This window comes from Leptospira montravelensis, from assembly GCF_004770045.1.
Classification (GTDB): Bacteria; Spirochaetota; Leptospiria; order Leptospirales; family Leptospiraceae; genus Leptospira_A; species Leptospira_A montravelensis.
This window is the reverse complement of record NZ_RQFO01000016.1, coordinates 606,543-664,213: the sequence shown is the minus strand read 5'-3', so window position 1 is coordinate 664,213 and position 57,671 is coordinate 606,543. Positions and strand designations below refer to the sequence as shown.

At 36.7% G+C, this 57,671-nt stretch carries 45 protein-coding genes and 1 pseudogene (1 of these 46 only partly in view); 38 read left to right on the top strand and 8 right to left on the bottom strand.

Annotation, left to right across the window (positions count from 1 at the left end):
- The 12 genes from grpE to EHQ31_RS13380 form a co-directional block, all read left to right on the top strand.
- Positions 1-254: the 3' portion of a nucleotide exchange factor GrpE gene (gene grpE, locus EHQ31_RS13435; protein ID WP_135572884.1), read on the top strand. Its footprint begins 319 nt before the window's first position; only the last 254 of its 573 coding nucleotides appear in the window; its start codon lies off the left edge, out of view; it ends in the stop codon at positions 252-254.
- Positions 255-276: 22 nt separating this feature from the next.
- Positions 277-2,211, top strand: coding sequence for a molecular chaperone DnaK (gene dnaK, locus EHQ31_RS13430; RefSeq protein ID WP_135572886.1), 1,935 nt, complete (start codon positions 277-279; stop codon positions 2,209-2,211).
- A 22-nt stretch (positions 2,212-2,233) separates the two neighbouring features.
- Positions 2,234-3,361 (top strand): molecular chaperone DnaJ, encoded by a 1,128-nt coding sequence (dnaJ, locus tag EHQ31_RS13425; protein WP_135572888.1) that lies wholly within the window; start codon positions 2,234-2,236, stop codon positions 3,359-3,361.
- Positions 3,362-3,385: 24 nt separating this feature from the next.
- Positions 3,386-4,348 carry a Gfo/Idh/MocA family protein gene (locus tag EHQ31_RS13420; RefSeq protein ID WP_135572890.1) on the top strand — a complete coding sequence of 321 codons (963 nt, stop codon included), beginning with the start codon at positions 3,386-3,388 and terminating at the stop codon, positions 4,346-4,348.
- The gene (locus EHQ31_RS13415; protein ID WP_135572892.1) at positions 4,348-4,914 is read left to right on the top strand and encodes a YqgE/AlgH family protein; all 567 of its coding nucleotides are present in this window, start codon (positions 4,348-4,350) and stop codon (positions 4,912-4,914) included. The genes EHQ31_RS13420 and EHQ31_RS13415 overlap by 1 nt, the downstream gene beginning before the upstream one ends.
- Before the next feature lie 21 nt (positions 4,915-4,935).
- Complete coding sequence (locus tag EHQ31_RS13410) at positions 4,936-5,685, top strand: SDR family NAD(P)-dependent oxidoreductase (protein WP_135572894.1); 750 nt, start codon at positions 4,936-4,938, stop codon at positions 5,683-5,685.
- Positions 5,686-5,863: 178 nt separating this feature from the next.
- Positions 5,864-7,288 (top strand): circularly permuted type 2 ATP-grasp protein, encoded by a 1,425-nt coding sequence (locus EHQ31_RS13405; protein WP_135572896.1) that lies wholly within the window; start codon positions 5,864-5,866, stop codon positions 7,286-7,288.
- Between the two features lie 8 nt (positions 7,289-7,296).
- On the top strand, positions 7,297-8,265 hold the full coding sequence (locus tag EHQ31_RS13400) for an alpha-E domain-containing protein (protein ID WP_135572898.1): 969 nt from the start codon (positions 7,297-7,299) through the stop codon (positions 8,263-8,265).
- Between the two features lie 2 nt (positions 8,266-8,267).
- The gene (locus EHQ31_RS13395; RefSeq protein WP_135572900.1) at positions 8,268-11,525 is read left to right on the top strand and encodes a transglutaminase family protein; all 3,258 of its coding nucleotides are present in this window, start codon (positions 8,268-8,270) and stop codon (positions 11,523-11,525) included.
- A complete protein-coding gene (locus EHQ31_RS13390) occupies positions 11,526-14,060 on the top strand; it encodes a circularly permuted type 2 ATP-grasp protein (protein ID WP_135572902.1) in 2,535 nt (844 codons plus the stop codon).
- Entirely contained in the window at positions 14,053-14,934 is an 882-nt protein-coding gene (locus tag EHQ31_RS13385; RefSeq protein WP_135572904.1) for a transglutaminase family protein, read from the top strand. The genes EHQ31_RS13390 and EHQ31_RS13385 overlap by 8 nt, the downstream gene beginning before the upstream one ends.
- Positions 14,935-15,042: 108 nt before the next feature.
- Positions 15,043-18,264 (top strand): efflux RND transporter permease subunit, encoded by a 3,222-nt coding sequence (locus EHQ31_RS13380; RefSeq protein ID WP_135572906.1) that lies wholly within the window; start codon positions 15,043-15,045, stop codon positions 18,262-18,264.
- Between the two features lie 164 nt (positions 18,265-18,428).
- Here EHQ31_RS13380 and EHQ31_RS13375 read toward each other — a convergent pair whose 3' ends face one another.
- A complete protein-coding gene (locus tag EHQ31_RS13375) occupies positions 18,429-18,791 on the bottom strand; it encodes a Spx/MgsR family RNA polymerase-binding regulatory protein (RefSeq protein WP_135572908.1) in 363 nt (120 codons plus the stop codon).
- A gap of 50 nt (positions 18,792-18,841) precedes the next feature.
- On the opposite strand from EHQ31_RS13375, the gene EHQ31_RS13370 reads away from it, so the two are divergent.
- From EHQ31_RS13370 to EHQ31_RS13345, 6 genes are all read left to right on the top strand, one after another.
- Entirely contained in the window at positions 18,842-19,927 is a 1,086-nt protein-coding gene (locus EHQ31_RS13370) for a UDP-N-acetylmuramate dehydrogenase (protein WP_135572910.1), read from the top strand.
- Between the two features lie 45 nt (positions 19,928-19,972).
- A complete protein-coding gene (gene mltG / locus EHQ31_RS13365) occupies positions 19,973-20,995 on the top strand; it encodes an endolytic transglycosylase MltG (RefSeq protein WP_135572912.1) in 1,023 nt (340 codons plus the stop codon).
- A gap of 47 nt (positions 20,996-21,042) precedes the next feature.
- Positions 21,043-21,300, top strand: a complete 258-nt coding sequence (locus tag EHQ31_RS13360) for a hypothetical protein (RefSeq protein WP_135572914.1) — start codon at positions 21,043-21,045, stop codon at positions 21,298-21,300.
- 160 nt (positions 21,301-21,460) lie between these two features.
- The gene (locus EHQ31_RS13355; protein ID WP_135572916.1) at positions 21,461-23,233 is read left to right on the top strand and encodes a hypothetical protein; all 1,773 of its coding nucleotides are present in this window, start codon (positions 21,461-21,463) and stop codon (positions 23,231-23,233) included.
- Positions 23,234-23,284: 51 nt separating this feature from the next.
- Positions 23,285-23,854, top strand: a complete 570-nt coding sequence (locus tag EHQ31_RS13350; protein WP_135572918.1) for a hypothetical protein — start codon at positions 23,285-23,287, stop codon at positions 23,852-23,854.
- A gap of 106 nt (positions 23,855-23,960) precedes the next feature.
- Positions 23,961-26,945: a TonB-dependent receptor gene (locus tag EHQ31_RS13345; RefSeq protein ID WP_135572920.1), complete on the top strand. Its 2,985-nt coding sequence runs from the start codon at positions 23,961-23,963 to the stop codon at positions 26,943-26,945.
- Between the two features lie 84 nt (positions 26,946-27,029).
- On the opposite strand, the gene EHQ31_RS13340 is transcribed toward EHQ31_RS13345, so the two are convergent.
- Entirely contained in the window at positions 27,030-27,860 is an 831-nt protein-coding gene (locus tag EHQ31_RS13340) for a prohibitin family protein (RefSeq protein WP_135572922.1), read from the bottom strand.
- Positions 27,861-27,971: 111 nt separating this feature from the next.
- Here EHQ31_RS13340 and EHQ31_RS13335 point away from each other — a divergent pair, with 111 nt between their 5' ends.
- From EHQ31_RS13335 to EHQ31_RS13320, 4 genes are all read left to right on the top strand, one after another.
- Positions 27,972-28,379, top strand: a complete 408-nt coding sequence (locus EHQ31_RS13335) for an ankyrin repeat domain-containing protein (protein ID WP_135574070.1) — start codon at positions 27,972-27,974, stop codon at positions 28,377-28,379.
- Between the two features lie 59 nt (positions 28,380-28,438).
- Positions 28,439-29,878, top strand: a complete 1,440-nt coding sequence (locus EHQ31_RS13330; RefSeq protein ID WP_135572924.1) for an LA2681 family HEPN domain-containing protein — start codon at positions 28,439-28,441, stop codon at positions 29,876-29,878.
- A gap of 1,895 nt (positions 29,879-31,773) precedes the next feature.
- A complete protein-coding gene (locus EHQ31_RS13325) occupies positions 31,774-31,989 on the top strand; it encodes a hypothetical protein (RefSeq protein WP_135572926.1) in 216 nt (71 codons plus the stop codon).
- Complete coding sequence (locus EHQ31_RS13320; protein ID WP_135572929.1) at positions 31,986-32,360, top strand: PIN domain-containing protein; 375 nt, start codon at positions 31,986-31,988, stop codon at positions 32,358-32,360. Before EHQ31_RS13325 ends, EHQ31_RS13320 begins: the two co-directional genes overlap by 4 nt.
- A gap of 96 nt (positions 32,361-32,456) precedes the next feature.
- Here EHQ31_RS13320 and EHQ31_RS13315 read toward each other — a convergent pair whose 3' ends face one another.
- From EHQ31_RS13315 to EHQ31_RS18960, 3 genes and pseudogenes are all read right to left on the bottom strand, one after another.
- Positions 32,457-33,896 (bottom strand): M20/M25/M40 family metallo-hydrolase, encoded by a 1,440-nt coding sequence (locus EHQ31_RS13315; RefSeq protein WP_135572931.1) that lies wholly within the window; start codon positions 33,894-33,896, stop codon positions 32,457-32,459.
- 66 nt (positions 33,897-33,962) lie between these two features.
- Entirely contained in the window at positions 33,963-34,565 is a 603-nt protein-coding gene (locus tag EHQ31_RS13310) for a class I SAM-dependent methyltransferase (RefSeq protein WP_135572932.1), read from the bottom strand.
- Positions 34,566-34,634: 69 nt separating this feature from the next.
- A pseudogene (locus tag EHQ31_RS18960) lies at positions 34,635-34,739 on the bottom strand (nitroreductase); the annotation flags it as partial.
- Positions 34,740-34,855: 116 nt separating this feature from the next.
- Here EHQ31_RS18960 and EHQ31_RS18955 point away from each other — a divergent pair.
- From EHQ31_RS18955 to ilvD, 4 genes are all read left to right on the top strand, one after another.
- Positions 34,856-35,110 carry a TetR family transcriptional regulator C-terminal domain-containing protein gene (locus tag EHQ31_RS18955; protein WP_244247381.1) on the top strand — a complete coding sequence of 85 codons (255 nt, stop codon included), beginning with the start codon at positions 34,856-34,858 and terminating at the stop codon, positions 35,108-35,110.
- A complete protein-coding gene (locus EHQ31_RS13295; RefSeq protein ID WP_135572934.1) occupies positions 35,107-37,767 on the top strand; it encodes a TonB-dependent receptor plug domain-containing protein in 2,661 nt (886 codons plus the stop codon). The genes EHQ31_RS18955 and EHQ31_RS13295 overlap by 4 nt, the downstream gene beginning before the upstream one ends.
- Positions 37,764-38,411, top strand: coding sequence for a hypothetical protein (locus EHQ31_RS13290; protein ID WP_135572936.1), 648 nt, complete (start codon positions 37,764-37,766; stop codon positions 38,409-38,411). Before EHQ31_RS13295 ends, EHQ31_RS13290 begins: the two co-directional genes overlap by 4 nt.
- 69 nt (positions 38,412-38,480) lie before the next feature.
- The gene (gene ilvD, locus EHQ31_RS13285) at positions 38,481-40,157 is read left to right on the top strand and encodes a dihydroxy-acid dehydratase (protein WP_135572938.1); all 1,677 of its coding nucleotides are present in this window, start codon (positions 38,481-38,483) and stop codon (positions 40,155-40,157) included.
- Between the two features lie 38 nt (positions 40,158-40,195).
- On the opposite strand, the gene EHQ31_RS13280 is transcribed toward ilvD, so the two are convergent.
- The 3 genes from EHQ31_RS13280 to EHQ31_RS13270 all read right to left on the bottom strand — a co-directional run bounded on the left by EHQ31_RS13280 (position 40,196) and on the right by EHQ31_RS13270 (position 43,199).
- On the bottom strand, positions 40,196-41,218 hold the full coding sequence (locus tag EHQ31_RS13280) for a pirin family protein (RefSeq protein ID WP_135572940.1): 1,023 nt from the start codon (positions 41,216-41,218) through the stop codon (positions 40,196-40,198).
- 54 nt (positions 41,219-41,272) lie between these two features.
- The gene (locus tag EHQ31_RS13275) at positions 41,273-41,854 is read right to left on the bottom strand and encodes a hypothetical protein (RefSeq protein WP_135572942.1); all 582 of its coding nucleotides are present in this window, start codon (positions 41,852-41,854) and stop codon (positions 41,273-41,275) included.
- 91 nt (positions 41,855-41,945) lie between these two features.
- Entirely contained in the window at positions 41,946-43,199 is a 1,254-nt protein-coding gene (locus tag EHQ31_RS13270) for a PAS domain-containing sensor histidine kinase (protein WP_135572944.1), read from the bottom strand.
- Positions 43,200-43,331: 132 nt separating this feature from the next.
- On the opposite strand from EHQ31_RS13270, the gene EHQ31_RS13265 reads away from it, so the two are divergent.
- The 12 genes from EHQ31_RS13265 (at position 43,332) to EHQ31_RS13210 (ending at position 57,267) form a co-directional block, all read left to right on the top strand.
- Positions 43,332-45,077 carry a hypothetical protein gene (locus tag EHQ31_RS13265; RefSeq protein ID WP_135572946.1) on the top strand — a complete coding sequence of 582 codons (1,746 nt, stop codon included), beginning with the start codon at positions 43,332-43,334 and terminating at the stop codon, positions 45,075-45,077.
- 6 nt (positions 45,078-45,083) lie between these two features.
- Positions 45,084-47,126, top strand: a complete 2,043-nt coding sequence (locus EHQ31_RS13260; protein ID WP_135572948.1) for a 7TM diverse intracellular signaling domain-containing protein — start codon at positions 45,084-45,086, stop codon at positions 47,124-47,126.
- Between the two features lie 97 nt (positions 47,127-47,223).
- Positions 47,224-48,300: an alkene reductase gene (locus EHQ31_RS13255; protein WP_135572950.1), complete on the top strand. Its 1,077-nt coding sequence runs from the start codon at positions 47,224-47,226 to the stop codon at positions 48,298-48,300.
- Between the two features lie 298 nt (positions 48,301-48,598).
- Positions 48,599-49,213, top strand: coding sequence for a beta-class carbonic anhydrase (locus tag EHQ31_RS13250; protein WP_135572952.1), 615 nt, complete (start codon positions 48,599-48,601; stop codon positions 49,211-49,213).
- A gap of 380 nt (positions 49,214-49,593) precedes the next feature.
- Positions 49,594-49,959, top strand: coding sequence for an ArsR/SmtB family transcription factor (locus EHQ31_RS13245; RefSeq protein ID WP_135572954.1), 366 nt, complete (start codon positions 49,594-49,596; stop codon positions 49,957-49,959).
- The gene (locus EHQ31_RS13240) at positions 49,952-50,914 is read left to right on the top strand and encodes an SRPBCC family protein (RefSeq protein WP_135572956.1); all 963 of its coding nucleotides are present in this window, start codon (positions 49,952-49,954) and stop codon (positions 50,912-50,914) included. The genes EHQ31_RS13245 and EHQ31_RS13240 overlap by 8 nt, the downstream gene beginning before the upstream one ends.
- Before the next feature lie 74 nt (positions 50,915-50,988).
- Positions 50,989-52,380, top strand: coding sequence for an MATE family efflux transporter (locus tag EHQ31_RS13235; protein WP_135572958.1), 1,392 nt, complete (start codon positions 50,989-50,991; stop codon positions 52,378-52,380).
- A 20-nt stretch (positions 52,381-52,400) separates the two neighbouring features.
- Positions 52,401-52,808: an iron chaperone gene (locus tag EHQ31_RS13230; protein ID WP_135572960.1), complete on the top strand. Its 408-nt coding sequence runs from the start codon at positions 52,401-52,403 to the stop codon at positions 52,806-52,808.
- A gap of 207 nt (positions 52,809-53,015) precedes the next feature.
- The gene (locus tag EHQ31_RS13225; RefSeq protein WP_135572963.1) at positions 53,016-53,762 is read left to right on the top strand and encodes a helix-turn-helix transcriptional regulator; all 747 of its coding nucleotides are present in this window, start codon (positions 53,016-53,018) and stop codon (positions 53,760-53,762) included.
- 85 nt (positions 53,763-53,847) lie between these two features.
- Positions 53,848-54,732 carry a M24 family metallopeptidase gene (locus EHQ31_RS13220; RefSeq protein ID WP_135572965.1) on the top strand — a complete coding sequence of 295 codons (885 nt, stop codon included), beginning with the start codon at positions 53,848-53,850 and terminating at the stop codon, positions 54,730-54,732.
- 8 nt (positions 54,733-54,740) lie between these two features.
- Positions 54,741-55,979, top strand: a complete 1,239-nt coding sequence (locus tag EHQ31_RS13215) for an SMP-30/gluconolactonase/LRE family protein (RefSeq protein WP_135572967.1) — start codon at positions 54,741-54,743, stop codon at positions 55,977-55,979.
- Positions 55,972-57,267 carry an SMP-30/gluconolactonase/LRE family protein gene (locus EHQ31_RS13210; RefSeq protein WP_135572969.1) on the top strand — a complete coding sequence of 432 codons (1,296 nt, stop codon included), beginning with the start codon at positions 55,972-55,974 and terminating at the stop codon, positions 57,265-57,267. Before EHQ31_RS13215 ends, EHQ31_RS13210 begins: the two co-directional genes overlap by 8 nt.
- The last annotated feature ends 404 nt before the right edge of the window (positions 57,268-57,671 follow it).

Genomic DNA, 57,671 nt, shown 5'->3' with positions numbered 1-57,671 from the left:
CTTTCGTAGAAGGAATCAAGATGGTTCAAAAGGAATTTTATTCCGTATTGGAAAAAGAAGGAATCAAACGTTTAGATCCGAAAGGAATGCCGTTTGATCCTATGCTTATGGAAGCAATTGCTTCTGAGGAAAGTGCAGAGTTTACAGAAGAGACTGTTGTGGAAACTTACCAAGCTGGTTATTACCATGAAGAAGGTGAAAACAAACAATCGATTCGTCCTGCACGTGTGAAAGTGGGAAAACCACAAAGTTAATATTAGTAAGAAGGAGAAGTTTATGTCTAAGGAAAAAATTATAGGTATCGATTTAGGAACCACTAACTCTTGTGTGGCGGTTATGGAAGGTGGAGATCCTGTTGTCATTCAAAACTCTGAAGGGGCAAGAACCACTCCTTCTATTGTTGCTTTTACCGCAAAGGGTGAAACCATTGTAGGTCAGTTCGCAAAGAACCAGGCAATTACGAATGCAGTAAACACAATCCGTTCTGCGAAACGTTTTATCGGTCGTCGTTTTAACGAAGCTGGTGACGAATCCAAGATGGTATCTTACAAAGTGATCCGTGCTGGAAATGATGGTGTGAAATTTGAAACCGTTTCTGGTGAATTCACTCCACAAGAAATTGCGGCTCGTGTTCTTCAAAAAATGAAGAAAACTGCGGAGGACTTTCTTGGTCATGAAGTAAAAAAAGCAGTAGTAACTGTTCCTGCTTACTTCAATGACGAACAAAGACAAGCAACAAAAGACGCAGGTCGTATTGCAGGTCTCGAAGTAGAACGTATCATCAACGAACCAACAGCGGCAGCACTTGCTTATGGTTTTGATAAGAAAAAAACCAGCGCAAAGATCGCCGTATACGACTTAGGTGGTGGAACCTTTGACGTTTCTATCCTAGAACTTGGTGACGGTGTATTCGAAGTAAAATCCACAAATGGGGACACTCATCTTGGTGGTGACGACTTTGATAACGTGGTCATGCAGTGGATGATCGATGAATTCAAAAAACAAACGGGAATTGATATTTCTGGAGATAAAAACACAGTACAACGATTGAAAGAAGCTGCTGAAAAAGCTAAAATCGAGTTGTCTGGAACTTCTTCCACTCAAATCAACCTTCCGTTCATCACAGCTGATGCTTCTGGTCCAAAACATTTGGATATGACACTCACCAAAGCAAAGTTTGATGAAATCACAAGATCTCTTGTAGAAAGAACTCGTATTCCATGTATCAATGCATTAAAAGATGCAGGTCTTTCTGCTAGCGAAATTGATGAAGTTATCCTTGTGGGTGGATCAATTCGTATCCCTGCGGTGCAAGCTCTTGTAAAAGAAATTTTTGGTAAAGAACCAAACAAATCTGTGAACCCTGATGAAGTGGTAGCCGTTGGTGCTGCGATCCAAGGGGGAGTTCTTGCAGGTGATGTTACTGATGTATTGTTACTTGATGTAACTCCACTTTCACTTGGGATTGAAACTCTCGGTGGTGTGATGACAAAACTCATCGAAAGAAACACAACCATCCCTACTAGAAAGTCACAAGTGTTCTCTACTGCTGCGGACAGCCAAACAACAGTTTCGGTTCATGTATTACAAGGGGAACGTGAGATGGCTAGTGCTAACAGAACCCTCGGTCGTTTTGACTTAGTAGGAATTCCATCGGCACCAAGAGGAGTACCTCAAATCGAAGTAACATTTGATATCGACGCAAACGGTATCGTCCATGTATCTGCGAAAGATTTAGGAACAGGAAAAGAACAAAAGATTCGTATTGAATCTTCTTCCGGACTCTCTGAAGAAGAAATCAAAAAGATGGTAAAAGATGCAGAAGCACACGCAGAAGAAGATAAAAAACTTCGCGAAGCGGCTGATACTAAAAACGAATTGGAAGCTATTGTTTACCAATTAGAAAAAACCATCGGTGAATCTGCTGACAAACTCGACGAATCAGAAAAACAAAGAGCACAGGACGAAATCAAACGCGGCCGTGAAGCTATGGAATCTGGTGACGTGGAAAGAATGAAAGCATCTCGTGATTCCATCCAAGAAGTCGCAATGCAAATTGGACAAAAGATTTATTCACAAGCGGGTCCTGAAGCCGGTGCTCCTGGTGCAGACCAAGCTGGTGCTGCGGGACAAGGTGCAAGTGAGTCTTCTGCCGGTGGCGAAAAGGTAGTCGATGCGGATTACACCGTAGTTGATGAAGATAAAAAATAAATAGAGAAAAAGAAGTAAAACTATGAGCGACCGTGGTTACTACGAAGTATTAGGCGTTTCGAAAGGTGCCTCTGATGATGAGATCAAGAGCGCCTATCGTAAGTTAGCCATTAAATATCACCCTGACAAAAATAAGGGTGATAAAGAAGCGGAAGAAAAATTCAAAGAGGCTACAGAAGCCTATGAAGTGTTACGTGACGCGCAAAAACGTGCAGCTTATGACCAATTTGGTAAAGCAGGCGTAAACGCCGGAGCTGGTGGAGGATATGGAACAGGGGCTTATACAGACTTCTCTGATATCTTTGGCGACTTCGGTGATATCTTCAGTGAATTTTTCGGAGGCGGAGGTGGTGGCGGTAGCCGCGGTGGTGGAAGAAGGTCCGGTCCTCAAAGGGGATCGGATCTCCGTTATAATTTAGAAGTTAGTTTAGAAGATGCCGCACTTGGAAAAGAATATAAAATAGAAATTCCAAGACTCGAAACCTGTGTGGATTGTTCAGGTTCAGGAGCATCAAAAGGATCTTCTCCTACAGTTTGTCCTGATTGTTCGGGAACAGGCCAAGTAAGAAGAACCCAAGGATTTTTTAGTGTAACAACCACTTGCCCTCGTTGTAAAGGAAAAGGAAAAGTCATTTCCAATCCTTGTAAAACTTGTAAGGGCGAGGGCCTAACAGAGAAAAGACGAACCATTCATATTAAAATCCCAGCTGGTGTTGAATCGGGAAGCCGACTTAAAGTTTCTGGGGAAGGGGAGTCTGGACCAAATGGTGGCCCAAGTGGTGATTTGTATGTAGTCACTCATATCAAAAAACACCCGACCTTTGAACGCCAAGGAAACGATTTGATCGTTCAAAAAACAATTTCATTGTCCATGGCTTGCCTTGGTGGTGAGATTGAAGTGCCTTCGATTGACGGAAAGACCATCAACTTGAAAATTCCGGAAGGGACAGAGAGTGGACAAATCTTCCGATTGAAAGGACACGGAATCCCATACCTTGGTTCATACGGCAAAGGGGACCAACACGTAATCATTAAAGTTGAAATTCCTAAGAAACTTTCTAAAAAACAGAGAGAACTGATGGAAGAATTTGCCCGTGAGTCCGGCGAAAAGGTCGGCAGTGGCGGAAAATCTAAGTTGTTTTTCCGCTGAACTTTTGGAGTATTGAGAGCATCTATGGATAAAAAAGTCCGACTCGGAGTCATTGGTACTGGCCATATGGGTCAATACCACGTAAACGTTGCTAAACAGCTTTCTGATGCTGAACTCATCGGAATCTTTGATGCCAACTTGGAACGTGCAAATCAAATTGCTGAAAAACACAAAACAAAAGCATTCCCAACAATAGAAGAATTGTTAGCGGAAACCGATGCTTTGATCATTGCAGCACCGACGTTCCTACATCACAAAATCGCTAAACAAGCGTTAACTGCAAAGAAACATGTATTGGTTGAAAAACCAATTTCACAAACTGTAGAAGAAGCCAAGGAACTTGTAAACTTAGCAAAACAAAACAATTTGATTTTGCAAGTAGGACATGTGGAAAGGTTCAACGGAGCAGTTTTAGAACTTGGAAAAATTGCCGAACACCCACTTCTTATTGAATCCAGAAGGATTGCACCTTACAACAGTCGTATCACTGACGTTGGTGTGGTTTTGGATATGATGATCCACGACATTGACATTGTTTTAAATTTGGTTAAGTCAGAAGTGACAGAAGTGAAAGCAGTTGGATCTTCAGTTGTATCGAATCACGAAGACATTGCTAGTGTGGTTTTAACTTTTGCGAATGGATGTGTTGCATCTCTCAATGCTTCTCGCGCTTCCCAAGCAAAAATTAGAACTCTGAATATTTCTCAAAAAGATTCATACGTATTTTTAGATTTTACAAACCAAGAAATTGAGTTACATAGACAAGCAAGTTCAACCACTCAACTCGGAAGTGGTGAAATCAAATACCGCCAAGAATCTATTGTGGAAAAAATCTTTGTTCACAAAGACAATCCACTCAAACAGGAACATGAACACTTTGTAAAATGTATCAAAGGAGAATCCGAACCTATGGTGAAGGGTGATTCAGATATTAAAACATTAGAAGTGGCTTACAAAATCCTGGAAGAAATTCACGGCAAAAAATAATGACAAATAATCCTGATTCAACTCGCGGAAAGTTACTGATTTCCAATTCTAGTGTGATTCAGGATTTTTTTCACAAATCCGTTGTCCTCATGGTAGATCATGACGACGACGGAGCGTTTGGTCTGGTTTTAAACAAACCTACTGACCAAACTATGGAATCGCTAATCAAAAATCTTCCTGATACTGTTTATTCCAACAAACAAGTGTTTTCTGGTGGGCCAGTGGACAATATGTTCGTATCAATCCTTCATAACGGAAAACAAACAGAAGATCCAGGCGTTGAGATTGTTCCTGGAATTTATATGGCAAGAAGTTTTGATACTATGATCGAGGTTCTTTCCTCAGATCAAATTCAGTTTCGAGTATTGCAAGGATATGCTGGTTGGTCATCCGGCCAATTAGAGAGTGAATTTGAAAGATTATCTTGGGTAGTTTCGGACCAAGTTGATGAATCTATCATTTTTCGAGAAGATGATCCTGAAGTAGTTTGGCGCGAAGCCCTACGTAGTAAAGGTGGGATCTATAAATACTTTGTTGACCATACTAAAGATCCATCTCTCAATTGATCCACTTATTGACTCCGTGTTATGAAACTTTCGTCGAAAAAGATTGTACTTTGTTCAGGATCTTCTCTTTTGGGAAAAGAACTTTTGCCACTTCTTCTAAAAGAAGGTGCATTAGTTGTTGTTGGTGATCCAAATCCGGAAGAAATTCCCAATCACCCCAATCTTCAAAAATATAAAATAGATACAACCAAACCCGAACAAATGGAACGGTTGATTGAATCGGCCATCGAAATATTAGATAAAATTGACGTTTTTATTTTAAACTCAGAACAAATCACTTATGCGGAAGACGAAAAAGAAGATTGGAACAGATTAAAAATCCTTTTTAACGCAAACACGTTAGCTCCCATCCACACCATACAACGATTAACCAATTTAATTTCTGTGGGGCTTCATATCATCGTTGTTAGTTCCGATTTAACAAAAATTCCAACACCAGGATTTGGACTTTATGGTTCTTCTAAATCTGCTTTGGATTATTATTGGGATTCCTTCCGTGGACAAATGGGAAGAGAGTTTCGGTTCTCCCGAATCATTGCTTTGGAACCAAAACTTTCCAATCCAAACCGATTGGCAAAACAAGTGTTTCGATCAGTCCTTCGCCCGAAAAAACGTAGATATGAACATTTTTACCAATGGGGAAATCGAATTTTATTAAAATTTTTGCCATTTTTACATTTTTTCCGAAGTTTAGCCTACGGATTTCGACTCAAACAGGAGAAAAAACGAAAAATTGCGCCCTCTGATTTGGCTGCGACCTCCGAAAATTAGTCATTTCGTACCCTTTGTATACATCACATCCTTCAATTCTTTCCTAGTGCTTACTTTTTAAACAGATTCAATCCTCCGTTTAACGGACTTATGTCGGATGGGGAAGAAATCCATCCTTTCTGGTCATTTCATCCATTTGGTACAAATATTGCTAACTAAGTAAGCAGAGGGTACCCCCATGTTTATCGCCGACTATAGTGCCAAAAATATATATGATGAGATGTTTTCCAGCGAAGGTTTTCCTCGCAAAAGTTACGACTTCGTAAAAACAAAAATGGAGAGTTTGGGTGGGATCGAACTCGTAAAACGCAGTAGCTCGGCGGAAAGGGCCTTAATGTCACTAGGGATCACCTTTACTCTGTATGGTGATGGTGGGGAACAAGAAAGGATCATGCCTTTTGATGTCATCCCTCGTATTGTTCCAAGTGAAGAATGGATCAATATGGAAAAAGGACTGAAACAAAGAATCCAAGCTCTCAATTTATTTTTAACAGATATTTACGGTGAAGGAAAAATTTTAAAAGATAAAATCATTCCTCGGGAATTGATTGAATCCAGTTCTGGATACCTCAAACAATGTATCGGAATCAAACCTCCAAAAGACATTTGGATTCATATTACAGGAACGGACTTAGTGCGTGATGGTGCAGGCGCCTTCCATGTGTTAGAAGATAACTTACGTTGTCCATCGGGTGTTTCTTATGTATTAGAAAATCGGGAAGTAATGAAACGAACCTTTCCCGAACTTTTTGAAAAATTAAACATTCGTCAAGTTTATGATTACCCTTACCACCTTAGATCCATGTTAGAAAATCTAACCGATGTCGTTGATCCAGTGATTGCTGTTTGGACTCCTGGTGTCTTTAACTCAGCGTATTATGAACATAGTTTTTTAGCACAAAAGATGGGTGTATACCTTGTGGAAGGATCTGATCTCATTGTTGAAAATCACAAAGTTTATATGAAAACAACTAAAGGTCTTCGTAAGGTAGATGTGATTTATCGTAGAATTGACGATACCTTTATGGACCAATCCACTTTCAGACCAGACTCTTTACTTGGTGTGAAAGGAATTTTTGAAGCATTCAAAAGAGGGAACGTAGCTCTCGCCAATGCTCCAGGAACGGGTGTTGCTGATGATAAAGTAATTTATTCTTATGTTCCAAAGATCATTAAATATTACTTAGGTGAAGAACCGATCATTCCAAATGTTCCAACTTACCTTTGTTCTGAAACAGCTGACTTAAAATTTGTTTTGGATAACATTCATAATTTAGTAGTAAAAGCGGCCAACGGAGCTGGTGGTTACGGAATGATTATCGGTCCAAAGGCAAGCAAACAAGAACAAGAAGATTTTAAGGAACTGATCAAAGCGGATCCAAGAAATTACATTGCTCAACCAGTATTAAATCTTTCTACAGTTCCTACACTCATTGCAGATAAAATTGAATCAAGGCACGTTGATTTAAGACCGTTCATTTTGTACGGAAAAGATATTTATGTAATGCCGGGTGGGCTCACTCGTGTGGCGCTTCGTAAAGGATCACTTGTGGTCAATTCATCCCAGGGAGGCGGTTCAAAAGACACCTGGGTTTTAGGATAAGGTGTTATATGTTAAGCCGAGTTGCCGAATCAGTTTTTTGGATGAATCGATACATCGAGAGGGCAGAAAATTACTCGAGGTTTATTGATGTCAATCATCAGTTATCTTTAGACTTACATGAAGAGGTTCCCAATCAGTGGTTACCACTTGTGCATACAACAGGTGACATTGAGTTATTTGAAAAAAGATACTCTAGTCCCAGTCCAGTCAATATCATAAGGTTTATGACCTTTGATGAAGAGAATCCGAATTCCATTTTTCAATGTTTGTCTAGAGCTCGTGAGAATGCACGAACCATTCGTGAAAACATTTCTACTTCTATGTGGGAAGTGTTAAATGAGTTTTATCTCTTTGTAAAAGACTATCGTAAAGTGTATATGGAAAGTTCTGAAATTCATGGTGATACACTTTCCATGGGACTTTCCGACTTTCTAAGCACCGTTCGAAAAAGTTGCCAAAGTTTTTATGGATGTTCGGATGCTACCATTTCTCATGATGAAGTTTGGAACTTTTCTTTGCTTGGAAGGTTCTTAGAACGAGCAGACAAAACCACAAGAATTCTAGATATGAAGTACTTTATCTTACTTCCGTCTGTTCATGATGTGGGTTCTACTTTGGATTTATTACAATGGTTATCACTTTTAAAATCAGCTTCTGCACATGAGATGTACAATCAAAAATACAAACGTGTTGATCCAACGGATATTGCTGAGTTTTTGATTTTGAATGAAACTTTTCCTAGATCCATTTTTTTCTGCATCCAAGAGATGCAAGAGGCTCTGGATAAAATTTCTGGAATTAAAGAAGGATTGCCAAGGAACTTAGCGCAAGATGCGACGACAGTTTATTTGAATCGTTTGCGTTCAGAAAATATCAAATCCATTTTTGATAAAGGTCTACATGAATACTTAGATGATATTCAAATTGAGCTGAATCATATAGGTTCCAAAATTGTGGAACGATTTTTTACAAACTAACTATGAGTATACGAGTTGCCCTTTCCCATATCACAACCTACCAGTATGATAAGTCGATTAAACTGTCTCCTCATGTGATTCGGCTGAGACCAGCACCGCATACTAAAAATCATATAGTTTCATATTCACTCAATATCTTACCGGAACAAAAATTTCTCAACTGGCAACAAGATCCATTTGGAAATTATCTAGCAAGGTTGGTATTTCCTGAAAAAACGAATATCTTACAAGTAGCTGTTGATTTAGTCACCGATTTAAAAGTAATCAATCCATTTGATTTTTTTGTAGAAGAGTATGCGGAAAACTTTCCTTTCACATACGATAAAGTATTAAAAAAGGAACTCGCACCTTATCTTAAGGTTAAAAAACCGGGGAAGTTACTTGCTCCTTATCTTAAAACAATCGATAAAACTTCAAAAAGAATCGTTGAATTCTTAGTAACCTTAAACGCAAAAATATACTCTGACATTGGTTATGTGATCCGGATGGAAACGGGAATCCAAACGCCTGAGTTAACACTATCTTCAAGAATGGGTTCTTGTCGTGACTCCGCTTATTTACTCGTTCAAATTCTTCGGAATATGGGCCTTGCTGCTAGATTTGTTTCTGGTTATTTGATCCAATTAAAAGCAGATGTAAAATCTCTGGATGGGCCTTCGGGAGCGGAATCTGATTTTACTGATTTACATGCTTGGGCAGAAGTCTATGTTCCCGGTGCGGGATGGGTAGGCCTTGATCCTACTTCGGGTTTATTTACTGGTGAAGGTCATATTCCTTTGGCTGCAACACCAGAACCGGAATCAGCAGGACCTATATTTGGTTTTGCGGAAAAAGCCAAAGCCGAGTTTTCCTTTCATATGGGTGTGGAACGAGTTTTAGAAACTCCACGAGTCACCTTACCTTATCAAGGCGAAGATTGGGATCGGATCATTCGATTGGGTGATTCCATTGATAAACGAATTAGAAAAAATGATATCAGACTTACGATTGGTGGAGAACCAACATTTGTTTCCACTGAAAATCGGGAAGCACCAGAATGGAATTATGATGCATTAGGTTTTGAAAAATATTCTAAATCAGAACAACTCATCAAACGACTGGGAAAACATTTTGCACCAGGTGGACTTTTGCAATATGGCCAAGGGAAATGGTATCCAGGCGAACCACTTCCTCGTTGGGCGATGATTTCTTATTGGAGAAAAGACGGAGAACCAATTTGGAACCATCCTTATTTACTAGCAGACGAACGTTATACGGGATCGGCAACCACAGAAGATGCAAGAAGATTCATTAGTGTTCTTGGTGAGTATCTTCGAGTTCCAACCACTTCAATTCATACGGCTTACGAAGATAATTTATACTATCTGTGGCAGGAAGCAAATTTACCGGCTGAAACTGAATCTATATTAGATGATTTGAATACTTACGATGAAATGGAACGAAAAAGAATCCTGAAAGTAGTTGATTCTGGATTACATCGTGAAGTTGGATACACTCTACCTTTAGATTATGATGTATTGAATCAAAGTTGGACATCGGATGAATGGATTTTCCGACGTGGGAAAATGTATTTAATCCCAGGAGATTCACCAATCGGTTTGAGATTACCTTTGCATTCGTTAAGTGGAAAACAATCGTTTACTTCTCCTGAGGATCCTGCAGCGCCTAAACCTGACCTTCCAAAAGCAAAAGAATTAGGTCAATCACCGTTTTTTACTACTACTGCAAGTTATAAGATTGCTGAAGAAAGGACACGTACTGCTCTATGTGTCGAACCCCGAAATGGGAACATTCGTGTTTTTTTACCACCGATCAAATCATTGGAAGGTTGGCTCAGGCTTATCTATGCAATCGAACAAACGGCTTTAGAGACAGATATACCGATTGTTTTAGAAGGTTATGAGGCTCCTCATGATCCTAGACTCAATCGTTTTAAAATCACTCCGGATCCTGGAGTGATTGAGGTAAACTTCCATCCATCTTCATCCTTTGGAGAAATTGTAGAAAAAACACAAATTCTATATGAAGAAGCCACACAACTGCGACTGACTGCAGAAAAATTTTTGATCGATGGTCGCCATTCGGGAACAGGTGGTGGAAATCATATCACACTTGGTGGTGCATCTGTTGGTGATAGTCCTTTTTTAAGAAAACCATCGCTTTTGCGAAGTTTGGTGGCTTATTGGCAAAATCATCCCGGTTTATCTTATTTATTTTCTGGAATGTTCATCGGTCCTACTTCACAATCTCCAAGGATTGATGAAGCAAGAAATGATTCTTTACATGAATTAAAAATCGCCTTCCAACAAATTGATTCGAGTCGACACACACCTCCTTGGATGTTGGATCGAGTGTTAAGAAATATCTTAATTGATATTACAGGAAATACTCACCGAACAGAAATTTCTATCGATAAACTCTTTGATCCCGGATCACCTACCGGACGTTTGGGGCTAATCGAAATGCGTGCCTTCGAAATGCCACCTCATTACCAAATGAGTGTCATCCAACAAGCGTTTATGATGGCTATCATTTGTAAGTTTTGGGAAGATCCGTATTTCGGAAATCCTATCAATTGGAATACTGAATTACATGATCGATTTATGTTACCCTACTTTGTGTATCGTGATTTTAAAGAAGTGATCCAAGATTTACAAAATAGTGGTTTTGGATTTTTATCAAAAGACTTTGATCCATTTTTTGAATTTCGATTCCCTCAATATGGAATTTGTTATTTGGATGGAATGGAAATTGAATTGCGAATGGCACTTGAACCTTGGAACGTACTCGGTGAAGAGAACACAGCACAAGGAACTTCACGAGGTGTGGATTCCGCAACAGAACGAGTTCAAGTTAAGGTTAAAGGATTTCATCCAGAGAGATACCGATTGAGTTGTAATGGGTACGAAGTTCCGCTACAACCTACTTTCGTTCAAAACGAATTTGTTGCCGGTGTCAGGTTTAAGGCTTGGTCTCCTGTTTTTACTTTACATCCACAAATACCTGCACAACAATCTTTAGTGTTTGATGTTTATGATACTTGGAATCATAGAGCACTTGGAGGATGTACTTACCATGTTTCTCATCCAGGTGGACTTTCTTACCAAACCATTCCTATCAATGGGTATGAGGCTGAATCGAGACGGATTTCGCGTTTTTGGACACATGGTCATAAAATCGGAAAAAGTTTACCACCAATCAAATTGGAAAATAAAGCCTTCCCATCAACATTGGATCTTAGGATGGTAACATTCAAGTAGATGATGACTCAAGATCCTTATCATTTAATCGGAAATTATAAAACGATACCTGGAGTTTATGATGAACTCTATGATGCGGAAGGCCAAATCCGAAATAAATATAAGTTCTTAGTCAAATCATTTCAAGAATTAGGACCTGCAGAACTTGTCAATCGCAGGCGTGATACAGATCGAATTCTTAGAGAAAATGGTGTTACTTATAATTTATACCAATCGGATTCACCTGAAGCAAAAGAAAGGCCTTGGGATTTGGATTTATTTCCTTTGGTTATGGAAAGTGAAGAGTGGAGAGTTTTAGAAAGAGGTTTAAACCAAAGAGCCGATTTGTTAGACGCCCTTGTCAGAGATGTTTATTCCAAAAGACGCCTGTTATACGAAAAAAAAATTCCTCCTGAAATTCTTTTAAATGAAACTTCTTTTTTACGTGCATGTGATGGAATGTATGATTCCAATCATTTCCTAACTAAAAATCCTGCTCTATTATTTTTTGTTTGTGATTTGATTCGCGCTGCTGATGGAAATTTTTATGTTTTAAATGACCGAGTCCAAGCTCCTTCGGGTTCTGGATATTCATTAGAAAATCGCATTGTTTTATCTCGTATTTTTCCAAGTATGTACCGCGATGCCATGGTGCATCGAGTTGCGGTTTATTTCAGATCTCTGCGTAAATCATTAACTCAACTAGCGGGTGTTAGTGGTCGTGAGCCAGTAATTGTTCTTTTGACACCTGGGCCATCTAATGAAACCTATTTTGAACATGCCTATCTTGCTGGTTATTTGGGTTATACACTGGTTCAAGGTGAAGATCTAACTGTTAGAAAAAACAAAGTTTATATGAAAACCGTAGAGGGTTTACAACAGATCGATTTGATTTTACGTCGTGTTGATGATGATTTTATGGATCCATTGGAATTGAGAGGAGATTCCCTTTTAGGAGTTCCTGGACTTTTAGAATCAGTGCGTTCAGGAAATGTAAAAATCGCAAATCCCATAGGAACTGGATTTTTAGAGAACCGTGCCTTATTACCATTTTATTCTGATTTATGCCGATTTTATTTAGGGGAAGATTTAATCCTTCCGATGGCTCCTACCTATTGGATGGGAACAAAAGAACATTTTTATTTGGTCTTACAAAATCCTGAAAAGTATGTTTTTAAAACTGTTTCTCGCACAGATGAAGAAAAACCTGTTACCTTTATCGAACTGAGTGGGGATAGAAAAGATTCATTTTTACAAAAACTAAAATCATTCCCAAATCGATTTATCGCACAAGAAATGATCGCATCAGCCACCGTACCAGTATTAGGTGAACATGGCTTTAGACCTGGACGTGCCATAATGAGAACCTTTGTTTCTTCTTCTGGGTCTGGTTATCAGACTATGGCTGGTGGTTTAGTGAGAGTATCTCCTTCCTTGGATGATTTTTTCATTACGAGTCAAAGAGGAGCTTGGAGTAAAGACCTTTGGGTACTCGCAACAGAAACACAAAAAGAAGAATCATTACTTGTAACAAAATCAGACCAAGTGATGATTTCCAGAAAAAGTTCTGGAGTTCCTAGTCGTGTAGCTGACAACCTTTTTTGGTTGGCAAGGTATTTGGAACGATCCGAAAACCAAACTAGGGTTATACGAGAAGCAGTTTTTAAAATTTTACAAGTTGAAGATGGTTACGAAAGAGAATCTTTAGAAAACGCATTAAAACTAGTAACTCATGTAACTAATAGTTATCCAGGATTTCTTGGTGATGATGCAGGAGAATTATTCCTAAATCCGTTTTCAGAATTACAGCGATTGACTTCGGATCGTGGAGTTGTTGGAAGTTTGGCCTTCCATTTACGAAGTTTGGTGATTGCATCGAAGTCTGTAAGAGATCGCCTTTCCGATGATATGAAAAAAATTCTCCTTCATTTGGAAGATCAGTCTCAACATGAAATTGAATCTTACGATCAAATCATCGATTTTTTACAAAAGATTGTTTTGAACTTATCCTCGCTGACTGGGTTATCTTTCGAAAATATGAGTCGGGAAGCAGGTTGGTATTTCTTAAACCTTGGTCGCCGGATTGAAAGATCTATCAATATGATCTTGATGTTACAAGGTATGATTCGTTGGGATAGTTTTAGGGACAAAGCATCTTTTGAAACTTTTTTAAGAATTAACGATATTCGCTTAACTTACAATAGACGATATAGCGGAAAAATTGACCAAGAGTCTGTTTTGGATATTTTACTATTTGATACAACAAATCCAAGGTCATTTGCTTATCAGTTAGAACAAATCAATTCAGATATTAAGTTTTTACCTGGAAAAAATGAAAAGGTTGTGTATTCAGAAGACCGAGCGGCCTTACAACTCTATACTCATTTTAAAATGAAAGATATATCCATATTTTTTGAATCGGAAAATCCGTTGGAATCAGTTTCTATTTGGTTGGAAGAATTACACAACCATCTGAAAAATTTATCTGACGCATTGGCATCACGTTACTTTAACTACACCGAAGAACAAACAAGGATCGGTGATGGTAATGGCTGATTTTAAAGTAATTCATAAAACTAAATACAGTTACGACGATACAGTTGCTTATTGCCATAATATGGCACATATGTACCCTTTGACTTCGCCACACCAAGATTGTTTTAGAACGCATGTGACTGTAAATCCCAAACCGGTTGTTTCCTCGTTTCGCAGAGATTATTTTGGAAACCAAGTATTTCTTTTTTCAGTCGAAGACCCTCATCGTTTTTTAGAGGTTGTCGTTGAATCAACAGTGCGAACACACCAATCCTCCGGAATTGATTTGTATAAATCGACTCCTTGGGAAAATATTTATTCGCTCATCCATGAATCAACTTTAGATGCTGATATTTTATCCATTGAATACATCCAACCTTCTTCTTTTATCGCAGCAAAAGAAAGTTATTCTGAATTCGCTCGAATGTTTTTTACAGAAGGGCAACCTGTATTTGCAGCTGCATTGGAGATGACAACATATATCTACCAAACATTTCAATATGATCCAAAAGCTACAAGTATCAACACTCCCATTGACCAAGTTTTAAATGAAAGAAAAGGTGTGTGTCAGGATTTTTCGCATTTAATGATTGCCGCCTTACGTTCATTAAAGATTCCGACTCGTTATGTGAGTGGATATTTAGAGACACTTCCTCCTCCCGGTGCGCAAAAATTACAAGGTAGCGATGCAACACATGCGTGGGTTTCTGTATATTGCCCTACCTTTGGTTGGTTGGACTTTGATCCAACTAATGGTAAAATTATAACGGAAGAATATATCATCACAGCTGTCGGTCGTGATTATGCGGACGTATCACCATTGAAGGGAATTTTATTTGGTGGTGGAAAACATAAGTTGAAAGTAGAAGTCGATGTAATTCGAGAACAAATTTGAATGTTCTAAATTCGCTAATATATTATCACTAAAGATTTGGGATTAAATATTATTAAGTTTCACTAGCCAGAAAAACAAGTTGTGATATTCTATCATAAAGTAAAGCTTATGATAGAATTAATTGTAGCATTTTCAATTCAAAATAAATTTAAGGTTATGGCTGTAACTTTAGTATTATGTTTGGTTGGTATTGTAAACGCTTTTCATTTGCCTATTGATGCTGTACCGGATGTAACTAATGTTCAGGTAACAGCAGTTACATCATCTCCTGCTTTGACTCCCTTTGAAGTAGAACAATTCATTACTTACCCTATTGAATTAAAGTTAAACGGAATCCCTGGTGCTACGGAAATTAGATCTATTTCTCGCGCCGGAGTAAGCTCTGTCTCTGTTATTTTTGAGGATGGAACCGATATTTGGTTCGCAAGGCAAATTGTAAATGAACGATTGAAGTTAGTTGAAGCAGAGATTCCACCGGAATATGGAAAACCTGAATTAGCACCTGTTGCTACTGCACTTGGCGATATTTATGAATTCATTTTGACATCAGAAAATCATAATGAAACAGACCTACGTAGTTTTGTTGATTGGGATCTTTCCAAAAAAATTAAAAGTGTTCCTGGAGTTATAGAAGTAAATACTCTAGGTGGTTCTCTTAAACAATATCAAATACTTATCGATCCTAAAAGATTACAAGTTCATAATTTAACAATTTCTGAAATATTAGAGAATTTGAAAACAGCTAACTTTAACACAGGTGGGGGTTACGTTCAGAAAGATTATGAACAACTTGTGATTAGAGGTGAAGGTCAGTTCGAGGGTATTGATGAAATCAAAAGAGTAGCTGTCAGAACTGCAAACGATGGAATTCCACTTTTGCTTGGTCAAATAGCAACAGTTAAAGAAGGTCCTGCATTACGTTTTGGAATTGCAACAAAAAATGGAAAGGAGGTGGTTGCCGCCACAGTCATAATGTTACTCGGCCAAAATTCGCGCAAAGTTGTTAGTGATGTAAAACAAAGAATAGAAGAGATTCGTTCCACTCTTCCACATGGAATGAAAATTGAACCCTTTTATGATAGATCTGAGTTTATCAATCGTGCATTGAAAACAGTTTTTATCAATCTTACAGAGGGAGCCATATTGGTATTTTTTGCATTGATATTAACTCTAGGAACTGCGAAAGGAGGTATCCTTGTCGCATTAGCAATTCCGGTTTCTATGCTAATTGCTGTTATATTTATGAAATATATAGGTGTCGTAGGAAATTTAATGTCTTTGGGTGCATTAGATTTTGGATTGTTAGTGGATGGTTCTATCGTGATGTTAGAATCAGTTTTGGCTGGTTTTTATATGGGTAGAAAACGGTTTAACCGGCCAATGAACGAAGATGAAATAAAAAAAATTACCGACGTTATCATTTTAGAAAGATGTCAAAAAGTAGGTAAAGCAGCTGCATTTTCTGTGGCGATTATCATGTTAGTTTATTTACCTCTGATGGTTCTTGAAGGAGTGGAAGGGCGTATGTTTCGTCCAATGGCAATTACAGTTGCTTTAGCTCTTGCAAGTGCCCTTGTATTTTCGATTACAGTTTTTCCAGCAAGCCTTGCGATTTTTTATAAAAGACCTTTCATTCATAAGGCATATGCTTGGGAAAAAATTGAAGAATATTATGTTTTACTATTAAATTGGGGAAACCAAAGAAAACAAAAGATTTTATTATTCTCAGTGTTCTTGGTTATAGGTTCCTTTTTCTTGGGATCATATCTAGGATCAGAATTTTTACCTAGAATTGACGAAGGCGAAATTGAAATTGATGCCAAACGTTTGCCTTCCACTGCTATTGATTATTCAAAAGATTTAAATAAAGATATTGAAAGAGTATTAAAACCATTCCCAGAAATTTCTAGCGTTGTATCTCGTGTTGGTAGGGGAGAGTCTGCAGCAGAACCTTTGGGTACTGAAGAAACTTCTGTCATGGTAAAACTTTCACCGAAAAAAAATTGGGTGAATGCCAGTTCAAGAGAAGAGTTGATGAATGTTTTAAAAGATAAATTAATATCATCGATCCCATCTACATATTTTAGCATGTCTCAACCAATTGAAAATCGAGTGAATGCGCTACTTACTGGTTCGAAAGCGGATGTCGTTCTAAAAATTTACGGTGATGATTTACAAACTTTAAAAACTCATGCAGATAAAATGGCATCTGTACTTTCAAAAATAGAAGGTACTGGTGATTTGCGTGTACAACGTTTATTAGGTCTTCCAATGTTACAAATTAATACAAACTATGATTATATGGCTCGTTATGGAGTTACCGCTTCCGAAATTTTACGAACCGTTGAAATGATGAGAGTTGGTTCGACAGCAGGGAAAATATTTGAAGGTGCTAGACGTTATGATTTAGTTCTACGATTAGATTTACAGGCGAAAGACATCGATTCAGTTCGAAACATTCCTATTATGACATCACGTGGTACGACAGTGCCGCTAGCCCAAGTAGCCGATATCGATATTCTGGATTCTGCTTCAGCGATTTATCGAGAAGGACTAAGGCGGAGAATTTTTGTAGAGGTGAATATTCGAGGTCGCGATCTCGTTGGTTATATCAATGATGCTAAAAAGAAAACAGAATCCGTCCAAGATGCCTTACCCAATGGATATGAAATTGAATGGGGGGGGCAATTTGATAACTTTGTTCGTGCCCGAGACCGACTCATACTTATAGTTCCAGTAGCACTTGCGATTATATTTTTTATGTTAATCATCGCATTCGAAAGTGTTTATTATGCAGTTGGGGTTTTTTCTGTAGTACCTCTTGCTGCAGCAGGAGGTATTTTGGGTTTGTTAGTTCGAGGTCTTCCTTTTAGTATCCCAGCCGCTGTTGGTTTTATTGCTGTCAGTGGAATTGCTGTATTGAATGGAGTAGTGTATGCTTCGACTTTAAAAGATGAAATCAAATCAGGAGTAGATATCGACAAAGCAGTTGTGTCGGCAGGGATTTTGTCTTTACGTCCTGTTCTCACTACAGAGTTTATTGCAGCTATTGGTTTTTTGCCAATGGCATTATCAACTATGGCAGGCGCGGAAGTACAAAGACCTCTTGCAACAGTTGTTATTTTTGGTGTGTTAGTTGCAACTGCGCTTTCGAGATTAGTTTTACCATTTGTTATGGAATTCCTCTTGAAATTGGATGAAAAAAGGAAACTAATAAAGGAACAAAATCGAATTAAGAGAAGTTCAAAACTAATTCAAATAGATATTGGTGGTGATGATGACGAACCGAAAGCGCAATCAAAAAATCCACCGAATCAAAAGCGAAAATAGTCACTGACCTGTGGAAAATATGAACTTTTGATTCAAAAAAAAATGGTTTTAAACAAATCCGTTGTGTTTCTGTCCCCTGCATGGTAAAGGAAACGCATTGGGTGGCGGGTCTAGTTCCCCACCCATAAATCGGGCGGGGATACTAATATTCGCAACTTCCCACCTTACCCCAATTTTTCCTTCCATTCCTCTTCCTTAAATCCTACTAAAAACCAACCGTCTCCTACAACAAACGGTCGTTTTACCAAATTTCCATTGGAAGAGAGTTCTTTATATATTTGTTCTTCCTTAAGAGTTACCAATTTTTCCTTCCAATTTCCTTCGCGATAATCCTTACCCGAGGTATTAAAAAGTTTTTTAATGTCACCTAAGTATTGTTTTGCTTTTTTAAGCTCTGTGACAGAGGGGGGATTGTCACGGATAGGGACTTGTTGAAAATCCACTTTTTTTGATTTTAAATATTTAAGGGCATTGCGACAGGTGCTACATCCAGAATATTCATAAACTTTAGGGTTGGAACGACTCATAAGACTGATTTTCTTACTTACGATTTTTGCGGAAACTTTTTATTGGGATTATGTTTGTCCAAAATAATGTAAGCTTGGCTCCGCACACATCATTGCAATTGGGTGGTGAGGCAAAGTACTTCATTTCTATAAAGACAATCGAAGATTTAAGGTATGCTTTAGAATTTTGTAAAAAAGAAAATCTACCTTTTTTTATTTTGGGTGGTGGATCGAATACTATATTTCGGGATTCTGGTTTTCCAGGTGTCATCTTCAAAATGCAAATCCCAGGCATACGTTGTCTAGATTCAAATAACGAATATACAATTTTTCAAGTTGGCGCTGGTGTAATTTGGGACCATTTTGTTGAATTTACTATAAAACAGGGATTAGCTGGTATTGAGTGTCTTTCTGGTATTCCGGGCTCTGTAGGTGCATCCCCAATTCAAAATATTGGAGCCTATGGTCAAGAGGTTAAAGATTCAATTTTAGCAGTGGAATGTATGAATCCTTTTGGAGAAATCATTTCTATCACGAATCAAAACTGTCAATTTCGCTATCGGAATAGTGAGTTTAAATCCGGTATTTATAAGGACTATATTGTAATTTCAGTTACCTTTCAATTGTCTAAGGAAGCTGCACCTTGTTTGCGTTACCCGGAATTACAAAATCTATGGGATGCTTCAAATTCAGAAAATTTTAATAACGGCAAATCAAATTTAGAATCGCGAATCCAACAAATGGAAATAGTTCGAAATATGGTGATTCAACTTCGAAAAAAAAAGTCGATGGTTTTGGATGAAAATGATCCAAACACTCGTTCTGCGGGTTCTTTTTTTACCAATCCAATATTATCTGATGTTGATACCGAAAAGTTTCTTCAAGTCGCGAAAAAACACGGATTCGAAAATCCACCTATCTATACGGAATCACCTGGATACAAAAAACTCTCCGCTGCTTGGCTGATTGAAAACTCAGGGATCCAAAAAGGTACTAAATATCCTGGTGGGGTCGGAATCTCAGATAAACATTGTTTAGGTCTAATCAATATAGAAGGTACAACTTCTGCACTTCTAGCAATGGCGGAATCTGTCAGACAACGCGTATTTGAAACATTTTTTGTAAGATTGGAAATGGAACCAGTCGTTAGACCATAAAAAAGATTTGGTAATTGTCGATATCACAAAGAGAATGGGGATGAAATGAACTCGAAACTTAAAAAATACCTGATTTTATCTGGATTAAGTATTTCCTTATTATTAGTTTTGGCCTTGATTGGTTTTTTCGTAGTCGACGAACTCAAAGGAGGAGCTGTCGGCGATGGCCAAAATAAATACGAACTCATCATTGATCCCGGCGAACCTTCATCGAGTGTAGTACGCGAGTTAGCTGCTGCAGGTATGATCAAATCATCGGTATATTTCAATTACCTGATGAAATTTACGAGAGCCGGAAACAAAATCAAACAAGGTGTTTATGACATCAATGACGGAATGAGTTCACGAAAAATTCTCGACGTCATTATTTCGGGGAAAGTAAAGCTCATTACCTTCACAGTACCAGAAGGTTATAACAATCGTCAGATTGGAGATTTATTAGTATCAAAAAAACTAGCCATCTCACGAGAAGAGTTTTTGAAAGTGGCACAAAGCCCTGCTTTGCTAACTAAATACAACATTCCTGCAAAAACTTTAGAAGGATATTTGTTTCCTGAAACTTATTCAGTTCCTTTAAATTACCCACTGGAACGAATCACTGAGATGATGGTCAAACGTTTCTATAAAAAATTAGAATCCATTCCTGAAGCAAAAGATATAAAACCTGCGGATCTTCATTTTAGGGTAGTTCTTGCTTCCATTGTAGAAAGAGAAGCGGTCAGAAAAGAAGAAAGGCCTATGATGGCTGGTGTATTCTTAATTCGAATTGAAAAAAATATTAATTTAGAATCTTGCGCAACGATTCAATACTTATTTGATAAACCAAAAAAAAGGTTATTTGAATCTGATCTAAAGATTGTATCGCCTTACAATACTTATATCAATGGTGGATGGCCACCGGGACCAATTTCTAATCCCGGTTTACCAGCGTTAGAAGCTTCGTTTAAACCAATGAAATCTGATAAATTATTCTTTCTTCTCAAACCTGATGGTTCGCACTATTTTTCTGCGACATTTAAGGAACATTTAGAAGCAAAAAAGAAATTTATAGATGTTCTATATCAGTAAACAATAATATCTTTACTAAGTTTTTAAGGATTAGGCAAATTTAACTAATGGATGAAAACATAGTTGAACTCAATATTGCAATTGGTGGGATTTCTAAGGAACTTTTTGATGTACAAAAGGCCTTGGATGCCTACCGAGAAAAACAAAAACGAAAAGAAGCTATCGACGAAGAGGCTGTAACGTTTATCACAAAAGCAGAACTTGTCATTGAAAAAGCGGAAAGTGGTGAACTCCAACTAACCTCGGACCAAATTCGGCGCATTAAAAGTAATCTTGTAAAAATTTTAAATCGAATCCAAAAATAAAGCCTTTAACCAAACCTTCATAGAACCTTCACCAGCTTGTCATTCCACTGTAACAAATAAGATGCATATTTACCTCTAGCTAGAGGGAGAATTTTTGCAAATCCCTTCCGGGAAGACCCGCTAGCCAAACAAATTCGAGTTTTTCGAAAGAGGATTTAAAATGAAAAAAATTATCAATAAAAGTCTAGTGTTGGCTCTCATTGTAATGATGGGACTTACATCGGTCGATTGCCAAAAGAAAAAGGATGATAATACGCTTCTTTTAGCTGCATTAGCATTTCTGCTAAATCAGCCGGAATATACGATTATTATAACAGGAACACTTAAAACTTCAAGTGGTTCCGAAATAAAAGACGGTAAAGTAGTTGTTGAAGATGGAGAGAATCCTATTCTTTCTTCTGGCCAAACAAATTTATCAGACTTCACTTCCTGCCAAACAAACAGTTATGCAGTAGGAGCAGCTGCGCCAGCAAATACTGTGGATGGAGAGTTTACTGTTAGTTTCCGAACAACTACAGTGAATGGTGCACTTAAATTTTCGGCATCTGAATCTACTGGTGCAGACAATACCTCTAATTGTTCTTCGGTAGTTGCTAACTTAGCAGCTAGCACTTTTACAAATTCATTAGGAACTGGAACTTTAAATTTAAACATTGATTTGAATGATAGAACAAATACTTCAAATGTTTCAGTCACAGCATCTGGATTCGTGGCAACGATTAAAGCTGTCAAAGTTTTTGTGAAAGGAGAATATCCAATTGTGAACCCAACAATCGGTGAAAACCTTTGTGATGGAAGACGATTGGCAGGTGGACCAACCATTAAAAGTGGATCCATTTCTGGTTCAGAAACTTGGTCGGGTGGAATTCTACTCCAAGGAACTGTATTTGTAGAATCCGGAGCAACTCTCACTGTATCTCCTGGAACTGCAATTTTTGGACAAAGAGGATCTTCTATTTTCTTTAAACAAGGTTCCAAGTTGGTTGCAAACGGAACAGCAGCAGATCCTATCTGTTGGTCCTCTGCAAGTGCACTTGGTTCACGTTTCCCGGGAGATTGGGGCGGTATCGTTGTCATTGGAACAAGTGGAGCTTCACGTTCTTCGAATACAGAAGGAACTACACCACAAGGTTATGGTGGGGCATTAGGTTCCGATGTAGAAAATTTGAATATGTCTTATAATATCGTTGAATTTGGTGGAAATGAGGTAGCTCCTGGGGACGAATTAAACAACCTATCGATCTACTCATCAAAGTCTGTATTAAATCATGTGCAGATTCATAGAGGATTGGATGACGGAGTAGAGGCTTGGGGTGGATCAGGAAATTGGTCTAATATGCTCGCCACTGGTGGTCTTGATGACGACTTCGACTTAGATGAATCGTTTACGGGAACACTCACAAATCTAATCGGCCATAAATATCCTTCTTCGTGCGGTGGTTCCTTCTCAACAGATCCACATGGTTTTGAAATGGATGGTATTGACTCAACTAGTGGTGGCGGTGGAGCATGCGCAGGATCACTCACACGTTGTACAAATCCTACAATTACAAATGTTACATTAATTGGAGCAGGAATTTCTGGTGGTCAAGGTATGAGATTACGAGAAGGTTTTGCGGGTACAATCAACAAGGCCATTATCTATGGTTTCGCTGATGCCGCTGCAGTTAGCACTTCAACTTCAGGAACATTCCCTGCAGTGACAGCTACTATTTCAAACTTAGCGTATGAAACAGGAAAAACTACAGCGATTACTCCAACCGGTTCAACGACAATCAGTGCGACTCCAATTTCTTCGACAGGTTCTACAACCGAATGTGGATTTGGCGAAACAAAACCAGATTATAGAACGATTGGTTCTCTTTCTGGTACTTACGTTGGTGGTGCTACATCAGAATGGTATAAAGACTGGACTGTATATCGAGCTAGATAATTAAATTATCAGTTTACCTAGTGATCATAATCTGATCACTAGGTGTTTTATATGAAGAAATTATTTTATATTTTTATCAGCCTATCTCTTATTTCTTGTGATCGCGACAATTGGCGTGAACAAATGGAAGAAGAAAATCAAAAAGTCATTTTACAAATCAAAAATGACCAAAAACAAATCGAAATAAACAGGTTGAATCAGAAAGACTGGAATCAATCTTCAAAATCAAAAGAACTAGCAATAAAGAATTTTTTAACTGAAATATCAAATACTGGAAAACCAACTTCGTATTACGTTAGCTGGGACGAAAAAATGGAAGTGTTATTTCCGAATGTTCTTGGCTATGGGACTATGTTAGATTCTACGCCTCTTTCCGAATATAAGAAGATGCTCGATATTCGCGAAGAAATGGCGATAAAAGAAATCGCAAAGTTGATTTATGGGAAAAAATTTCAAATAACTTCAATAGACTGGGATGATCCAAAAGAATATCGAAATTTAAAAGCCCATAAACCAAAATCAATTCAATTGAAAATTGATAAAAATCTATATGAATTGAAACAAATCAAAATGGTATTTCAAACAACAACAGGCTATAAAGTTGGTGTTTTAGCACCGTAATCTTGTAATCGTTTTGTAATAATTAGTTCACGTAAACGTAACTCAATTCAATTCCCTTTTCATTTACTTAATAATAAATTCTATAAGCTTGGCTCTGAAGGAATTTATGAACTTAAATAAGAAGATAATCATTCTACTCGCATTGTTTCTTACTACATCGCTAAGCATATTTGCTCAAAGTAATGGGTCAGTAAAAGGAACAATTATTGATTCAGAGAACGGAGAGCCTGTCTTCGGCGCCACTATCGTTGTAAGATCTGAGAAAAAATTTGCTAAGACAGATTTTGATGGAAAATATACATTAGATCTTCCCCCAGGCACATACCAAGTAGAATACCAAATGTACGGTTATGGTCCACAAAATAGGACAATAGTCGTCTCTGCTGGAAAAGCTAGTCAAATGAATGTAACTTTCGGAGCGCAAGTTTTACAAACCGTTGAAGTAAAAGATCGCGCTTTGAATGAATCAGATGCAGCTCTATTACAACTTCAAAAAAAATCTGCAACTGTTTCAGATTCTATAGGTGCTGAATCTATCAAAAAATCGCCAGATTCATCAGCGAATGAAATAGTAAAACGTGTAACTGGGATTACATTAATTGGTGGTAAATATGTATTTGTTAGAGGTCTTGGTGAAAGATATTCCTCAACATACTTAAATGATGCTTATATTCCATCTACAGAACCTGATAAACGTGTTGTTCCGTTAGATTTATTTCCTGCTTCCTTAATTAAAAATATTAGAATTATTAAAACTTTTGTACCAGAAGAATCTGCTGAATTTTCTGGAGGATTAGTTAAAATTGAAACTAAAGAATATCCAGATGAATTTACTATGAAAGTTGGATTGGGTATTGGTTATAATTCAAATACCACAAGAAATAAATGGCAAACCTTTAATGGCGGGGATTTTTTCGGAAGACCAACTGCAAACCAAGAATTACCTTCTATAGTAAAATCAGTTCCGGAGTATTTACCATTTGAACCTGGTAGTAGGTTTGGTGGTATCAATCCATCTTTTATTAGTTTAGGAGCTACCACATTTCCTTCTACCTGGACTCCTGATACGACCAAAGCACCGTATGATAAAAACTTCAATTTTACAGTTGGTAATACATTTAAATTAACAGAATCCGGCCAAAGGTTAGGTGTCCTTTTTGGAACAACTCACTCAGTTGATTATCGTTTCAAAAGGCAAAAGGATGTTCGTTATATTCCGGGAAACCCTGTAAATCTCTCTGTTAAAGATCTTACTACTGTTTCACCACTACAAACACAGGATGCTGATATCTATTTAGAAGAACGTTTGTTTGGAAACAATTTAAACTTGGCCTATGAACCAATGAGTGGTCAGCAATTCTTTCTTAAGAATTTTTATTCTGTATCTTCTGAAAAGTCAGTTCGTGAATCTGTTGGAACAAACAACATTGATAATTTTCAATTTTTTTCTCAGACGAATGATTTCATAAGCAGACAATTATTTAATTCAAGTTTTGGTGGAAAACATTCAATTAACCTGGGTTCTATCGGAAGGCCACATACTCTCGACTGGCAAATGAACTATGGAGAAGCTAAAAGAGATGAACCAAACTTAACACAACAAGTTTGGCGTAGACCACAAACTAGTCCGGTTACTACCGTCCCTACTAGATTAGGAAATAACCCAGATGGTTCTAGATTTTATTCTACTGCAAATGATACGGTAAGAAGTTTTAGCGTAGCATACGAGATACCTTTTGACCAATGGAATGGACTTAAATCTTCATTCAAATTTGGAGGCTCGGCTTTAGACCGATTCAAATCATTTACGTTCCGAGAGTTTGGATCCAAATCGAATGTTGGAGCTACAAACAATGACTTGTATCCAGTGCCAGGTGAGCTTGTATATAATCCTTTAGAATTTTTAAGAACTAATAGCACAGGTCTCGCTAATAGGACTTTTTCTGAAAGGCAAGTTGAGCCCAATGCTTATGATGCATATCAGAAATTGCATTCTTATTTTTCTCAATTTGATATCCCACTATTCTCAAAGTTTAGATTTATTGGTGGTGCGAGGTATGAAGACTCTTACCAAAAGGTAAAAACATTTGTATTGAAGGAACAGTTTGATGTAAGAAAGCCAGGTTATGGTTGTGAAACTGGTTCGGAAGGGGAGAGAATTCTTTTAGTTAAAAACAATATTTGCGCTGCAGATAATAATGGTGTAGGTGAAATTAGAACTAAGGATGTTCTTCCAAGTGCAAATTTTGTTTATGAATTTCTTAAGGATCAAAATTTACGGTTTGGTTATACTCAAACTCTTACTAGACCTGACTTTAGAGAAATGTCTCCATTTGCTTTCACTCCTTACTTTGGTGGTGATAGAATCAGGGGAAATCCAAACTTACAAAGAACGTATATTCATAACTTTGATTTTAGATATGAGTACTTTATGGGTGGAGCAAACTATGCAGCGGTCGGTGTATTTCATAAAGACCTTTCCAATCCTATTGAGTTAATTGGACAACCTGTTGCTGGTCAAATATCACCATTTTTTACTTATGCAAATGCAAGCCGTGCAACGATTCGAGGGGTTGAATTAGATTTCAGAAGAGAATTTTTTGATAGATTTCGTTTTGAAACAAACGTTTTCTTTATTAAGTCTTTAGTTAACGTAATGACTTGGGAACAATTTACAATAGGAAAGGCAGGAATTTTAGATCCAATCGACAGAAGTTTTTCTTATGATCCAACTAACATTCGTAGGCCTTTGCAAGGACAATCAGACTTTGTGGCAAACCTAAAATTTGATTTTTATTTGAATAAATTAAAAACTACAACTATTGGATTATACTATAACTACTTTGGAGATAGGATCTTTGTGGTCGGGGCAAACGGTACTCCTGATGCTTATGAACGTGGCGTAGGTTTGACGGATATTGTATTCTCACACAAAATAGATGAAAAATTAGATTTTAAATTTGCTGCGAAGAACGTAACAGACCAAAGGTTCAAGATTTATGTTAAGGATGAGTTACTCAACGAAGAGAAACTTTTCCGATCCTACAGGGAAGGTGTTTCTTTCTCTATGTCTGCTGGATATAAGTTCTAAGCAAAATAACTAAAAAAATCTTCTTTAAAATTGCCCTACCTAAAAAGGTGGGGCTTTTTTATTGATAAGTCTGATCCCTTCCCCTCATTTCCCATCTGGATTTACTATAATCGGCAATCCATCTTTTCCATTGGGAACAAAGATCAATTTATTATTCGGATTCTCCATTGCCTTTAATTGTATGTATTTTGGTGTTAGGGATTCCGAAATCATTCGTTGCGCTTTGGCCTGTGCTTCCGCTTCAATGAGTACGGCCTTGGCCCTTCCATCTGCAGAGATCTGTTGGATTTCTGCATCTCGTTTCGCAATATTGATTTCGAACTTCATTTGTTCTTGTTCTTGTTGTTTAGTAAGTTTGCTTTCTATTGCTTTTAAAATCGATGGGCTATACTCAACATCATCGATAATTACATCATCTATTTCGACATGTTTGTCTTTTAGCTTTTCGGCAAGAGACTTTTTGATCTGTGCGGAGACGTTAGGTGTTTCTTTAGAAATCGAAACCATATTATAAGCAGATAAAATATTTCTTATGGCAGTGCGAAACTGAGGTTTAACAACTTTATCATAGTAATCTCGGCCAATTTCCATTTCGAGTTCGTAGATTTCGTTTTGAACAGGACGTAAAATGATAGCAGCACTGACCGTGATTGTTAAATCATCTCGCGTGAGGACCTCAACTTTTTCTTGGTGACTTGTCCATTGGATCGAGTAAACATACACACTATTCCACGGCATATAAGTTTGCACCCTGGATTCCAGTGGTTTCTGACTGAGGCCGGTGCTATAAGGTCGCCACATTAGACCCACTTCGCCAGGGCTTATGATGGACAAACAGGATACAAAATAGGATAGGCTCACACCTAAAATGAAAAGGAACTGGAAACCGTTTGGAAAAATGGATCGACGTTTCATAGTTAAACCATTAGACTAAAACCAATGTTACAATTTCTTTCCACTCGATTTTTTATTCCGGCAAATATCTTTCTCATTTTTTTGATAATCATCCAATTTGGTATATCCTGTATGGAAGACGAAACGGTTGTCAAAGCACCAATGAGTCGTGAACATCGTCTCTTTCACGCTGTAGAAAAAGGAAACTTAGAATTAGTAAAAGAACTTTTGGAGGAAGGAGTTTCCATCAACGCTAAAGATTCCTTAGGCAATTCCCCTCTCATCAAAGCTGCAGACGAAGAGGATTTAGACATGGCAAAGTTCTTAATCGAAAAAGGTGCCAACGTTAATCTTCGTAATACGACCGGTGAAACCGCACTCTACCGCGCTGTGTATCGTGGGAATATGGATATAGTGAAACTCTTAGTCAAAGCTGGGGCCGAAACCAAAGTCAAAACTGTAGGTGGTGTCAGTTTAGTCGAACTTGCCGACGAACGTGGGGAAGAGGGGATTTTGAAATACTTGCTCTCTATAAAATAGGAATTTCCTAATTAAATAAGTTCGAATAAAGTTTGTTATGCGTAATTACCTAAAACTAAATGGATATAAATGACGAACTGAAACAAGCAGAAGAGTTACTAGAATTAGGTAATATAAGCGAATCATTACAAAAAATATTAAATTATCTATCCTATTCAAAACCAGAATCTAAGGATCTAAAAAATATTTATTCAGATTACAAAGCTGGTTGTTTACTTATTGATATTGGAGATTTAAATAGAAATCATGAATTAATAAATAAAGGGATTTCCATAATTGATTCTCAGCGCTACGATAATTTTATTTCAAAAATTTCTAGAGATTATAATTTAGGAAATGGTAAAAAAGCCTTATTCGATGCTAAACGAAAGCAAGAACACGGAAAATACAGTTCAGAATTATTAAAAATAGCAATACAGGCCAAAAATTATTATATTAGGTGCTTAAATTCAGATGAAGATATATCAGCAGAATTTAAATATCAAATTCTAGTAAATGCTGCCAACGCACTAGACGTATGTGGTCGACCAACTGAAGCATTATTTTTTTACAACCAAGCGCTTACGATAAATCCAAAAAGATTTGAAGCTCACGCAAGTAAATCCACGGCTTTAAAATGGCTTAATGATCTAAGCGGGTTACATACTGAACAAATGATGTTGGTTACAAAATATCATTTGCAAAAAGCTTTAAAATATGCTCCTAGTTATTCCAACATTGATGAATTAAAGAGAAGGTTAGAATTACTTGAATTAAGTCTTTCAAAAATAAATGAAGATTTAATTAATTATAACGAAAAGCACAGATTAAAATATAAATTTTCTTATCAAAACTCAAGAAAGGATTATCTTATTAATAATTCCTTATATTTATCTCATCATAGTTGTTACTGTTCATGTATTGATGCCAGAACAGACGACATTCTTGGAAACTACTTTATTCCAAATAGAAAAGGACTAAATAGAAAAGTTACTTTATTAAGATTACTAAGAAGAATAATAACTGAATATATTTTTGCTCGTGACCTTCTTTTTAAAAATTTGAATCCAAAATCTAATAACCTCAACTCGGAAGAATCATTAAGAGCATCCTATAGAATATGCTATGGAACATTAGATAAAATTGCTAGATTAATAGTTTTATCTGAAATCGGCGAATTTAAAAATAATGAAAATTTAATATTTGAATCATTTTGGAGAAATAAACCTAAACTTAAAGAGAAAGCGATGACATCTGAAAGTTACAATCTATTCGCATTGTATTCGATTGCAACAGATTTAGAACTAAAAGAAGGTGAACTTAGATTTTTCAAAGAATGGAGAAATGCTTTCGAACACTCACTTATTGTACTAACAAATAGTGAAAATAAAAATATTAATCAAGAAAGAATCATAACTATATCTAAATCAAAATTATTAGAAAATTTACCTAAATTACTCCGAGTCATTAGATCGGCAATTTTCAGCACTATATTTTTACTAAAAGAAGAAAAAGATTAATTGGTAACTGCGCTTAACAGCGACTTACCGCTTCGCTTAGGCAAATTCTCCTTCTGGCATTCGCCTTGCTTACGCAAGCTACATGCCAGTCCCTAACGTCCCGTTACCGGGACTCAGGGCCAGCCTACGTCGATTAGCCTAGTTCGTTATACGAAATAAATTTAAAGAGGAATATTCATGAAATTAATGTATCAATTGATTTCAATTAAAAACCTCGCTTAAAGCAGATTTTCTAAAATTGATTATATTGTTCATTGTAATCGAGCATATTGACATTTGCAATAAAACAAAAGCTGAACAGTAAATGCAGATTTACTTATATTTTAAAAAAATCTATAAATACTTTCCGAAAATTCGAAATTATGAATTATAATTAAAAAAAATATGTTTTTATCCCATTTAAATCTTACAGATTTTTTCCCAATTTTAAATATACTCTTTTTGCTCCCGATATGGATTATACTTTTTTCATACAGAATTAAAACTAAAATACTAGGTAAACCCGAGCTTCCCATTATAAAAAAAGTACTTCTTTGGATTACAAACGTATTTGATTTTCTAATTGTAACTCTCATCATCATATCAATAAGCTATGCAACAAAAGAAAAACTTTTAGATTCTTTTATGGAACTATTTGTTTATTTTCTTATTATAATGGGGATTACACTACTTTACTTAGGATATTTAGTAAAAATTTTCAAATCAAATAATCTAAAATATTCCCAAGAAATAATGTTAAAATTAATTATATATCCAAACTTATTAATAGGATCTATTTCAATTCTTATTAATTTCCTATGCGCTTAATTGTATCATAATTTACTTCGCTTAACAGCTCCTTAACGTTTCGCTTCGGCACTTACGGCCTCGCTCGGTCTGCGACATTGGCTTTCTGTCACCAGTTTGCATCCGCAAACTACGTGGCAGTCCTAACGTTCTGTTTCGAGATTCAGGGTCAGCCTACGTCATCAAGACTAGTTCGTTATGCGAAAAAGAAAAAATCTTTTAGACAAATATAGGAAAAAATAGCAATTATTTTGATTTTACTTAATCTTCAATGTGCATACGCTCAAAACAAAGCGGAAGAGAGGAAATAATTTGTGATAATTCCTTTATATTTAGAATTTTTGATTCAGAAGCAATAGATTTTGATTGAGTTTTAAAATAGCAAAATTTTCAAAAATCAAAACAAAATTCTTTATTAGAAAATAATACTAATATATAATATCTCGAGAAAGTATGATGAAATATATTCTGTTATTAATTGCGACGCTAAACCTACATTGTTATGGTCCAGGATTGAGTGAAAAATACGTTTGTAAAGATGAGCAAAGGCAAAATGACTCATTTTTTACTGATTGTTTTTTCTTATATCAGTTAAAAAAGAATCCGACTGAGGAAGATAAAGCAATTGTTGCATACTGTGCAAAGTTGTATGAAGATAAATGCAAAAATAAATCTAGCCAAAAACCCTGGTGGCTATAGTTTTAAATATTTAATTTATTTGAACCTATCTTTTTATAATTCTTAATCAACTTGGCTATTTTAATTATTATTTCAATTTTGGTATTTCTTTTTCTTTTTATCAAAACAATATATTATTGCTTCTTGTGGTTAAAAAAAATATTCACAATATCAAATGGAATGCCAGCGGATTTAAGCGAAATTATCCTTAGAAATCCAAAATTCATTTTACTTAATAAAAAATTAATAAAATCGGCAATCACTTTGTCTTTTTATATTCTTTTTGTCATAACAATTTTAATCTTTTTTGCTAGATTCTATTAATGTTATTGCATAACAGCTTTTTTGTTATGCGAATTGTATGTGACAATTTAAATAAATGACAAAAAAAGATTTTGACAAATACGATAATTGATCGTATTCTTTATCGTATGAAAGTAACTGCAATTCTCCCTGATGATTTAATTACAGAAGTTCAAAAATATACTGAAGGTAAAAATATTACAGATTCCCTGCAAAAGGCCCTTTCCGAATGGGTAAAGCTTGCCAAAGTAAAAAAGCTGAATGAAAAATTAAGAAAAAAACCTCTTGAATTTGCTATTAATTTCTCAGCTGAAAAAGTTAGGAAAACTAATAGACTACAATGATTTTAGTAGATACTTCTGTTTGGATTGAATTTTTCAGAGGAAAAGAACCTTATTTTTCTAAATTAACAGGACTTATTGAAGCTTCCGAAGTCATAGCCCATGAAGTTGTTTTTGGAGAAATTTTACAAGGTTGCAAAAATAAAACTGAGCATGAGTTCGTTTTAGATTATTGGGAAAATTTAAATAATGTTTTCTCTAATGGGGCTTTCATTAAAGCCGGAAGTCTCTCTTTTGAAAAAAAACATTTTGGATATGGTATCGGAATTATTGATTCAATATTAATTTACGAAACTAAAATGAGAAATTTAAAACTTTGGACTCTTGATAAAAAGATGCTAAAAGCTCTTGAGTTGCAATACATTTACCAATAACGACAAAGACTTCACCTAACAGCTCCTAGAAATATTCTCTGGCACTCACCCTGATCAGAGTCAGTGCCATCCTCCATCCTTTACAAGTCACTTCCCTTACTGATTCATCTCTACTAAAGTCTCAAAAAGAATCTTAGTCCCAAGTTCCAAATTATCAACCGTCATGTTTTCATTTTTTCCGTGCATTCCATCGATGTCTTCCGATTTCAATACTGCGGGAATAAGACCGTAAGCTTTGATTCCCACCCGTCTTAAATAGGAATTGTCTGTTTTTCCAGGAGAAAGGAAAGGGGTCACTGTACTATTTGGAAATTTATTTACAGAAACAGCCGCCAAAGTGCTAAAAAAACGTGTATTGATGGGAGATACATCTGTGGGATTGATGTCGGTAAATGTTATTTCTGCATTGTATTTGGCAGCAATGGTTTTTACCTTATTGGCAAATTCCTCAATATCAACTCCAGGAAGTGTGCGGATATCCAATCTTCCTGTTGCTTCTCCTGCTATCACATTTTCTCCACCTTCCCCTTCTGTGGTACGAAATCCGGTAATGGATTTTGTATTGGTTGTCATTGCCGTCAGGTGGCGATTGCTTCGAATGGTTCCATGTAATAAAGGTTTAATGAGTGGATTTCTTGCATTTTTTAAAAAGAAAGATTTTGGAAAAGAACTGATAGTCCCTAGTTGGTAAAAGAAAGCATCGGTTTCTTCTGTTATGCGAATTTCAGATTCGAGTTCTCTCACTTCATTAAAAAATTGAATTAAGGATAAAGCTGGATATTGTGTAGGAGGTGAGGACCCATGACCGCTAGTTCCTTTAATTTTTGCTCTTAACCAAATGTTCCCTTTTTCCGCATATTGAATGTTAAAGATAGTGGAACCAGGAATCACAATGTCTCTTGTGGCAACTCCACCTTCATTGATGGCGTATTCATATCCTTCAAAAACTTGTTTTTGTTTTGAAGTCATATACTTTCCACCTAACTCGGAACCGGATTCTTCATCGGCCAAAGCCAAATACATAATTTTTCTAGTTCTTGGAATTCCCGATCGTTTGATTTCCAGAAAGGCGAGTAATTCCATAACTGCCATTCCTTTCATATCAATGGCCCCTCGTCCCCAAACTCTGCCTTCGCTTACATTACCGGATAGAGGTGCCATTTTCCATTCGCGAGAATCAAATTCGACTGTATCCAAATGATTGGCGAGGATGATCCCTGGTTCCGGATTGGGAACTGTAGCAGGTAATTCCGCAATTAAGTTTGGTCTTGTGGGGTGTTTGGGATCAAAAACAAATCGAGAAGGAATTCCTTCTTTTGTGAGGACGGCTTGGATGTACTTGGCCACTTGGATTTCGTTTCCACGCACAGAAGGGATCTTCAATAGATCGGACAAAAGTTTGACGGCTTCGGTTCTACGCGCATCCCAGTTGACTTTCGGGTAAGATTGTTTCAGTTCGGCATACTTAACTTTTTGACCAAACGAACATTGTAAAAAGAAACTAATTCCCATTAAAACCGAAATGCAAAATTTCATGAAGCTTTTCCCCTTCTTTCGGAAAAAGAGAATCATGGATTTCTAAACTTGAAAGAAAAAACTAACTTAAATTTTCCGTAAAACCAATCTTACAATGGAGGCCTTTCCTCTATGGAACGGACTTTCATTCAGTTCAATTTCCAAGGCTTCTTCGTATTCAACATTCATTTCCGAAAAATCCATCCGCAAATCTTTTAAATGGTAAAGCATATCAGGATCTTTCGGACCACCTGATGTATATTGTAATTGGTCAGGAGAAAAAGCTTCCAATAACAAGATACCACCTGGTTTTAATGTACGAACACAATTCCTATGAATGGTAGTGCGAATGGATTTGTGAAAATGACAGTAGATTAATGCGACCATATCCATTTGGTCGGGTGCATAAGGATAATTCAAAGCATCTGAAATTTCATAATGAAAACTTACGTTTTTTTCTTTTGCAAGAGCTGTAGCTTTTTCTTTTCCAGATTCTGACTGGTCAAAGGCAAAAACATCCCAACCAAGGCCTGCAGCAAAAACAGCATTTCGTCCTTCCCCTTCGCATGGAAAAAGGATTCTTCCTTTTTTTAAATTTGGTAACCGAGTACGTAAAAAATCGTTTGGATCTTTGCCATAGACATATTCTTCGCTCGCATAACGTTCATTCCAGAATGATTTTGAATACATACTGACCTGCTATTTGAATTTTTTGGTTAGACCAGCATATACTAAATTTTAGGAATCAGAAATCCTTTTTCAATAGAAATGAATTAAATCTTCGGCGGATTCCCTGGGTGTATGAAACCTGTTAAGTTCTGAATCTGGATTCGGATACCCAATGCTCAATCCCAAAATCACTTTTTATCTAAAGAAATCCAAATTCATTAGGTTTTATAAAGGCCAAGGTGCGAATTCTTTAGAGAGTAACAAGGAAATTCCAACTTTATGGGTGTGGGATGGCAAATTTTTGAGCGCAAATGACTACAAATGACTTGGAAATTTGGAAAGAAATTGAAGAAATTACCAACAGGAATATCGATTGTTTAGCAGAGTATCTGGAAGAGTCGGTTGGGAACGGTCACTTAAATTCTAAAGTTGATTGTCGACTACTCGCCAAACAATTATTTTATGTTTATGAGGGGGTTTTGCAAGGTTTCCGTTTGCTTGATGATAAAAGATCATTGGATGAACTTTATCGTATTGCAGAATGTTTAATTCCAAATCCTAAATGAAACAATATTGGTTACAATTATTCAGCTTTCTTCTAACTTTTGTTTGGGTTTTGCCAAGTTATGCAGAAGGCAATATAGAAGTTATATTTCAAATTGTAAAATCCAATTCCGGAAAACCAGTAAACAACGCCGTGGTCATTTCTAAAAAAGGGAAGACTAGTGCCATATCTAACGAGGAAGGTATCGCCAAACTTCGATTTCCCGAACCTGGATATTATGAAATCAAAATTTCGACCGCTGATAAAACAGAATCAGTGTTTCGCGAAGTCCGGTTTAAAGGCCAAGTAATCCTTGTCACCATATCCGAATCCAACTTAGCAGGAATTTTGGTGAGTGGGGAGAGGGATAAAACTCCGCTTTCTCGGTATGGACTTGTTCAAGATGAAATCAAACGCCTTCCTGGAGTTTCCGGTGATTCCTTGAAAGCACTACAAACGGTTCCTGGTGTTGTGATTGGGGCCCCCGTAGGAATTTTACCATCTGTATTTACAAACATTGGATCTAATTTACTCACTGGAAATCCTTATAGCAATAGTGAAAGAGGGGACCTATCTTTACGAGGGGGCGGTACAAGACAAAATCAATATTACTTTGATGGATTTCCTCTTCCTTATCCCTTTCATTTAGGAAACCAATCTTCTGTTTTAAATAATAACCTAATTAAGTCTTTTGATGTATTTTCAGGAGCATTTCCAGCTAAATATGGTTATGCGACTGGAGGAATTATTGCCATTGAAGGTACAGATCGGGTGGATGAAAATAAAACTGTCATCAATACCAATTTGTTTTTATCAGATGTTTATAACCAATCCAAAATTCTACCAGGACTTGCCATGATCAGTTCTGGCCGCAAAAATTATCCTAACGTAGTTTTATTGCAAGCCTATCCCCAAGGAATTCCTGAAGATGCAAAATTTGCTGAATACCAAGACTACCAATGGAAACTCATTTGGGATATTAACACTGAACATAGATTGACAGTACAAACTTTTGGAACTAGAGATCGCCAAGCCTATACAAAGGCCCAAGCAGATTTAGAACGGGGAGGAGGAGACCCAAGACCACCTACAGGACTCGATCGTATGTTCCGAACCGATGCGATTCGTTATGTTTGGAAAGGAAAAACCTTTCGAAATACTTTATCTTATTCACGAACATCTTTTAACGAATTTTTTGAACTTCGTTTTACCAATCCACTGACGGCCGAAAATATTTTTGGATTACAGAACAGAACCACTGATTCTATTACTTATGTGCATAATGCTTTCGAATGGGAACTTTGGGAGGAACATCTCAAACTCGAAGCGGGAGTGCAGGGTCGCTTCCGAGAGACAACTCTTAAGGGAGAAAATATTTCTTCTTATAACCGCTTATTTTATAATATATTCAATGATCTTTTGAATTCGAATGCAGCGTTTCGATCGGTGATTGATGGAGATAGAATTCGTTATCGGGAAAAATCTGCCTATGCAGAACTTCCTTTTAAATATGCAGGTTTTCGCCTAACACCAGGAGCACGAGTTGACAATTATTCAGGTAGTAATGAAACTAATTTGGCTCCCAGGATCACGGGTGGTTATCTTTTTGAATCCACAAAAACAGGGATTATGGCGGGACATGGAATTCATTATAATGCACCAGTATCCATTGAAGCAATCTCTCCCAAGTCAGGAAATCCTAATTTGTTTATGGAAAGAGCCGAACACAATTCAATAGGTGTGAGCCAAGAATTTGCAAATCATTGGCAAATTAAAATAGAAGGTTTTCGTAATATCTTTCAAAACATCATTGTTCCTGATGCCTATATTGTAGATCCGTATGCTCTCAATAATGATGTTAGGGTCTTTGTAAATGAAACGGCAAAGGTACTCGCAAATCCGATCACTCCCAAAAATCTCAACTATTCCAATGCAGGTTATGGACATTCAGAAGGTGTAGAAATTTTTATCAAAAAAACAAAAGATCCAAGAGAACAATCAGGGCTTTTTGGATGGATCTCCTACACAAACTCTATCACCAAACGAATCAATAACCAATCCAGGTTGAATAGTGATGAATCTCGAAATAGAGCCTTACTCAATAATTCAAGAACTCTTCTGGCACAAAGTAAATTGGGAACTAATTACATCAATTATTACGATGATAACAATGTTGAAGTCATTTACAATAATGACAAAGAACAACTTTATGATTTGGACAGAACTCATATTTTAAATATTGTATTTGGTTATAAGTTCAATCCAGAATGGATGGTGGGTGGAAGGTTTCGGTATTTTTCAGGAACACCTTACACTCCCATCACAAGTGCTACTCAAGCAAACCAAGCTGCCACTTTTGGTTTGAATTTATATTTTCCAAATTATTCTGGAAATTATAACAGCGATCGATTTCTACCTTTCCACCAATTTGATTTGCGGATCGATCGAATTGAAAATTATTCTTGGGGTTATGTGAACACTTACATTGAATTTGTAAATTTTTACGGCAGAAGAAACCAAGCTGGTTTTGATTTTGATAATACCAAAAACTTCCAAAGAAATCAGAATCCTGCCCCTACTTATGATACAGTCAACTCTCCTTATATTGTATCTCAAACACCTAACGGTAAAATGGCGATCATTCCTCTTGTGAATATAGGTATAGAGGTAAGATTTTGAAAAGAATCGCGGTTAGTTTGTATTTGGTTCTTTTTTTTACCTCTTGTTTTGAAAATGGGAGCGAAAAAGAGAAAAATGAGAAAAACAAACAAACTTTGTTTCTGACTACATTGTATTTGGTCAGACAATCGGGAAATTGTATTAAAACAGATACAACACTTACTACTAACAACCAATTCTGTAGCAGGCGACCATTGGGAGTTTGTTCTGTAAACCAACTTGTTTTCACACAAAGTGAATTGAATGTTATGTTCAATGAAATGAGAACCATTCAAAATAGGACTACTGACTGCCAGGAATCCATCTTCCAATCAGGGATCTTGGCTTTAAAAGCGACCACAGACACTGAGATAGAGAATTTAAAATCAAAGTATACATTCCGGGTGGTGGATTCTTGTGAGTTAGAAGGATTCCAAACTTCTACAAATGTTAGATTGGCAAATTTTTCTGAGATCCAATGGTTAGAGTCTGTGCGTGGAAAAATCGCCAAAGCTGCAAAAACCATCGCAAACAACGGGTTTCTACCCCAAGGGAATCGTGATCGAGCTAACAGCTGTTTGAATTTAGAGTTTAAGGATTGGGAAAAAGACCTAACACAAGGAAATATTGAAAATAAAATCCTAGTCGAAATCACTCCTCCATAAATCTAAAATCCGCTTTCCTTAACCTCGCCATCTTTCATTTTGTCTTTAATCCAAAGGAAATTGAATTTTATGACTTTGAATCGATACAGCCGCACTCTTACCCAAGATGAATCCCTTCCAGCTTCCCAAGCCATGATCATTGGATCGGGAGTTCCTTATGAAGATCTGAATAAACCATTCATAGGAATTGGAAGTACAGGATTTGATGGAAATCCGTGTAACATGCACTTAACCACACTTTCTGCCTTACAGAAAAAAAGTGTAATAGATACAAAACAAATGGTTGGTTTACTCTTTAACACAATTGGTGTGAGCGATGGAATTACCAACGGAAATGATGGAATGCGTTTTTCCTTACCATCCAGAGAAATCATAGCCGACTCCATTGAAACGATTGCTGGTGCTCATTATTATGACGGACTGCTTTTTACAGCTGGTTGCGATAAAAATATGCCAGGGGCCATTATGGCAATGGCAAGACTCAACCGTCCATCCATCATGGTCTATGGCGGAACCATCAACGGTGGTAACTACAAAGGGGAAAAATTAAATATTGTTTCAGCCTTTGAAGCTTACGGAAAAAAAATAAACGGCAAAATCACAGAAGATGATTTTAAAGAAGTGATTAAAAATTCCTGCCCGGGCCCTGGAGCTTGCGGTGGAATGTATACTGCCAACACAATGGCAACTGCCATAGAAGTTATGGGAATGAGTTTGCCTTATAGTTCTTCCTCTCCTGCACGTAGCGAAGAAAAAAAGAAAGAGTGTATGAATATAGGAAAGTATATTTATAATCTTTTAGAAAAGGATATCAAACCTTCTGATATCATCACTCCTAAATCGATTTTAAATGCACTTCGTGTAGTCACCATTCTTGGTGGTTCGACTAACGCTGCCTTACATATGATTGCAATTGCAAGAACAATGGGAATCCCACTCGATTTGGAACAAATTCAAAAAGTAACTGATACCACTCCGCTTCTAGCAGATATGAAACCAAGTGGAAAGTATCTTATGGAAGACCTTCATGCCATTGGAGGAACTCCTGCCATCATGAAATTTATGTTACGCGAAGGTTTACTTGATGGTTCTTGTTTGACGGTTACTGGAAAAACCATTGCAGAAAACTTAGAAGGTTTACCTGATCTTCCGAGTGACCAGGACTTACTTCGACCTGTCAGTAACCCTATCAAAAAAGAGGGCCATATCCAAGTGCTCTATGGCAATATTGCCAAAAAAGGAGCAGTGGCCAAAATCACAGGACATGAAGGCGAGATGTTTGAAGGCAAAGCGATCTGTTTTGATTCGGAAGTCGAAGCTAATGCTGGAATTCGCGATGGTAAAGTAAAACCAGGACATGTGGTTGTGATTCGTTATGTAGGCCCCAAAGGCGGTCCAGGAATGCCTGAGATGTTAAAACCAACTTCTGCTATCATTGGAGCGGGTCTTGGTGATAACGTGGCACTCATTACCGACGGAAGGTTCTCTGGGGGAAGCCATGGATTTGTAGTAGGTCATATCACCCCTGAAGCAATGGAAGGAGGGGAAATTGCCCTTGTCCAAGATGGGGATAAAATTCTCATTGATGCTCGCACCAACAAACTAGAGGTAATCGTTTCTTCAGAAGAAATGGAAAAAAGAAGAGCGGCTTGGAAAAAACCGCCTTACAGGATCACCACTGGGTATCTTTGGAAGTACATTCAAATGGTAAAAGATGCAAGTACTGGTTGTTTGACAGACCGATAAACTTTCCCTTTCACTCGCAACGGAAATTCCCTCTCAATTTAAAATTTAGTGGGAATTTCTTCTTTTCCATCCGCATGTCTAGCAAATCTTCCTTTTCCGACATGAACTGGATCATAAGAATCCCAAGGCCATCCACCAAATTGTGTTTTGCGATAGTCGTCAAACGCCTGTTGTATTTCTTCTTGTTTGTTCATCACAAAAGGTCCATATTGAATCACTGGTTCTGCAATGGGTTTTCCTTCCAAAATCAAAATGCGAGCCGATTCCGATCCGTTTTTTAATACTGAAGAAACATCGGACTTTAGATTGTACATATGTTTTCCTGGTACCACCACTTCATCGATGACAAGGCCTTCACCTCGGAAGTAATACAGATTTCTATTGTTACCTTCTGAACTTCCAGGAAGAACAAAACTGACACCAGGATCTAAATCTAAAATATAAATTCCCACTTCATTTTTCGGATCTCCTGCCCAGGAATCGGGAGGTGGGTCCAGCGGTTTTTCGCCAAACAAAGATCCTGCGACCGTTTTAATTTTTACTTTTTTACCAGCGGTATCAGAAACTACTTTAACAGGAATATCTTCATTCCAAAACATTTTGAAATGAGGATCTACAAATTTATTTTTAGCAGGAAGATTTAACCAAATTTGAAATAACTCCAAAGTATTCTCACTAGATTCTTCCACTAAAGGAAACATTTCGGAATGTTGGATACCGGAACCAGCTGTCATCCATTGTACGTCCCCATCTCCATACCTTCCGGCAGCTCCTTGGGAATCAGCATGGTCAACCAGACCTCTTTGAACAACTGTCACGGTTTCAAATCCGCGATGTGGATGTCCTGGAAATCCAGGAATGGTTTCACCGTGGTACATTCTCCATCCATCTTTGCCGGCAAAGTCTTGGCCAATTTGTCTACCTTGTAAGGAGGCATCAGGGCCAAACTTTCCATTGCCTTTAGGATAAAAATCTTCGTGGTGAACACAAAACAAAAAGGGATCCAATGTTGGCCATTGAAAGTCTAGTTTTTGTGCATATAAAATCGATTTATGATTCATCTAATTGTCCTGTTTCACGAATTGTATCGTTACTAATAAGACAGCAGATAAGATTCAAAAGTTTTTTACAATAGAAACATTCGCACCAAAGGAACCAAATTCTTTGGAACTTTGGGAAGAATTTATGTTGGAAACGGAACTAAGCTCAACGGGTGTTTTCCCAGGTCCCCAATTGTATCCGCTCACTTCCGAAATACTAAAAGAAGATATTTGGTAAAAACCTCCGTACTTTAAACCGAAGGTCTCGAAAAATTTCCAAACAAGTCCTAATTCATAAGTTAGGGAAGCACCACCGAGTCCACGCGACAATCCTTCCTTGGATTGAAACATGGTTAGATCTGTTTTATTTACAGGTGTACTAAACATCAATTGATTGTTTGCTGTATTGGTATTTGCAAAACTAGCTGCAACCCTTGCCGAATTTAAGATACTAGAAACAGACTGAGGACCACCTTCCGAAGGTGTTTGTAAAAATTCTCCCGCCAGTTCTAACACTTTAAGTCTCGAAGTTAATGATGATCCTGATTTTTTGGAAGTATCTTGATTAGTTTCTGGTTTATTCGTTTGACTTTGTGCAAAAAGAGGAAAGGCAAATACGAAAAAATATAGAAATATTTTTTTTCCAAAGTGGATCATATAAGATTATATACGAATGATATAAAATTGATTCGTTGGAAAAAATATATTCTTCTGTTCAGGTAGAAATTATTGATTAGTAGATTGTGTTTTATCCTAAATTAAAATAAAAAGTAGAACCGATTCCAGGTTCGCTTTCGACCCATATATTGCCTTTATGTTTATCTATAAATTCTTTACATAGGATGAGTCCAAGTCCTGTTCCAGATTCCTCTGCAGTACCTTTCGTCGAAAATTTTTTATCCAACCGGAAAAGATTTTCTATTTGTTCCTTTTCCATTCCAATGCCAGTGTCTTTTATAAAAAAAATAGTGGAATTCGTTGGTGAAGTTGTATTCAATACATCATATTTTAATTTTTCATTTGTAAGTTCATTTGAATCAAATTCTAAAACACCTACAGTGACTTCCGAATTTACATTACTATATTTAATAGCATTGGAAATTAAATTTCTTAATACAGTTTCAATCATATATAAATCACCAAAAATTTTCTTATCTTTTGGTACTTGATTTGATATGGTTACATGTTTTTTGTTAGCGGAAAGATTTAATAATCCAACCACTCTTTGGATGAGATCGAATAATTGAATTGATGTTGGCTGGTAAACAATATTACCACTTTGTGATCTGGCCCAATCAAGTAAATTTTCCAGTAAAGAATATACTAAGTCCGAAGATTCTACCAACATCTTTAAATAAGTAGTCCTTTCCGCTTCAGAAAACTGAAGAACTTTATCACTTAAAATTTTGGTAAACTCCCTTTGATTTCCTAAAGGTCCGCGTAAATCGTGAGCTATAATCGAAAAGAATTTATCTTTTGATTCGTTGAGTTCTGCTAAACGGATAGCCGATTGTTTAAGATTTTCTTCTGATAGTTTTCGTTCAGTGATGTCTCTTATGATGGCGCAATTATACTGTTTCCCTTCGTATTCCACTAAGTTTACAGTTACTTCAATTGGGACTGGAGTTCCATCTTTTCTTTTATTAATAGTTTCGATAGTAAAAGTTTTACGATCTAAAATTTCTTGCCAGTGGATATTCCAACGTTCCGAACTAAATAGCGGATCTACTTGGAACATTTGCATGGAAAGTAATTCTTCCTTTGTATATCCATAATTTGTGCAAGCGGCTTCATTTACAAAAACATAGTTTCCATCTTCATCTAACCAAACGATCGCTTCGGAAATGGTATCAATAGAAAACTGCGTGAATTGGAGAGTATGAATCAGATCCGATTGTTTATTGGCAATATCTAAATATGTTTCTTTTAGCGTTTGATTTTCTTTTTCCAAACGTTTTATATCAGCCAAAAGAGATTCGTATGTCTTTGATTTCATTGACATGGAATAATCTTAAAATCCATCTTTCGAAAAAAATGCCAAGAACTTAGTCATTGGTTCGATTGATTTAGATCAAATAGAATCGGACTTGACTTGAGTAGTTCTCCTAGATAAATCTGAACTCCCTGAAACGATATGTCTTGTTTATTTTGCCAGAAAGGATCTTCCCGTTTTTCCCGATTAGAACCTGTCCAGGACGAAAGGCAAACCCATACATTTCCTACGGATGACATTGTGGGAAATTCGCTAAATCCGTTTTCTGAAATATATGAATGTAAAGACTGTCTCAGCATTTGGTGGATCCGAACACGTGGGACAGGTGATCCAAGATCCACCTATCCCGAGTTTTATGAACAGACGGCCGAACGAATTGATGATCACCGTTCTGATTTGATTCGGAATCCATCAATTTCAGGAATCCTTTCCAATCTGGAATCAGCATACCCTTACCACTTTTTTGAAGAAGTCCTCGAGATTCTAAAAGACTCGAATTCAGAAGAACTAAAAACATTCTACTACCAGAGAAATCCTAATTTACCAACTAACGTGAAGAGGTGGCTTCTCCAATGGTTTCAAAAAGATTATCCCGAAGAATTTCAAATTATTCAAAACCAAGGATTTCCAACGGAGGCCAATTTACTTTTTATATTGGAGGAGGAAGAATTTATACTTGTTTCAGAATTTATAACTAAGGACCAATTTGTTTTTATTACTTCAAAAAAAGATAATTACTTTTTGCAGTCATACGACTTAACCAATCAAAAAATCCTTTGGAAAATTTCGATTCGTAGACCCTTTCTGGAAGGTCTTTCGATACCGACTCTTTTTTACCAATCTGGATACCTTTGTTCCTACCAAGGTTTCCAAAAAGGTTCCGAATATTATTCAAAACTAAATAGACCAGATACACTTTGTATTTATGACTTATTTGGGAATCAGATTGTATCCATCCAACTTGCTTTTAAATGTTATGAAATTCTTTCTACAGAGGAACGTGATATTTCCGAAAATAGAATTTCGCATAATTTTTGTTTTACGATAATAGAAAATAAATTATACCTTCCACACCAATCTCAGATTCAAGTTTATGATTTAAATTCAGGAAAATTGACCCAAACGATAAAAATGCCAACAGGTGAATTTTTTTCAGGAAGGGCATTCCAAACAGAATCGGGAAATATCCTTTTTCATACTTTAAAAGGAATTCTGGGAATCAATGTTTCTGGTGAAATTATCTTTCAATACCTTTCCCCTTACCACCCCGTTTTCATCGATTCACAGTTTCAATTTTACTATTATTATGCCATCGTGGAATCGGCAAATACTGGTGAGAAAAAAACATTCAAAAATACAACCGAATTTGGTATTTCTTTGGTTAGGGAGTTATCTTCATTACCTGTCGAATTTCCAGGAGGAATTTATTTATCCTTTTCTTTGGATGGATCCTTACTTTTAAATTCCAACTTGGAAATCATAAAGTCTTTCCCCTTCACAACCACCGATACACTTGGACCTCATTCTTTTGGAGTTACAAAAACGCCTGTCATTACAACCGAAGATAGAATCATTATCACAAATGATTTTTCTGGTATCTATATGATCGATTTTTGGGGAAATGTATTATTAGAAAAGCCAATCCAATCAGAAGTATTATCTGTTTTTACTTTCGATGGAAAACACGGGGTAGTTCTTCTTTCCTTTCATGATGCTTATATTGATAAAGACCAAACAGAACTTTTATTGTTATCCCCAAAGGGAGAAATCATCACACAAAAAATACTTCCTGGGCCAAAAGGATTGTCGGTGAGTTTTGATGGACATTGTATTTTCTCCGATCAAAATCAAATGTTTGTAATTGATTTATTGAATGCGGAAAATTGAAATTCGATGAGTGGGAAAAATATTGGATCTATTCCTTTTCTAGTTGGACTTATTTTATTTTTTGGATATTCCGAAATTTATGCAGAAGAGTCCATAGTTGAAAGAATCAACATTCAAAATATAGATCAATCGCCAATCTATCTCGCAAAATCGATATTAGTTTTTGAAGATCCTTCCAACCGTTTGGATTTTGATTCGATTCTTACAAAAAACTTGGAAAATCAATTTATAAAAGTTCCCTCCTCAAACGAAGCTTTTAACTTTTCCTATTCAAAATCTACGTATTGGTTACGAATCCAATTAGAAAATAAGGACCTATCAGCCAAAGAAGTAACATTCGTCATTTCATATCCAAGGTTAAAAACTTTGGATTTTTATTTTCAAAGTTCCAAAGAAATGAAAAAGATAAAATCGGGATATTCAGTTCCGATGTCGGAACGTCCTTACCAAAGTCGCTTTTTTGTATTTCCTATTTTGTTCCCTGAGAGTACAGAAGCCACGGTGTATCTGAAAGTGGAATCTCCGAATTCTATAAACATACCGATTCAACTATGGAATAGGGATTTGTATGATAGACACGAAATCAACGACCATGTGATCCAAGCATTGTATTTTGGAATTGCTTTGGCTATGGTTCTTTTTAATTTATTTTTATTTTTTATTCTAAAAGATTCAAATTATTTTTTATATGTTTTAGTAGTTTTAAGCACAGCTTTTACGATCGCTTCGCATAACGGTATATCGTCGGAATATTTTTGGCCAAACTCCCCTTGGATGGACCAATATTTCGTGAATTTTTTTATCTCCATTGTTTTGGTTTTGTTTTTGATTTTTATGCGAAAGTTATTAAATACCAAACAATTCATTCCTAAATTGGACCGAGTCAGCTTGGCATTTATTATTTTGCAAATAGTTTTAGCAATTTGTTATATCTTATCTTTTGAATCATTTGTGAAAATTTTAGTACTCAGTCATACATTAACTTCCTTTTGGATTTTATTAATTGGAATCGTATGTTCTTATAAAAAAGAAAGAATTGCTTATTTTTTTCTTTTAGCATTTTCTTTTTTATTCTTAGCTTTGATCGTTTCCACGATGCGAGCTTTAGGTTTAATACCTACCAATTCTTTTACAATCGATGGCCCACAATACGGATCTGCGGCGGAAATGATTTTATTAGCATTTGCTTTAGCAGATCGATACAATTCAATCCTAAAAGAAAAGGAAGCTGCCGAAGCACAAATTAAATCGAACTTAGAAAAATCTAATTTAGATTTGGAAGAAAAGGTAAAGGAACGTACGGATAAGTTAAACCGAAACTTAAATGCAATGAAAAGGGATCTCTTTGTGGCAAGAAAAATTCAAGAGAATTCTCTAATGACCGATTCCAAACTCATCAAGGAATTAAATCTTGAATATCGTTATCTTCCAGTATCCGAAGTGGGTGGAGATTTTTTTGACATAGTACTTTTAAAAGAATCCAAATATAGAATTCTCATTGCAGATGCCACTGGTCACGGAGTCCAAGCAGCGATGATCACAATGGCGATTAAAGGTTTATACGATAATATCAAAACTTTTGAATTACCTCCTTCGAAAGTGATGGAAATTTTTAATGAAGAGTTTATGGATAACTTCGTTTCATTGAATAGCCTTCTCACTGCAATGATCATAGACATAGATCTCAGGGAGAAAAAAATTCATTTTGCTTCTGCTGGCCATCCCGCTGCGGTTCTTTTGCAAAAGGACCAAATGTTATTGTTATCGAAAACTGGGAGGATGATTGGGCTTAAAAAACAGAGCCATTATGAACTTTCCGAACTTTCCTTCGAACCAAAGGATCGGTTGTTTATATTCACCGATGGCGTTTTTGAGGCCTTTAACGCAAAAGAGGAGGAATTTGGCGAAGAATCACTTTACCACCTTTTCCAAAACAGCCGAAACTTAAACCTAGCAGCGGTCGAGGACCACCTCATAAAAACACTACAAAGTTTTCTAAATGGTCAGGATCGACAGGACGATTTAACCATCCTTGGAGTTGATTTTTGATTTTTTTTAAAAATTAGTTTAATATTAAATAAATATAACATCAAATGATTTCATGTTGTAGTCTATTCTTCAACAGTAAATTAAATTGGAGAACCTTGTGAAATCATTATTTTCAGAAGCGAAGTTAGGAAATCTTACCTTAAAAAATAAAGTGGTGATGGCACCCATGACCCGTTCCCGATCCATTGGGAATGTACCAGGTGATCTTGTTGCTACTTATTACGAACAGAGAGCAGAAGCGGGACTGATCATTACAGAAGGAACTTCTCCTTCTCCGAATGGTCTTGGTTATGCGAGAATTCCTGGAATTTTTTCAGAAGAACAAACAAAAGCTTGGAAAAAAGTAACAGACAAAGTTCATGCAAAAGGTAGTAAAATTTTTGTTCAACTAATGCACACTGGCCGTATTGGACATGAATTAAATTTACCAAACGGTGCAAAAGTCCTTGGACCATCGGCAATCCTTGCCAAAGGACAAATGTGGACAGATGCCGATGGAATGAAAGACCATCCTACACCAAAGGAAATGTCAAAAGAAGAACTCAATCAAACTTTAGAAGAATTTGTAAACGCATCCAAAAATGCAATCAAAGCAGGTTTTGATGGTGTTGAATTACATGCTGCTAACGGATATTTGTTGGAGCAGTTTTTACATCCTTCTTCTAACCAAAGAACTGATGAATACGGCGGTTCTATCGAAAACCGAATTCGATTTATTATTGAAGTGGCGAAAGCAGTTAGCACCGCAATAGGCAAAGACAAAACGGCTATTCGTTTATCTCCTTATGGCGCTTTCAACGATCTGTTTCCATTTCCCGAAACTCATGAAGAATATTCATTGTTAGCTGAAAAGCTTAACGAAATTGGTATTGTGTATGTTCATTTGGTAGACCATTCCTCAATGGGTGCACCAACAGTAGAACCAGAAACAGTTAAAAATATCAGAAACGCATTTAAAGGAACTCTCATTCTGAGTGGTGGTTATGACCTGGATCGTGCGGAAAAAGATTTAACTTCAGGGAATGCCGATCTTGTTGCATTTGGAAAACCATTCCTTGGCAATCCAGACCTTGTCACTAGGTTCCAAAAAAACATTCCGTTAGTTTCTTTTGACCAAACAACTCTATATACTCCTGGTGAAAAAGGGTATACTGATTATCCAAAAGCAAGCTAACAATGATTAGGAAAATTTTATGTAACAAACTTCTTTTTGTGCCTCAAATTTTACTAATTTAAGAATGGTTCAGTAACAATGACCGGGCTCCTCCGGGGTCCGCTCTCGCTCCCGTCACCTACCATCTAACGCTGGTAGGTGACCTAGCCCTCCAGATCCCTGGCACGGGCTAATTCCTTCAGAAAAATCTCCAATATCTTTGCCATTTGTCAAAGGCAGTGATTAGATTCGGAAAAGAAATGATTTTGATCCAAATTCTTTTCTAGCCTGCTCCGTTATATTGAATTTTTTATCTACTATGTCAAACACACCCATCCAACAAGAAACCAGCAAAGTCCATAGAGAAGTCATTGGTGCTAACGAAAAGTATGCATCGGAATTTGGGAAAAAAGGGGAATTGGCTCTTCCTCCTGCCAGAAGTTTTACCATCCTAACCTGCATGGACGCAAGACTTGATCCTGCTAAGTACGCAGGTTTGGCAGAAGGGGATGCACATGTCATTCGTAACGCCGGTGGTCGCGCCAGTGATGATGCCATTCGTTCGCTTGTGATTTCCTATAAGCTACTCGGAACCAAAGAATTTTTTGTAATCCACCACTCCGATTGTGGGATGCAACTTTTCACTGATCCAATCATTCGTAACCTTCTATCTAAAAGTTTAAAAACAGCAACGATTGATTCGAACGGTTGGCGTAATGTAGAAGAATCGGGAGGTTCGGAAGAAGCGAAGTTCATTCCTTTTTTAACCTTTGATCATTTAGAACAGAGTGTGATCGATGATGTAAAAAGAATTCGAAACCATCCATTGATTCCCAAAGACATTCCTGTGTATGGATATTATTATGATGTAAAAACAGGGAAACTCGTGGAAGTTCCGGAAGCCACAAAGCTTGGGCGAGCGGTAGCATTATAAACTCAGAGTTCTTACTAAATTAAATCTCCAGGACATTCCACCTAACTACCTTTTGGTTGGAATGTCTTTATATTCTCCACTTCTTACTATCCAACCTCATTGTTGATAAAAAAACCCTAATCACGAACTCTTTCTCGAGTTGTAAAATTTTGAAATATGAACTTTTCAGAAATTTTTTCTGAGTTTTGGCGATTTGGATTTCTGAATTCGAAGGATTATGGTAGAAGGGCTGCATTGGGAGGCGGGTTCAGTTCCCCACCCTCAAATCGGGCGGGGATACTAATATTCGCCGATTCGAACTTTCCTAGCAAACCACACACCAATTCCCCTTGACAAGATCCTGGTCCTTAACCAATTTAACCAAAAGGTTAATTAGCTATATGGTTAAATTGAAGGATACTGAGGAAACACTCAATGCTACATTTCAGGCATTGGCAGATCCTACACGGCGAAAGATATTGATGCAATTGGTTTCAGGAGAGGCAACAGTCCTTCAGCTGGCAGAACCTTTCGAGATGAGTCTTCCTGGAATTTCCAAACACCTCAAAGTTTTAGAAAAAGCTGGACTCATTGAAAAAACCAAAACAGCCCAATTTCGCCCGTGTCGTTTGAAGGTTGAGGCATTGCAAGAAGCTAACCAATGGTTGGAACAATACAAACAATTATGGGAAGAACGATTCGATCGTTTAGATGCCTATTTAACAGGACTACAAAAACAACAACAGGAAAAAACTAACAATGTTTAAATCAGATCCAATTTTAACTCTAGAAGAAAATATCGTGCGCATTGAAAGACTATTTGATGCTCCCATTCAACTTGTTTGGGAAGTATGGACAAACCCTTTACACATTGGAAAGTGGTGGGGCCCAAAAGGATTTACAAACCCTACTGTGGAATTTGATTTTAAAGTTGGCGGATCATATCGAATTGTTATGCGATCACCAGATGGAGTCGATTATCCAGTTAAAGGACATTTTTTAGAAATTACACCTTTTCAAAGTTTTGTGATTAGTGATTTAGTAGATGAACATCCGGACGAATGGGTAAAAGAAGTTCAAAAAATGGCGGGAATCACTGGTGATAGAGAAATATTAAACTCAAAATTAAGAGTTCTCTTCGAGGAAGTTGGCGAAAAAACAAAAGTTGTTCTTATTACAGAATTTGCTAATAACCAAATACGCGACGGTTTTGCCAATTCAGGAATGAAAGAAGGTTGGTCACAAAGTTTCGAGAAATTGGAGGAAAATGCACTACCAAAATCTAACCAAATTTGTATCGAGAAAAAATTGAACCATCCGCAACATATAGTTTTTAAAGCATTCTCCGATCCTCTAACAATAAGTAATTGGTGGGGTCCAAATGGTTTTAAAACAACAACAAAAACTATGGACTTTAAAGTAGGAGGACAATGGGTTTTTACTATGGATGGACCCGATGGTACGATTTGGCCAAATACAATTGAATATAAAGAAATTAGAGAATACGACTATTTGGAATATCTACATGGGTCCGGAGATAAAAATAAAAATGATGATTTTCTGGTAATCATAAATCTAATTTCCATCGATAAGAACCAAACATTAGTAAAGATGCAAATGACTTTTTCTGATACAAACGTTCGAAATGCGAAGTTAAGAATTGGTGCGATAGAAGGTGGAAAACAAACACTTTCAAGACTTAACCAATATTTGGAGAAATAAAATGAATTCAATTAAAAGAAGTCGAATACTCATTTGTTTCATTGGAAAATTTTTTACTCAGGGGAAAACTTCAAATGACAAGCGCTAGTTTATGGGAAGATTTAAAAAAAGCACTAGCTGGTTCGGAAGAGGACTATACAGAAGTTAGTATACGAAAGGCAGTCTTTTTACTTTCAGTTCCAATGGTTTTGGAGCTAGTATTAGAATCGGTATTTGCTGTTGTAGATATTTATTTTGTAGGTTCTTTAGGTGCTTCCGCGATTGCAACTGTAGGACTTACTGAAACCTATTTATTCCTTTTATATTCCGTTGCAATGGGATTATCATTTTCTGTGACAGCCATAATCGCTAGGCGAATCGGTGAGAAAGAAAAAGATAAAGCGGGGGTGGCTGCCATCCAATCCATTTGGATTGCAATTATAGCCTCCATACCCTTTGCCATTGCCGGAATATTCTTTTCGAAAGAACTTCTTACCCTGATGGGTGGCGATGAGTGGGTGTTAAACGAAGGTCATCACTACATGCAATGGATGTTAGGTGGCAATATCGTAATAGTTCTCCTTTTTCTTATCAATGCAGTTTTTCGTGGGGCAGGTGATGCTGCCATATCTATGAGGGTTTTGTGGATCTCTAATGGATTAAATATTATCCTAGATCCCATTTTTATTTTTGGCTGGGGACCGATTCCTGCTTATGGAATTACAGGAGCTGCCATTGCCACTAACATCGGACGTGGGATAGGAGTCCTTTTTCAGTTATGGTTATTATTTAGAGGTGGTAAACATATTAAAATTCTCCGATCCCATCTAAAAATGGAATGGGATACCATTCGTGGAATTTTAAAAACATCACTTGGTGGAATAGGACAAATGATTGTGGGAATGACCTCCTGGATTTTTATCATGAGGATACTTTCTGAGTTTGGCAGTCAAACGGTTGCGGGAGCTACCATTGCTCTTAGAACTATGATGTTTACCATGATGCCTTCTTGGGGTATGTCCAACGCCGTTGCAACGTTAGTTGGTCAAAACTTAGGTGCAGGAAAACCGGACCGCGCCGAACAATCAGTTTGGTATACAGGTTTTTGTAATATGGGTTATTTGATTATAGTTTCCATCATCTATTACTTTTGGAGCGAAAATTTAATTTCAATTTTTACAGAAGATCCAGAAGTCATAAAAATTGGCGGAAAATGGTTACAAATAGTTTCTTATTCTTATTTTATTTATGCTTGGTGGATGGCCGCAGGACAAGCGTTTAATGGGGCAGGGGACACGATGACACCAACTAAAATCAACATTGTTTTCTTTTGGATCATTCAAATTCCCTTAGCTTATCTTTTGGGAAAATATTTTTCATTCGGCTCCACTGGAGTTTTTTGGTCCATCATGATTTCCGAATCTTCTGTAGGTGTATTTACTCTTTGGTTGTTTACTAAGGGAAATTGGAAACAAATCAAAGTTTAGTGGAGGTAAGGGAACAAATTATGAAATCAAAGATTCCAAAGTCAATTGATGAATACATTGAGAATTTTCCAAAAGAAGTGCAATTGGTCCTTCAAAAGATACGTAAAACAATCCAAAAAGAAGCACCAAATGCTACGGAAACCATAAGTTATGCAATTCCTACATTTGTACAAAATGGGAATCTATTACATTTTGCGGCATTTTCGAAACATATAGGTTTTTATGCTCTTCCTTCTGGGAATCAAGCTTTCCAGAAGGAAATTTCTCAATACAAATTTGGCAAAGGTTCGATCCAATTTCCCTTAAACGAACCTATTCCTTATTCTTTGATTAAAAAAATTGTAAAATTTCGAGTGGCTGAAAATTTAGAAAAGATTAACAAAAAAGTTTCGAAAAAGAAAACTCAAGTTCAAAAAAAAAAATCTTAATCAAATCATGACTGACGAGTTGTTATTTCTTCGATGTTACTATTTTTTATTTTGAACAAGATTAATTATTTTAAACTAATTTCTTAGGTTTATTTTAATTTATATGACTTGACCAATCAAAAAAATCAAGCCAACTGTTTTTCAGAATGAGGATCACGGTTGGAATTTGAAACAAACAGTCGGCTTTATTTATGGAACAGCAGAGTTATGTTTGCAACTAACAATATGCAGACAGATTTTCATTCGCATTATGCAGCTACACTTGCTGTTTCCTTAGAAAAAAATATTACAATCGAAACTAATTTAGGTAAGGAAGAATATAGAGTCGCACTTGTAGGTCCAAATACTTATCATCGCACGATTTCACCTGGAGTAGAAATGGTGGCACTCCTGATCGATCCAGAAACTTATGAGTTTGGATCCATTTCCCAATCAGTAGCATCTGGCGAAGTGAAAAGGTTAGAGGTGCAAAAATTTTTACCTTTAATTCACTCTCTTTGGTCATTGTATTATGGAGACCTAGAAGATAGTGAAGCGACTCAACTTCAATTAAATTTGCTTCGAACGGTTTATCCTTTTGAAAAATTAAATCCTACTATGGATCCAAGAATTGAAACAATTGCAAAAAGAATTCGATTGGAAATTCCGAATAGCATTCGAATGAAAGAAATAGGTAAAGATTTTTCAATTTCAGAAGATAGATTGATACGTTTGTTCAAAGAGAATCTTGGAATTCCGTTACGAAGATATCTGTTATGGGTTCGTATATTACGAGCAGTCAAAGAATTGAAAGCAGGAAAAAATCTCACCGAAGCTGCACATGAAGCAGGTTTTTCCGACTCTGCACATTTTTCGAGGACATTCAAAGAAAATTTCGGATTTATTCCATCGTTATTTTTTGGACATTTAAAAACTGCGGAAGTTCGATTTTGCGAACCTGAAGAAAATTACTAATAAATCTTAAAAATACCGGAATCATTCAAGCACAGTTTTTTAGATTTTGTTATCCTCTTCTTTCTAAGAAGGAAATGAGAAACTGATGCCCCTAGCCACTGAAAGAGGATTGTTATCTAAGTTATCCTCAAAATTTTCAAAATTAAAATCGGAATCGATCAAAATTCCATCCGTGGAAGAAAAATCAGGATTTCAAAAAGCTCAAAAATTAGCCTATGAATGTGTTACTACCATTGAAAAGGAAATGAAACCTGGTTGGACCGAAAAGCAAACCGCCAAACGTATGGATGAGTTTCTGCGCGATCATGGAGTCAAAGTTTTTTTGCATAGGCCCTTTGCTTGGTTTGGTGAACATGCTAGGTTTGATGGTTACAAACGGTTCACTCAATTTCATCCAGGTAAAAAAAAGTTAATAGAAGAAGAATCCTTTATACTAGATGTATCGCCTGTTGTAGATGGTTACATTGGTGATATCGGTTACTCTTCTTCATTAATCAAAAATACAGAACTCGATAAAGGTATGGAATACTTGTTACACCTTCGAGAGGAAATCCCAAAATACTTTAATTCAAAAATGACTTCTTCAGAAATTTGGTGGAAAATAGATTCAGATGCCAAAAAATCCGGATTTGACAACATACACTCGTTATATCCTTTTGCCGTTCTTGGTCACCGTGTATATAAAGTAAACCTTCCTAACATTTCGTTCCCATTATTACCTATAAGTTTTGCTAGTTGGTTTAGTTTACAAGGATCTTATGAATTTTTATCTCACAAGGTATTACCTGAATTATTAACACCTGATCATGAAGGAAACAAAGTCGGATTATGGGCCATTGAACCACATCTTGGTCGGGGGAAAACTGGATTTAAGTTTGAAGAGATACTAGTAGTAGAAGAGGACAAAGCATATTGGTTAGACGATGATGTTCCTCATGTAAAAAAGCACCAAACAAAAAAGGCAATTTAATGAAATTTATGAAGTTACATTCAATATTTATAATCTCACTAATATTCGTTTCTTGTAATACAGGAAACATTAAAATCGGAAAGGCCTACCAACTGGGAAATGTTCCTGAATCAGTATTAAAAGTAAGTAAACCAGATCCTTTTTTAAATCATTTAATTACAACTATGCCCGAATTACCTGGGCACGATGACTTAATTTTTGACAATAAAAATCAAATTGCTTTTGCCTCTGGAATGGATGGTTGGATTTGGAAATTAGATTTTAAATCTAATACAGCATTAGCTTGGGTAAAACCTCCAGTAAATCCGGCCGGGTTACAGTTTTCAAACAAAAATAACGAATCAATTTTAGTATGCGCATCCAAACTCGGAGGTGTGAGTTATGATAAAACAAAACAAGTTGGGTTATATGAAGTAAATATTAAATCGAAAACAGTAGTTCCGATTTTATTAACATTACCTAAAACTAATCAGGAAGATTTTGAATTGGTTTATCCAGAATCAAAACGTCCTACTTTTGCATTAAAGAATTTAAATGAGGCAAACTCACGCCCCTTTTCATTGTGTAATGATCTCGCGGTTTCTTCAGATGGAAATAGAATTTATCTCTCAGAACCTTTTGAAAGAGCAGATGCGGCTATGGGAAGTGGAGCTGTTCCAGAAGCAATAGGACTTTATCCTCATGGTAAACTTTGGATGTTTGATAGAAAACAAAATACCGTATCTTTAGTTATGAGTGGGTTTACTTTTGTTGATGGAATCATCATTGCAGACCATACTAATTCAAAAGAGGAATCTGTAATCATTACTGAAACTACCAAGTTTAGAATCATCAAAGCAAATATCAGTGGCAAACAGGAAGGTACTTTTGAAGTTCTATTAGAAAATCTTCCAGGACTTGCTGATGGATTAGAACGAGATAATAAAGGAAGAATTTGGGTCGGCATCATTAAACCTAGATCTGGTCTTGTCAATTTGATTCATAACAATCCTTGGTTAAAACCACTGTTACTATCTCTTCCACAGAGAATTTTGCCTATTGCCAAAAAAACGGGAATCCTTGTTTTGAATGCCAATGGAAAAACTCCCTTATACTACTCGATGCATGATGGATCAAAAATAAAAGATATCTCTGTAGCAGTTCCAAACTTAGACTCTGTTTATTTTCCTTCCTTTGACATATCCTCAAGAGGTTTGTATACCTTACCTTTGTCTAGTATTCCGTTAGGTGACAATTCTAATGAATAAAATAGTTATCCAATCAATTATTCAAAAACAAATATTTGTTTCATTTTATATAATAGGTTTGTTTTTAATCTTATTTTCCTGCCGAACACCAGAAGAATATTTCAAAAACCAAATAAAAGAACCTATCGATTTACCTTATCATTTAGGAATAAATGCAATCAAGTCAGAGGGAGATCCGATCAAAAAAAATGTAATCATAAGCGGATCCTCTTTACCCGCACAAGATGAGATTTTGTTACAAGAAGATTTAGATAGAGCATTTGTTGCTTCCATTGATGGTTGGATATGGAAAGTAAATTTGCGTAATCACGAAGCAGAACCGTTGATTAAAACTCCGCTTCTACCAGGTGGTATGGTGTTTCATCCAAAAAACAGTGATATCATCTATATGTGCCTATCTCGTGGAAAAGAACATACTGATAAAAATTCTGCCGTTCCTGGGATTTACGAATTAACAATATCCACAAAACAATTAAGGAAAATTGGGAGCCGTGTTCCTATCGTGGATAAATCTAAAGAACCATCGGCTGATCATATCGGTATCTTTTTTCCAAAAGGTAAAGAATCAAAAATCCCCTTTTCTAAATTAGTAGAAAGTAACAGTCGTAATGTGGAAAAAGCAGATGATTTAGCAATTAGTAGGGATGGCCAAAGAATTTATTTTACAGAACCCTATGATCATCCCGATGCAATCCTAGGAGTAAGTTTACAATCAAAACAAGAAGTCCTCACACTTGGAAGAAATGGTCATCTTTGGAAATATGACTTAAACGATAACACTGTGAGTTTGATCGCGTATCAATACACTTACTTAGATGGAATTTTATTGGAATATTCAAATGGAGATTTCGAATCTTCCATTCTTTTGAACGAATTATCAAAATCTAGACTCATACGTTTGCACCTAACGGGAGATAAACTAGGAAAAGATGAAATAGTGATTGAAGGTCTACCTGGATTTCCAGACGGAATGGACAGAGATCCAAAGGGTCGTATCTGGGTAGCCATTCCAGTAGAACGTTCGAAACTAATCACATGGTTACATAAACATCCTTTTTGGAAACGACTTGTTCTCTATATACCAGAAAAACTCCAACCAGTTTCCAAAAAAACTGGAATACTTGCTCTTTCACCTAACGGAAGTGAGCCATTGTATTTCAGCATGCATGATGGAAGTTTGTTTTCATATATCATTGTTGTTGTCCCCGGAAAAGAAAAGTTATATCTCGCGGTATACCAAGAGGGTTTTAAAGGATTTGTAACAATGCCTTATCCTAACAATCTTTAGTTGAAAGTTGGGCGCCTCGCAATCTATCTTATTTCCAGCTAATATTGATGAGACGATCCCGCTCTTCGTTCCAATCTTTCCCTTGTGGGAAAGGATTTCCACTGCGATCGGTGGCGCGAAGAGTTCTTATCTAAAAGTATATCAAATAGAAATTGAATGTTGGAATTACGAACTTTTCCCTTTTATTTTTTTTGGATTTAGAAAAGGAATTTTCTTTTACACAAGTTTATGGTATTTGGAGCTCATTGGGTGGCGGGTCTAGTTCCCCACCCTAAAATCGGGCGGGGATACTATATTCTACTTTGCGGGCGAAGGGGCTCGCCCTCTCCGCTGTTCGGACATCCTGTCCTCTCTGCGCTCCGAGTCACGGCGTCGCTCGTCGAAAGCCATCGTGGCTTTCTAAC

What these genes read in the sequence shown, in the direction of transcription:
- EHQ31_RS13325 (WP_135572926.1), top strand. Translation starts at nt 31,774, where the DNA reads ATGAAAGTAACTGCAATTCTCCCTGATGATTTAATTACAGAAGTTCAA.
- ilvD (WP_135572938.1), top strand. Translation starts at nt 38,481, where the DNA reads ATGACTTTGAATCGATACAGCCGCACTCTTACCCAAGATGAATCCCTT.
- EHQ31_RS13280 (WP_135572940.1), bottom strand. Translation starts at nt 41,218, where the DNA reads ATGAATCATAAATCGATTTTATATGCACAAAAACTAGACTTTCAATGG.
- EHQ31_RS13335 (WP_135574070.1), top strand. Translation starts at nt 27,972, where the DNA reads ATGGAAGACGAAACGGTTGTCAAAGCACCAATGAGTCGTGAACATCGT.
- EHQ31_RS13320 (WP_135572929.1), top strand. Translation starts at nt 31,986, where the DNA reads ATGATTTTAGTAGATACTTCTGTTTGGATTGAATTTTTCAGAGGAAAA.
- EHQ31_RS13390 (WP_135572902.1), top strand. Translation starts at nt 11,526, where the DNA reads ATGATGACTCAAGATCCTTATCATTTAATCGGAAATTATAAAACGATA.
- EHQ31_RS13345 (WP_135572920.1), top strand. Translation starts at nt 23,961, where the DNA reads ATGAACTTAAATAAGAAGATAATCATTCTACTCGCATTGTTTCTTACT.
- EHQ31_RS13340 (WP_135572922.1), bottom strand. Translation starts at nt 27,860, where the DNA reads ATGAAACGTCGATCCATTTTTCCAAACGGTTTCCAGTTCCTTTTCATT.
- EHQ31_RS13270 (WP_135572944.1), bottom strand. Translation starts at nt 43,199, where the DNA reads ATGTCAATGAAATCAAAGACATACGAATCTCTTTTGGCTGATATAAAA.
- EHQ31_RS13220 (WP_135572965.1), top strand. Translation starts at nt 53,848, where the DNA reads ATGCCCCTAGCCACTGAAAGAGGATTGTTATCTAAGTTATCCTCAAAA.
- EHQ31_RS13400 (WP_135572898.1), top strand. Translation starts at nt 7,297, where the DNA reads ATGTTAAGCCGAGTTGCCGAATCAGTTTTTTGGATGAATCGATACATC.
- EHQ31_RS13275 (WP_135572942.1), bottom strand. Translation starts at nt 41,854, where the DNA reads ATGATCCACTTTGGAAAAAAAATATTTCTATATTTTTTCGTATTTGCC.
- EHQ31_RS13415 (WP_135572892.1), top strand. Translation starts at nt 4,348, where the DNA reads ATGACAAATAATCCTGATTCAACTCGCGGAAAGTTACTGATTTCCAAT.
- EHQ31_RS13375 (WP_135572908.1), bottom strand. Translation starts at nt 18,791, where the DNA reads ATGAGTCGTTCCAACCCTAAAGTTTATGAATATTCTGGATGTAGCACC.
- EHQ31_RS13265 (WP_135572946.1), top strand. Translation starts at nt 43,332, where the DNA reads ATGTCTTGTTTATTTTGCCAGAAAGGATCTTCCCGTTTTTCCCGATTA.
- EHQ31_RS13350 (WP_135572918.1), top strand. Translation starts at nt 23,285, where the DNA reads ATGAAGAAATTATTTTATATTTTTATCAGCCTATCTCTTATTTCTTGT.
- EHQ31_RS13420 (WP_135572890.1), top strand. Translation starts at nt 3,386, where the DNA reads ATGGATAAAAAAGTCCGACTCGGAGTCATTGGTACTGGCCATATGGGT.
- EHQ31_RS13380 (WP_135572906.1), top strand. Translation starts at nt 15,043, where the DNA reads ATGATAGAATTAATTGTAGCATTTTCAATTCAAAATAAATTTAAGGTT.
- EHQ31_RS13360 (WP_135572914.1), top strand. Translation starts at nt 21,043, where the DNA reads ATGGATGAAAACATAGTTGAACTCAATATTGCAATTGGTGGGATTTCT.
- EHQ31_RS13230 (WP_135572960.1), top strand. Translation starts at nt 52,401, where the DNA reads ATGAAATCAAAGATTCCAAAGTCAATTGATGAATACATTGAGAATTTT.
- EHQ31_RS13330 (WP_135572924.1), top strand. Translation starts at nt 28,439, where the DNA reads ATGGATATAAATGACGAACTGAAACAAGCAGAAGAGTTACTAGAATTA.
- EHQ31_RS13385 (WP_135572904.1), top strand. Translation starts at nt 14,053, where the DNA reads ATGGCTGATTTTAAAGTAATTCATAAAACTAAATACAGTTACGACGAT.
- EHQ31_RS13310 (WP_135572932.1), bottom strand. Translation starts at nt 34,565, where the DNA reads ATGTATTCAAAATCATTCTGGAATGAACGTTATGCGAGCGAAGAATAT.
- EHQ31_RS13245 (WP_135572954.1), top strand. Translation starts at nt 49,594, where the DNA reads ATGGTTAAATTGAAGGATACTGAGGAAACACTCAATGCTACATTTCAG.
- EHQ31_RS13405 (WP_135572896.1), top strand. Translation starts at nt 5,864, where the DNA reads ATGTTTATCGCCGACTATAGTGCCAAAAATATATATGATGAGATGTTT.
- EHQ31_RS13225 (WP_135572963.1), top strand. Translation starts at nt 53,016, where the DNA reads ATGTTTGCAACTAACAATATGCAGACAGATTTTCATTCGCATTATGCA.
- EHQ31_RS13370 (WP_135572910.1), top strand. Translation starts at nt 18,842, where the DNA reads ATGTTTGTCCAAAATAATGTAAGCTTGGCTCCGCACACATCATTGCAA.
- EHQ31_RS13215 (WP_135572967.1), top strand. Translation starts at nt 54,741, where the DNA reads ATGAAGTTACATTCAATATTTATAATCTCACTAATATTCGTTTCTTGT.
- EHQ31_RS13240 (WP_135572956.1), top strand. Translation starts at nt 49,952, where the DNA reads ATGTTTAAATCAGATCCAATTTTAACTCTAGAAGAAAATATCGTGCGC.
- dnaJ (WP_135572888.1), top strand. Translation starts at nt 2,234, where the DNA reads ATGAGCGACCGTGGTTACTACGAAGTATTAGGCGTTTCGAAAGGTGCC.
- mltG (WP_135572912.1), top strand. Translation starts at nt 19,973, where the DNA reads ATGAACTCGAAACTTAAAAAATACCTGATTTTATCTGGATTAAGTATT.
- EHQ31_RS13395 (WP_135572900.1), top strand. Translation starts at nt 8,268, where the DNA reads ATGAGTATACGAGTTGCCCTTTCCCATATCACAACCTACCAGTATGAT.
- EHQ31_RS18955 (WP_244247381.1), top strand. Translation starts at nt 34,856, where the DNA reads ATGACTACAAATGACTTGGAAATTTGGAAAGAAATTGAAGAAATTACC.
- EHQ31_RS13410 (WP_135572894.1), top strand. Translation starts at nt 4,936, where the DNA reads ATGAAACTTTCGTCGAAAAAGATTGTACTTTGTTCAGGATCTTCTCTT.
- EHQ31_RS13250 (WP_135572952.1), top strand. Translation starts at nt 48,599, where the DNA reads ATGTCAAACACACCCATCCAACAAGAAACCAGCAAAGTCCATAGAGAA.
- EHQ31_RS13355 (WP_135572916.1), top strand. Translation starts at nt 21,461, where the DNA reads ATGAAAAAAATTATCAATAAAAGTCTAGTGTTGGCTCTCATTGTAATG.
- EHQ31_RS13260 (WP_135572948.1), top strand. Translation starts at nt 45,084, where the DNA reads ATGAGTGGGAAAAATATTGGATCTATTCCTTTTCTAGTTGGACTTATT.
- EHQ31_RS13235 (WP_135572958.1), top strand. Translation starts at nt 50,989, where the DNA reads ATGACAAGCGCTAGTTTATGGGAAGATTTAAAAAAAGCACTAGCTGGT.
- EHQ31_RS13295 (WP_135572934.1), top strand. Translation starts at nt 35,107, where the DNA reads ATGAAACAATATTGGTTACAATTATTCAGCTTTCTTCTAACTTTTGTT.
- EHQ31_RS13315 (WP_135572931.1), bottom strand. Translation starts at nt 33,896, where the DNA reads ATGAAATTTTGCATTTCGGTTTTAATGGGAATTAGTTTCTTTTTACAA.
- dnaK (WP_135572886.1), top strand. Translation starts at nt 277, where the DNA reads ATGTCTAAGGAAAAAATTATAGGTATCGATTTAGGAACCACTAACTCT.
- EHQ31_RS13210 (WP_135572969.1), top strand. Translation starts at nt 55,972, where the DNA reads ATGAATAAAATAGTTATCCAATCAATTATTCAAAAACAAATATTTGTT.